This is a genomic window from Undibacterium sp. TC4M20W, assembly GCF_049340245.1.
GTDB lineage: Bacteria > Pseudomonadota > Gammaproteobacteria > Burkholderiales > Burkholderiaceae_D > Undibacterium.
The window spans coordinates 57,672-115,342 of the sequence record NZ_JBMPPI010000017.1 but is presented as its reverse complement, the minus strand read 5'-3'; the positions used below and the strand labels follow the sequence as shown (position 1 = coordinate 115,342).

Genomic DNA, 57,671 nt, shown 5'->3' with positions numbered 1-57,671 from the left:
TCGTGGGCATACAGCTGCTCAGCGATATCTACCGCAGTTGTGCCGACCGCGTACTGAATGGCCCGACCAGTGAAGTATGGATAGCACCATGGGTCACTCACATGCAACATCTGGGCGTGGAATTTATCCAAGGGGTGTCGGTAGAAAATGTACTGTGGGAGGGTGAATCTGTAAGTGCGCTGCAACTCAGTGATGGTACTGAACTGGCAGCCGACCAGTTCATTTTGGCGCTGCCGCTGGAGGCCCTGCAAGCCATCAGCAATGAAGACATGCTGGCGAGAGCACCGAGTCTCGCCAGGCTGGACGAACTCAAGACCGAATGGATGAACGGCATCCTGTTTTATCTGGGCCAGGACATAGAGCTGAATCACGGACACACCATATTTCTGGATGCGCCATGGGCATTGACTTCGCTATGCCAACAACGCTTCTGGCCACGCGGGCTTAAGCAATATGGCGATGGCACAGTGCGCGGCATACTCAGTGTTTGCATCTCTGATTTTGATGCACCTGGTGATTACATACGCAAACCCGCAAAGGATTGCACGCCCGCAGAAATACAGGAAGAAGTCTGGCAACAAATTCTGGCCCACCTTGCACCGGCAGACCGGGCAGAGCTGGAAGCTGCTGGCGTGATCGCCTGCTCGATAGATCCATCATTGCGCTGGACAGAACATGGCATGGAAAACGATGCGCCGCTGTTCGTCAATACAGCCGGTTCATGGGCAGCACGGCCTGAGGTGGATATAGGCATCAGCAACCTGTTTGTCGCTGGCGATTTTGTGCGTACCACCACCGATGTCGCGACCATGGAAAGCGCGAATGAATCTGCGCGCCTTGTCGTCAACCGCATACTTGATCTGACGGGTTCCAGTGCCGCACGCTGCCAGCTATTCCCGCTGGAAGAACCGACGGCGCTGACACCACTGAAGGTCATAGACAAGCTGCGCTTTGAAGCAGGTTTGCCGCACCTGCTGGACCTGGTGCCAGTATTCTCTGGCGAAACCATCGCCTGGCTGGGTGGCATGACCAGCCGTGTTGCCGAATATTCTGTCAAGGCGGGTGATATCGTGCGCCAACTCGGCTGGGACCAGCGCCTGCCTGAATTTGAATCCAGGGCCATGCGCTTTATCAACAATCTTAGCAGGGGCGTGGCACCGGTATCCAAATGGGCAAGCACTACACCTGACTCGAAATCAGGCACAGCAGAAACACTGACTAATACATCCGGCGTCAACAATCTCATCAACGATGTAGTCGGCTCCATCAATGACAAGGCGCTGGCAGACGACCTCGATAAATTACGCGCACGCTTGATCAGCGCACTAGACCAGACCGATAAGCACTTCAGAGAATACGGCGCCAGCCACCAGCGCCATCTTATCGATGGCGTACTGGCAGATTCGCTATTCCAGTCCGGCAAACGCCTGCGCGCAAGCTGCGCCCTGCTGTGCTCCATGCTCATGCGGCGCTTCTTGTCAGAAGAAGCGGTACAGGTCGCCATCATCACAGAATCGATACACGCCGCCACCCTGCTGCACGATGACATCATCGATGAAGCAGACCAACGCCGCGGCCACCCCACTGCATGGAAAAAATATGGCGTCGGTGCCGGTGTGCTGGCTGGCAACCTGCTGGTCTCACGCGCCGTGCGCTCACTGTACCGCATAGGTTATAACGGCCTCGCAGACGACTTGTTTGAAGTCATAGAATCCATGATCGCCGCCGAATCCGACCAGCTATCAGGCCGCCGCAACCTGGAAGCCTGTGAACAAGATTACCTGCGCATCATCGACGGTAAAACCGCCGGCCTGTTCGCCTGGTCCTGCCGCGCCGGTGCCACCGTAGGCGGCTGCAACGCCGCCACAGTCACAGCCACCGCCAATTTCGGCCGCCACATGGGCCTTGCCTTCCAGCTCATCGACGACATCATCGACCTCGCCCCTGACACCAATGACACCGGCAAAACCCGCTACACCGACCTCAGCACCGGCCTGCTGACCTACCCCTTGCTACTGGCACGCCAGCGCGACCCGCAAGGTTTTGATGTGCTGGCAGCGAATGGTTTTGCTGATGCTGCCGAAGTAAGTGCATGGCTGGTCGCCAATGAGGCGCTGGAAGCTACACGAGCTGAGGCAGCAAGACAGATTGCGATGGGGGTAGAGGCTTTGCTGCCCGTAAGGCATTCTGCGGCGAAGGTGACTTTGATTGAGTTGGCGCGGGCTTCGATCAGGCGGTTGAGGTAGCCATCAGCAATCAATAAGTAAATGAGACTTTTTTGAAAAAAATATGAAAGCAAACACTTTGACAAATGCCATAAGAAATACATTGCCATTTTTTTTGCTCGCTTTGCACAAGCTTTGCATCGCCAATGATGTCACGACACTACCTGATAGAATAATTCCTTGTACGCTTGAGGCGTTTCAACGTGGACGATCTGGATTTATAGATATTCCTTTTGAGAGCGGCGTTCCTTTTATTGCAGAGGCCCATCATAGAAATGAAAATTTGGTGGACAACAAGCTGCAGCCAGAACCTGAGTATGTAAGCAAAATTTACCGTGATAGCATGGGGCGGATACGCGAAGAAACACTTGACGCTAACGGTAGTGTAAAGCACGTCAATCTACTTGATCCGATCGCAGGGTCACGTTATTCCCTTGATGGGCTCGGTCAAACTGGATTTATCATGTCTTTAAAAGTCAAGTCTACGGATACAAAAACACCAATCTCAGAAGCAAAATTGCCTCCAGAAGCACAATTTTTGTGCCGCTCACTAGGTACTCGCCAATTCGATGGAATCAGCGCAGATGGCGAATCCGTGCAGCTTACGGTACGGGACCCGGAAAATCATCAGTTAGTGTTTGAATTCGTCACGGAAAGCTGGTATTCACCGGCATTGAAAGTTCAAATATTTGGAAGTATCCGCAATATGAAATCAGGTAATTTTTACAAAAAATTGACGCATATAGAGAGCAAAGAAGCAGCACCCACTTTGTTTCAACCACGAGTTGGGGGAAAAATTTGGGACGCTCCATTTAATAGTAAAAATATAGGCGACTCGCCTGCCTACATTGCCCCATAGCCGCATCGGAAAATTGCTGCCGCATCACTGGATATCAGCCGACTATTCTTTCCATCATGGAAAGCTCAAGTCCAAACCGAACGTCCTGGCAAGAACGAGGGTGAAGAGCCCCAGACCCAGGAGCGATAGCATGAAGATTGCGGCCACCTTGCCGCCCGCACGTAGTACCGTATTCGTCGCCATCTTCTTCCCTTGATCATAATGCCACTTGATGGCGAAGAACATGCCTATGGCGAGTACCAGAAGCTTGAATGTCACCAGGACTATGGGGATCCAATCCATCATTTTGAGTATTTCCAGGTTGTTAATGGCACTAACTATCGTGTGGACAGCACTACCGTAAAACGTCGCTCCAGCAGCTTCGTTTTTTTCAACCATCCCCCTCAAGCATCCAGCATAGTGATTTGCTGAATGCAGATGAGAAATGAGCAGGCGTCCACAACTGTCACGCAACAATGGTGTTGCTGTGCGCCCTGATGCATACTACCTCAAAGCAGTTTCCCTGCATGAGGACAAAATGTCTCAGTTGAAAAACATGCAATATGAAAATTTGCCAATCTGGTTGCCGAGTTTGCATATTGGAGTGGCGCCATCACTGTAGTGGTATATGAATTCCAGAGTGGTGCCAACCAGCACATACAGTTGCATGAGACAGGGTAGATCATGACAGATGATCGCTGGTAAATACCCGAGTTTGCCCAAGGTCTGTGAGCGTCTTACAAATTAGCTGTATATTGGTAAGTCCGGCAAGCATCGCCAGCATATTGCGCTTCAGTTGTAGCCACACCGCCGTGACTGAGCTGCAATTGCTAGGAAATCATTTGGAGTAATTAATGAAGAAGAGAATCATCTGCGCGGTACTGTTTGCATTAAGCCTGAACGCGAATGCTGCCGATACACCGCAAGCCGCTGCCAAGCCGGTTGTGACGATAGCCGCACTGGATGTGCCGCGCTACATGGGTACCTGGTATGAAATAGCAAAGTTTGAAAATCGATTCCAGAAGAAGTGTACGGGCTTCACCTCGGCGACGTATTCTGCATTACCGGACGACAAGGTACAGGTCACCAACCGTTGCCAGGGCAGTGGTGGTGAAGTCATTGAGGCTATAGGCGAGGCCAGGCAGGTGGGCAATTCAAGTTCGCCGAAATTAAAAGTGCGCTTTGCCCCGGCGTTTTTGTCTTTTCTGCCTATGGTGTGGGGCGATTATTGGGTCATAGATCTGGACAAGGATTATCAGTTGGTTGCCGTCAGCGAAGCCAAGCGCGAGTTCTTGTGGATATTGTCCCGCACGAAAAAAGTTGATAAGGAAAAGTACGATGCCCTGGTCGCACGGCTGGTGGCTCAAGGCTTTGATGTAAGCAAGCTCGTGCTCACTAAACAGGAGTAGCAGGCTTGCATCCCAGTTTTTGCGCATGCCGGATAAAATAAACAGGCGTTGATATAATGCCCGCATGACATATAGCATCGTTTGGTTCAAACGCGACCTGCGTTTGCATGATCATCTTGCGCTACATACAGCAACCAGCAAAGGGCCAGTGCTGTGCTTGTACGTGGTCGAGCCGTCCTTGTGGGCGCAGGCTGATGCGGCGAACCAGCATTACCAGTTCTTGCTCGAAAGCCTGCGCGAGCTTTATCTTGTGTTGCGAAAAAGTGGCGGCCAACTGCATATACTGACGGGTGAAGTCACTGAGGTCTTTGCGCACATTTTTGCACACCAGCCATTCTCGGCTATTTATTCACACGAAGAAACGGGTAACAATTTCACCTACCAGCGTGATAAGGCGCTGGCGCGCTGGTGCCGCACGCAACAAGTGGAATGGCATGAGTTTGCCCAGTTTGGTGTGGTGCGTCGCTTGCAGAGCAGGGATGACTGGCAGGCCAGTTGGGATGCACATAATGACTTGCCCTGTGTAGCGCTGCCGCCCTTGAGCACCGCCAGTTTTGCACCAATGACGCCTGCAATTACACTCCCCCGATTGCCGCCTTCAGTACAGGAGTTGCACCTGGACCCTTATGATCCGCCTGAGCGTCAGCGTGGTGGCAGGCAGAATGGCTTGATGATACTGAATAGCTTTTTGCATGAGCGCAGTCATCAATACCGGGGCGGGATTTCATCGCCCTTGTCGGCACCCACAGCTTGTTCGCGTCTGTCGCCGTATCTGGCATTTGGCTGTCTTAGTTTGCGGGAAGTCGTGCACGTCACACGCGACCACATCGCCAGCTTGCCAGCCACGGCTGAGCGTCACAAGAAAGGGCTTGAAGCCTTTATCAGTCGCTTGTACTGGCATTGCCACTTTATTCAAAAACTGGAGAGTGAGCCAGAAATTGAATACCGCAATATGCATCGTGGTTATGACGGGCTGCGTGAGCAGGAATTCAATCAGGCGCATTTTGACGCACTCGTTTCTGCACGCACTGGCTGGCCGCTGGTAGATGCATGTGTGACCATGTTGCGGCAAACTGGCTGGCTCAATTTTAGAATGCGCGCCATGCTGGTTTCTGTCGCAGCCTATCCTTTGTGGCTTGACTGGCGGCCAGTGGGGCACTGGCTTGCGCGTCAGTTTCTGGATTATGAACCAGGCATACACTGGAGCCAGATGCAGATGCAATCAGGCACTACGGGGACGAATGTGCCGCGTATTTATAATCCCATCAAGCAGGCCAGTGACCATGATCCCCATGGCCATTTCGTGCGGCGCTGGCTGCCTGCGATGCGGCGCGTACCTGACACATGGTTATTTGAACCTTGGCGCATGCCACCAGATGTGCAGGCAACTTGTGGTGTCAAAGTGGGTGTCGATATCCCTGAGCCTGTTGTCGATCTGGAACAGGCGACGCGCATTGCCAAGACCCGGCTGTTTGATTTGCGCAAGCAGCCTCACATGCAGGCTCCCAAATTAGCCGTCATAGAAAAACATGGTTCGCGCAAAAAGACTCCCGGCAAGATGCGCCAGCAGACTGCATCCAGCAAACAGCCTGTCAGCGTGCAATTGGAACTGGACTGGTGAGATGAAAAAAAAGGTTAAAGAATAGGGATGGCGATGAGTGATAGTTCATATTTTTTTTCAGAGCAATCTCAAGAAGGCAGCCCTTCCAACACGCAAGGCACTGTGATTTATTGGTTTCGCAATGACCTGCGTTTGGCAGATAACCGTGCTTTGGTTCATGCCTGCCAGCATGTGGAAAGCCTGGTATTTGTCTATTGTCATTCACTCTCCACTTTGCATCCACAGCGCTGGAACTTGCCTCACTCTGGGTTGCATCGCCAGCGCTTTGTGGCATCTGCTTTAGCTGATTTAAGCGATCAGTTAAACGCAATGGGCAGCCAGCTACTGGAGGTTAACATGAGTGCCGTGGAATTTCTGCCGCTGCTCGCAAGTGAACTAGATAGCAAGGTGGTTTACTGTGAAGAGATTGCTGCACCTTATGAGCAAGACGATATCCTGGCATTAGCTGCTGCAGGTTTGACTGTGCATACACACTGGCAATCCACCTTGTATGATCCAGTGCATTTGTCGTTCAAGCCAGATGCGCTGCCTGATGTATTTACGCAGTTTCGTACTCTCATCGAAGGCAGTGACTTGCAGCCGCCTGCGCCGCTGCCAGCACCACAGTACTTGCCAGCTCTGCCAGACAATTTTAGCCAGATTTTAAAGAAGTGGGGGATTGACTCACACGCTGATATTACAATGGCAAAGGCTCAGGAAAGTGCTGGAGCTTCAACATTACAGGCTGATCAGCGCTCATCGTTTCCGTACTTTTTACCTGAATTTTCTGGTGCTTCAACTGCAGCTTGCGCGCATGTAGAAGACTATTTCAAGCGTAAGCTGCCGCACAGCTACAAGCAAACCCGCAATCAGTTGTCTGGGCTGGATTATTCGACAAAATTCTCTCCGTGGCTGGCCTCTGGGGCTATCTCAGCACGCCAGATTTTTAGTGCGCTGAAAAAATTTGAAGCGGAACATGGTGCAAATGAAGGCAGTTACTGGATCTGGTTTGAATTATTGTGGCGTGATTATTTTCGCTTGCTGCATCTGAAATACGGACACCGCTTATATTTTGCCAAGGGCCTGAGCGATTTTCCTGCACCAGTACATGACGCAGAAAAATTCACCAACTGGTGTCTGGCCCGGACAGGCGATCCATTTATTGATGCGGCGATGGCAGAGCTTGCCGCAACAGGCTATTTATCGAACCGCATGCGTCAGGTGGTTGCCAGCTATCTTATTCATGAGCTGGCTTGCGACTGGCGGGCTGGCGCAGCATGGTTTGAAGCACAACTCATTGATTATGACGTGTATAGCAATCAAGGTAACTGGTTGTATATCGCAGGGCGTGGCACAGACCCGCGCAATGGCAGGCGTTTCAATATTCAAAAGCAAGTCCATGACCATGATCCCGATGGATCATATCGACGACTATGGGCTAAACCTGGCAACGCGGCAAACGATTAATCAGGAATTAAAAAAGCAAGAGCCGCATCAGGCGGCGCTTGCTAAGACATCAGGGCCTCGCTCCAGGTTTCGCCCTGGATATCAAGGGCCTACGGCTTTCCAGTTTCCACCTTGTATCGTCAACATCACCCTCGCCTTTTCTTCCAGACCGAAATGGTCATTCGCGGTGTAATGCAAGACACCCTGGGTGATAGGGATATCTATCTCGGATTCCATCGCGTCTTTCAAAGCTGTGCGGAATTCTGGCGTGCCGGGCTTGGCTTTTTTCAGGGCCAGGGGGATGACGCGGTTCAACAGCAGGTAGGCGTCGTAGCCGTGGGCGGCGAACTGGTTTCTGGTGCCTTCGCCGTATTGTTTTTCATATCGGTTGGTGAAGTCTGTAGCCAGTTGTTTTGACGGGTGGTTGTCTGGTAACAGCTCGGGCAGGATGGCCAGGCCTGCGACGACGAAGGCACCTTCTACGTCTTTGCCACCGAGGCGTATGAGGTCACGCGAGGCCGCGCCATGGGTCTGGTAGATTTTGCCTTTGTAGCCGCGTTCTATCAAAGCCTTGTGCGGCATGGCTGCGCCGCTGCCGGATGCGCCTATGAGTATCGCATCTGGCTTGGCGGCCAGTATCTTCAGGGTTTGTGCGGTTACGCTGGTGTCGGTGCGGTTGAAGCGTTCTGTGGCGACCGATTGCAAGCCGTCTTTGGCGGCTGCAGCGGTGATGGCTTTGAACCAGGTTTCACCATAGGCATCAGAATAACCGAGATAGGCATAGGTTTTGACGCCTGTTTTTTTCATGTGGTCGGCCACGGCATGGGCCATGAGTGGAGTCGATTGGGCGACACGGAAAGTCCAGGTGCCTTTGCCAGGTGCGACCTCAACCGGGGAGGTAGAGATTTGCGGTGTCTTGAGTTCGGACGCGACTTCTGCCAGGGCAACGGAGGCGGGTGTGGCGGTGGAGCCGACGATGACATCGACCTTGTCGTCGGTGATGAGCCTGCGGGCGTTCTTGCTGGACTGTGTGGTGTCGGATGCATCGTCGAGGATGATCAGTTTTACTTTTTCACCACCTATGGTTTCTGGCCACAGAGCAATGCCGTTTTTGGTGGGAATGCCCAGGCCAGATGCGGGGCCAGTCAGCGGCAGGCTGACACCTATGGTGATGTCGGCGTGGGCCATGCCTGTGGTGGCAGCTATCAGCATTGCCAATAAGCTGGGTTTGAATTTGATTTGCATTGCGGTCTCCTGAATTATTGTTGGTATTGCAGATGCATGGGGTGGCGTATTGTTGCTTTTCTCTATGAACCTTGTTTGCTGGTTGGGCTAGCAATTTTGTTTTTATTGCGACGCAATATTGTTATGTCGCATAACAGTTATTTAATATAATAATATTTTGGATGGGATGCAAGTGAGGATTTGGATTTTTTGGATTGCGTGTTGATGGCGATGTAGCCGTTCAAACAGGAAACCTTGAATGCGCGCCTCGTGGGTTGGGCCGGGCCTCATTCGCCTCGCAGGTTGGGCTACGGGGTATCAGCCCAACACTGGGCCTTAACAAACACATACATTATTTATGCGCCCAGCTCGTAGGTTGGGCTTCGCTTCACCAGCCCAACACTGTGCTTATAAATCGCATATTCGTTAGTCAAAGGCTAAATGTTGGGCTGATACCCCGTAGCCCAATCTACAAAATGCAGCCTGGCGAGGCCCAGCACACCTGCATAACACTCACTCAGGCTCCACACACAACTTCCCCAGCAAGGCACGCAACTGCTGCCTTTCCTTCGCGTTCAGGTGCTGGCTGACCCTGTCATCGTGTTCTTTCACGGCCTGCTTGTATTTCTCTAATTGCTTCTGGCCTTCTTTGGTCAGGTGCAGGTTATAGGCCCTGCGGTCGCCGGAGTCCTGGCGTTCCAGCAGGCCTGCCTGTTCAAAATTGTCGATGATGGCCACCACGCCTGAGCGGGCGATGCCCATGACTTCTGCGAGGCGGGTTTGTGAGATGCCTGGGTTGTTGCTGACAATCACCAGGGAGGAGAAGCGCTGGGGGGTGACGTCATACGCACCGAGGCTGGCACTGAAGTCTGCATAGATGGAGAGCTGGGCGCGGCGGACGGCGTAGCCAGTCAATTCATCAAGGATGCCATAGTCTATGCCTTCTATACGGGCGTTGAAAGTCGGCGGCTGCGCTTTGCTGGGCTGGCGCTTGGGTGCTGTGGCCCTGGTTTGTACTTTGGAGTTGTCTGTTTTTTGTTTGGGCATGGTCGGGCAATATGAGTGAGCTTGTTCTTTGATTATTGTACATGCTGAACTATTCTAAATTAGCTAATCCTTATTGCCAGAAGCAGACAAATGGAAATTTGCAACAAGACTTGTGTTACCCGGAATAATTGTTATACAGTAGAACAATATAGCCGTATTTAAAAACGCGCAGTATCATCAATTTGCTGGAGGAAGACATGAAAGTGGTAATCGCTGGTGCCGGGATAGGTGGCCTGACTCTTGCCTTGATGTTGCATGAGCGCGGGATAGATGTTGAAGTCTATGAAGCAGTCAATGAGATCAAGCCGCTGGGTGTGGGCATTAATTTGCTGCCACATGCGAGCCAGCAATTGTGCCAGTTGGGGCTGGAAAGCTGCCTGGCTGAGCTGGGTATAGAGACTTCATCATTGTCCTACTTCAATAAATTGGGACAAAAAATCTGGCAGGAGCCACGTGGCCGTGCAGCTGGCTATGACTCACCGCAATACTCTATACACCGTGGTGAATTACAGATGACTTTGCTGCAAAATGCAGTCGAGCGCCTGGGTGCTGGGTGTATCCATCAGGGCCATGCATTCACGTCTTTTGAGCAGGTGGCAGACAAGGTGATTTCTACTTTCACCAGACAGGCGGATAAAGCGGCGGTGACGGTAGAGTCTGATCTGCTGATAGGTGCGGATGGCATACATTCAGCAGTACGGCGCTTTTTGTACCCGCAGGGCGACCAGCCGCGGTTTTCTGGACGCATGTTGTGGCGTGGCGTAACAGAAGCTGCACCTTACATGGATGGACGCAGCATGTTCATGGCAGGGCACCAGGACCAGAAATTTGTTTGCTACCCTATCTCTGAACCATTGCGCAAACAAGGCCGTTCGCTGATTAACTGGATTGCCGAGTTGCGGGTGCCGGGTGGCGAATTGCCTGCCTCGGACTGGAACCGCAAGGTCGATAAAGCCACCTTCAGCAGACCCTTTGATAGCTGGAACTGGGGCTGGATAGATATCCCTGCAGTTATTGAGGCCGCAGAGGTGGTGTATGAATTCCCACTGGTAGATCGTGACCCTTTGCCACGCTGGACTTTTGAGCGTGTGAGTTTGCTGGGTGATGCTGCCCACCCCATGTACCCCATAGGCTCGAACGGCAGTGCGCAGGCAATACTTGATGCGCGGTATTTGAGTGACTGCCTGGCTGATTGCCTGCGTGGTGAAGCAAGTATCTTGTATGCCTTGCGTGAGTATGAAGCTGAACGTTTGCCGCGCACGACAGGCATAGTATTGCGTAACCGCATGAACGGGCCTGAGCAGGTGATGCAGATGGCAGAGGAGCGCGCGCCCCAGGGTTTTGCGGACGTGACTGAAGTGATTGCGCAGTCAGAGCTTGAAGCAATTTCTTTGCGGTATAAACGGCTGGCAGGGTTTGATAAAGATGCCTTGCGTGTAGCAGTGAAGATTGCTTGATGCATTTGAAAAAATAGCAGCTGGATTAGTTTTGCTCCACCCTGCAAGGGGAGGATGTCAGGGTTTCACAAAGCGTGCTTTGCAAAACCCTGCCACCATCCATCCAAAGGATGGCACCGTCGCCACAATTCAAAAAATGGGAGAGTCCAACATTTCGCCTTCGCTTAATCCTTAGTCGGACGATACTGCCCAGCCCAACCTGCAAATGCGCCGACGCTGCGTGTCTGTATCCACAGCTTGCCTTCACCCTTGAAGCGGCAGACGAAGCCTTCGCCAGAGAAGAATAAAGATTTGTAGCCGCCAACTTTGCTGATGCTGTATTCCAGGCCTTCGGTGAAGGCGACGATGTTGCCGGTATCAACGACGTAGCCATCCTTGACATCGATTTCTATGATGGCGCCATAGCTGTTGAGCCACAAATCACCTTCGCCGGAGGCGCGTATCAGGAACAGGCTTTCGCCGGAAAAGAAGCCTTTGGTAAAGCCCTGCCATTTGGTTTCTATGTTGATGCCGGGAGTGCTGGCAACAAAGGCACCGCTTTGCAAATACAGGGTTTCGCCGCGCATGTAGCGGTGGATCAGGTCGCCGGGTGTCGCCGGGGCGATACCGATTTCGCCTGGGCCATTTTCAGCGGTGAATTCATTAAGGAAAAGGTTTTCACCTGACAGCATGCGCGAGATGCCGCCTTTCATCTTGGTTTTCATGACCAGATTGGTGTCCATGGTGGCCATGGCGCTGGCTTCCACTTTCAACATTTGTCCGGGTGGTAACTGGACGGTGACAAAGCCAAAATCAGGACTGCCATCGATCCTGAATTTCAAGCCGGAGAAATCGGTTGCTGCAACTGGCTGCGCCGGAGCCAGCGCTGTAGTGGCAGTGCTGATAGCAGCCTCTTGTCTGACTATCGCTGGAGGTACTGTTTCTACAGCGGCTTGTACCACAACTGCTGGCGCAACTGCAGTTGCGGGTACAGGCGCTGCGGATTCTGCTGCGGATTCTGTTACCACATCAGGCGCAACAACTTCGCTTTTCACCGCAACATCTGCATCACTTTGCAAGCGTACCTTCAAACCATTTTTCTCTATGGTCAGCTTGTATTTTTCAGCAGTCTCGCTATCAAGACCACGCTTGATGACGCGTGGTGCAGTTTCCAGCAATTGCCTGGCTTGTTCTGCCGGGAGCTTGAACAATTTTTCGACTGTAGCGCAAGCCTGTTCAAAACTGATGCCTTCAGCCAGTTCACCGGTGAGGACAATATCTATCATCGTGTTATTCATTTTTTGTCCTTATCCACGGGCTTTGAGTTCAGGGCCTAGCAGGCTGCCAAAGCTGTTTTCATTATGTGACTGGCACCAGACTGTGCCCCGGCCAGAAAATTTACAGACCAGGCCTTCACCACCTAGCATGGATTGCAACCAGCTCTTGCCAGCCTTGGTGATAGAGAATTGCAGGGTTTCGCTAAAGGCGACGATGTGGCCGGTATCAACGATGTAATCGCCATCGACTTCTATGGGGTAAATGGCACCAAATGAAGAGATCACTGCCGTACCTTTGCCCTTGAGCTTGAGCCAGAAAATGCGTTCGCCAGACAAGAGGGATTTAAAGCCTTGCCAGCCCAGATCGACTTCTATGCCTTCATCGCATGCCAGGAAAGAGCCACCCTGCACGATGAGGTTGTCGTTGTTTAATGGCAGTACCAGCATGTCACCGGCGAGATCAGTACCCAGCCAGACTTCGCCTGGCGTATTCTGTGGTTCAAAGTGATTCAGGAATAATGATTCACCGCCGAGCAAACGCTTGGCTGCCTTCAGTAATGAGCCACCCTGTTTTTTATGGGTGGTCGTGGTGATCTGCATATTGCTGCTCATGGCCAGCATAGCACCAGATTCGGCAGTGCAGACTTCACCAGGACGCAGGCTGACTTTGGCAGCGGTATTGCCAGGCTGATTGACTAATTCTACGTGCATGATGCGTCCTTACAATTTTGGATTGAGCCAGCCAGCCAGGCTGGAAATACTGCGCGTCTGTATGATAATCTTGCCTTTACCGCTGACACGCGTGACCAGGCCTTCACCACCAAAGAAGCTGGAAAACAAACCGCCCGCCAGTTGCAGATTCAGGCGCAGCGATGGGTCGTAAGCCACCAGGTGACTGGTATCGACGATGTATTCGCCATTGACTTCTTTTTCCAGCAATGCGCCATAGGCACCAAACCAGACCTTGCCATGACCGCTGACTTTGATGCGGAACAGGCCCTCACGCGCAATCCAGGATGCAAAACCGGCAAAGCCCAGACCTATCTTGACGCTTTCTTCACACGCCAGAAAAGCGCCAGGCTGCATGAAATAAACTTCATCATTGAGTTCCTTGCACAGGATTTCACCAGGCGTAGGCTGCACAATAGTCATGCTGCGTGGTGCCGAGGTCGCATTATGAAAGCGGCTGATGAACAATGATTCACCACCCAGGTATTTGCGCAGCAAACCCTTGATCAGGCCACCATTGAAATGCGCCGTCAGATCAAGGCTGGCATCCATGCTGGACATGGCATCGGGCTCGGTCATGATGCTCTCACCGGGTGCGAGTTCTACCTCGACGTAGGAGAAGGCATGGCCCCCTTTGATATTTGCTTTCACTGATTACTCCTTTTTGTGTTTCAGGATTGTGGTGTTGAGGACTGGCCTGCTGGCTTGTCTTTGGACTCGGTAGTTGCTGGCTTGGCGACAAATTTCTTGACGGCTTCCTGCAAATCCTTGAAGGCAGCCTCCTGATTAATGTATGACCCTTCAGGTTTACCGATGAGTTCACGCAAATGCGCCATGCGTTTTTCGCTGGTGGGGTGAGTGCTCAGCAAACCCATGGCTTGCTTGTAGGCTTCACGCGCCTGCTTGTTGTCGATTTTTTCGAGAGCGGCTTTTTCTTCTGCAATCATGCGCTCGAAAAAAACTGGCAAGCCTGCCGGATTGATGTTGGCACGTTTTAAGAGCAGCACACCTTTTTCATCGGCATCGGTTTCAAAGCGGCGTGAATATTGCTGGCTCAGCAGCATGGGCGCGGCATTGCTAAAGACCGCCAGCAAGCCGCTGACGTCTCCAAACACGGCACTGGCTACCAGGTAAATACCGGCATTGCCTATGATATTTCGTGTGCCATGTCGCTCTTCTACATGGCTGATTTCATGCGCGAGCACACCCAGTAATTCTTCTGCACTGCCTGCCTTCAGGATCAGGCCAGAATGGATGGCGACATAGCCACCAGGCAGCGCATAGGCATTGGTGCTGCTGTCATTGACGATAGAAATAGAGTAGCGATACGGCGAATTTGGCAAGGCTTGCAGCAAGGGTGTGGTGAGCGGCTTCAACACCACATCAGCCTCAGCTTTGGGCATGCGCCGGTTTTTCAGGTCATCCTGGGCAGCCACGCTGGCACCCAGTTTTTCTTCCCATTCGACAGGTACCTGTTTAGCGGCATAGGCGGACATGGTATCCATTTGCCACATCAAGCCTACCGGCACGGCTATCAGCAAGAGGCTGAAGCCTATTAATGCTCCCCAACCATAGGCACGTTTGCGGCCCGCCGCGGCGATCTGGCGCGAGCATTCAGGGTGAGCAAGCAAGACCGGATTTTTCAAGATGCTGAGGTCGCTGGTATACAGCACCAGGTCAGGCTTGTGGGCATGCTTGATGAACACCAGTTTATTGGCTGCACCACCCAGTGTCAGTTCCAGTTGCGCAAAGGGTAAAGTGCCCAGCAAGGACGCCACCTGATAACTGACCCCCAGTTGCGACAGGCTCAGTTCACCAGTATCCCGGCCACCGGGCAGGGATGCGTGAAAAGCGTGGCAAGGGTATTTGCTGGAAGCAAGCTCCATGTTGATCCTGAAGTAATATAAAAAGCTGTCTATAGCTTGCTGAAGAAACAAACAAATTTAGTCAGGGCGTCAGAATTATAAAGCAGCGATCCGTATTTTTTGTTTAAGTTTTTAAACCTGACAAAACATGGTATTGACGCTGCGGGGTGTGGCTGTTAGTGCATCGTAGTGCATCACCGGCAAGTATTATGTTTCCCTGTGCCGATATAATGCAGGTCATTAATCAAAAGGTTCTTGCAATGTCACCAGACTTGAATGATTTACTGGCTTTCGCCCGCGTTGCGCAATGCCGCAGCTTTCGCCAGGCTGCGCAAGAATTGCAACTTACCGCTTCTGCTCTCAGCCATACGTTGACAAAGATGGAAAAGAAGTTGGGCATGCGTCTGTTGCACCGGACTACCCGCAGCGTCAGCCTGACACCGGCGGGCGAGCGCTTGCTGCAAAGCCTGCAACCGGCGCTGCAAGAAATCCAGGGTGCGCTCGAAAGTCTGAATGAACTCAGGGACAAGCCAGTTGGCCGTTTGCGTCTGAATGTACCGCGCCCGGCGGCGCAACTCACCCTTGCTCCTGTCATGGCTGCCTGGCATGCTGCTTACCCTGAAGTTGAACTCGAAGTCGTCAGCAGCGATGCCCTCATCGATATCGTGGAGCAGGGCTTTGATGCCGGCCTGCGTTTTGGTGAAAGCCTGCAGCAGGACATGGTGGCTATCCCGGTGGGGCGCGAAATCCGTTTTGTCGTTTGTGCCTCTCCTGCCTATTTGCAAAAACACGGTGTGCCTGAAACGCCGCATGAGCTGTTGCAGCATCAATGCATACAATTCCGTTTCCCCAGCGGGCAAAGATATCGCTGGGAATTCCAGCGCGGGCAGGAAAAGATGGAAGTTGCCACTACCGGCGCGCTGGTGTTTGATGACTTCTATGTGGCGACGCGGGTCGCCTGCGATGGCGCCGGGATTTGCTATACCTATTGTGGCTATGCCGATGAGCTAGTAAAGCAGGGGAAATTGCAATACGTGCTGGAAGACTGGTGGCCGGCGCCTGAGCGCAGCTATTTATACTACCCCAGCCGCCGCCATCAGTCGGCGGCTTTGCGGGCTTTCATCGATTTTATGAAGTGAGTCGCTAGCGTATTTCGATGTCATTCATTTGGGAATGGTCGTAACTTCCCAGGAAAAACTGCCGACTTTTGATCTAACAGCTTCATACAAGGCACTGACCTGCTTGTCTGCATTGTTGTCCTGAGCGGCGACTTTGTTACTGATTTGTAGTTTCCATTTTTTTGTTGTGGCTTTATCGCTCGATGCAGAGAAGCTATACACCAATTCGTAGCGCAGCCCCAGATCGTCAGCAGCCTTACGAAATGTGTCTATGTCTGCCTGGTCTTTAGTCTCATAAGAGATTTTCAACAGCACATCGACCTTGGGATTTTTCGCGTACAAACGAATAGCGTCAGAGGGCAGGTCAACAGCACTAGCCGTACTGGGGGTGAGGGCCGTGCCTGCAAGACAGATAAAGGCGTATGCAACTACGAAATATTTTTTCATGATGTACTTTTTCCTGAGCCTGGTTTTTCAGTTTTAGTCAGTTTTAGTCAGTTTTAATTTGGATTACACATCAGATAAAGTGGCAAACTGACATCTAATAATATCAAAAATATAATTTAAAAGTAAGTAAAAATTAATAAGATTTTTATTTTTTGTCAAGCATCATTGGCAGGTATTTCCCCTGACTTAGCCACAGGAGAGTAAACTATAGGGATAACCATCTTGTCGCATCCTGCGATACGAGCGAACGAGCGAGCATCGCCATGTCAGAAAACACACCTCCGATTACTTTTGAAGACCTGCAACTGAGTGCGCCTATTCTGCGCGCCTTGCAGGATGTAGGCTATGAAACACCGTCGCCGATACAGGCGGCCACCATCCCGATTTTGCTGTCCAACCGTGATGTACTGGGCCAGGCCCAGACTGGTACAGGCAAAACTGCTGCTTTTGCCCTGCCCATCCTGTCACGCCTGGACGTGCGTCAGACTACGCCACAGGCGCTGGTGCTGGCACCAACGCGTGAACTGGCAATACAGGTGGCAGAAGCCTTCCAGACTTATGCACGCCATATCCCTGGTTTTCATGTCCTGCCTATCTACGGTGGCCAAAGCTATGGCCCGCAACTCTCGGCCCTGCGCCGTGGTGTGCATGTCGTAGTTGGTACTCCTGGCCGCGTGATTGACCATCTGGACAAGGGCACGCTGGATTTATCCGCGCTGAAAACCCTGGTGCTGGATGAAGCTGATGAAATGCTGCGCATGGGCTTTATTGATGATGTAGAACGCATCCTGCAAGAAACACCAGAAGGCCGCCAGACTGCCTTGTTCTCGGCCACCATGCCTTCAGCCATCAAGCGCATAGCCCAGACTTATCTGAACAAACCAGCAGAAGTCACGGTTGCTGCCAAGACCGGCACTGCCGACAATATCCGCCAGCGTTACTGGCTGGTCAGCGGCATGCACAAACTTGATGCCCTGACACGCATACTGGAAGCCGAAACTTTTGACGGCATGATCATTTTCGCCCGTACCAAACTCGGTACAGAAGAACTGGCAGCCAGGCTGGATGCAAGAGGCTTCTCGGTTGCCGCCATCAATGGCGATATCAACCAACAACAGCGTGAACGCACTATCCAGCAACTGAAAGACGGCAAGATAGATATCCTGGTCGCCACGGACGTTGCTGCCCGTGGTCTGGACGTAGAGCGTATCAGCCACGTCATCAACTATGACGTACCTTATGATCCGGAAAGCTACACCCATCGCATAGGCCGTACTGGCCGTGCCGGCCGCAGTGGTGAAGCCATCCTGTTCATCACACCACGTGAAAAGAATTTGTTGAAAGCGATAGAACGGGCAACCCGCCAGCCAGTGTCACCACTGGAATTGCCGACCATACAGACCGTCAACAATGTCCGTATCGCCCGCTTCAAGGACCAGATTTCTGCCACACTGGCACAAGGCGGCCTGGAAGAATTCACGTCCCTGATCGAAGATTTTGAGCGTGAGCAAAATATCCCGGCAGTGGAAATTGCTGCGGCGCTGGCCAAAATGGCGCGTGGCGATGAACCTTTGCTGCTCGATAAAAACCGTAAAGAAACCAAGAACGACGATAGCTGGCGCGATGAACGTCCTGCCCGCGCTGAACGCGGTGACAGAGGCGACCGTAGTGACCGCGATCGTGGTGACAGGGGTGACCGGGGCGATAGATTCGAACGCGCACCGCGTGAAGACCGTGGCGCACGCCGCGAACACAGCCCGCGTACGCCAGAACCAGGCATGCAGACTTTCCGCATCGCGGTCGGTCATGATCATGGCGTCAAGCCAGGCAATATCGTTGGCGCGATTGCCAATGAAGCCAATATAGAATCCAAGTTCATCGGCCGTATCGATATCTATGATGACTACACCATCCTTGATTTGCCAGACAATCTGCCTGGCGACATGATGGAACATCTGAGTTCAGTGCGTGTGGCTGGTCAGGCCCTGCGTATCAGTGCAGAAAAAGGCCAGAGCAGCAGTGCGCCAGCATCCCGCCCGGCACCACGTGCAGCGCGTGAAGAAGCGCCTCGCGAACGTGCTCCACGCACCCCTAGTGTTGCTGAAGCCGCACCTGGCAGCAAGCTGAATCAGGTCGTAGATCGTGCTGCCCGTGCGCCTTTGGATGAAGAGCGCCCGGCCAAACCTAAAAAAGACAAGGCTGACGGCAAAGGCAAGGTCGGCATCCCCATGCTGACTTACCGTATCGAAGTCGGCAAGGCAGATGCAGTAACGCCTAGCAATATCGTTGGTGCGATTGCCAATGAAGCCGGTCTCGAAGCCAAACATATAGGCCGTATCGATATTTTTGACGACTACAGTACGCTGGACCTGCCAGATGGCATGCCCAAGGAATTGCTGAAGCAGTTGAAAGGCGTCTGGGTCGCAGGCAAGCAAATCCAGATCAGCCCGGTTGGTGAAGACCATGTGCGCAAGCCTCTGCCAGCAAGCCAGCCATCACCTTTCGGCCCCAAGAAAGCCGGTGGTGATCGCCGTGTGACAGAAAAAGCCAAGGGTTATGGCGCAGGCAAGCCAGCAGCAGCCAAGCCGCATCGCAAAGGCCCTAAAGCCTGATCGGCCTGACGGCGCCATGATGGTGCCAGTTCATCAAAGCTGAAGTGATAGTTCAAAAACCCCCGCCCTTGCGGGGGTTTTTGTTTGCGCTGACAGTTTTATGTTTGCTCAGGCAGCTGCGCGTTCTGCATCTGGTCTGCGGCGCAACCTGACCTGGGTAATTGCTGGCGGGTTGTAGGCTGCGTGTAAGGGGCCAACATCAGTTCCCGGTGCGACGATCTGGTCTATTTTATCCAGTACTTCATGACTGAGCGCAACACCCGCACCTGCCAGCAGGTCATCCAGTTGTGCCATCGTGCGCGGCCCCAGGTTGGCCGAGGTTACACCGGGGTGGGCAATCGCAAATGCCATCGCCATATGCGTCAGTGATAATCCTGCTTCCTGCGCGACGATGATCAGTTGTTCAACAGCGTCCAGTTTGCCTGCATCCGTCATATAGCCGGGATTGAAACGCACGCGTGCGCTATCGGTTTGCTGGCCCTTGCGATACCGGCCAGTCAGCAAACCCATGGACAAGGGGCTCCATACCATCACGCCCATGCCATACTTTTCGCAGGTCGGCAGCACTTCTCTTTCTATGCTGCGGTTGAGTATGGAATAAGATGGCTGCTCGCAACGGAAGCGTGCCAAGCCACGCTTTTCTGCCACCCATTGCGCTTCCACGATGTCAGAGACCGGGAAGGTGGATGATCCTATGGCCCGTATTTTTCCTGCGCGCATCAGGTCGCTCAGTGCCGACAGGGTTTCTTCTATGTCGGTGTCTGGTGCTGGCCTGTGTATCTGGAACAGGTCTATGTAATCGGTCTGCAGGCGGCGCAGGGAATCCTCCACTGCACGCACCAGCCAGCGTCGTGAATTGCCTTGCTGGTTGGGATCCGTGCCCATAGGCAGATTGGCCTTGGTTGCCAGCACGACATGATCACGGCGGCCCTTGAGCGCCTTGCCAACGATCTCTTCCGACTCTCCATGGCTATAGAAATCTGCCGTGTCGATAAAGTTAATACCAGTGTCGAGCGCCTTGTGGATGATGCGGATCGAGTCTTCATGATCAGTATTGCCGACGGCGCCAAACATCATTGCGCCCAGGCAGTAAGGACTGACCTTGATGCCGGTTTTTCCTAGCGTACGGTATTGCATATGGTTTATTCCTGTAGTTGAAAGAATTAAATGAACCAGTTAAATGAATCAGTTAAATGAGTTCTGATGACCGTCGACGAAATCAGCGTGCTGAGGGGTAAAATAGAACATCGTTCCGGATTAATCGGATCAATGTTCCGTTTTATTATACGGAACGATGTTCCGAATTTCAAGAAAAGAATAAAATTGGAAATAAAAATGGAAGTGAAAAGTGGAAATGAATAAGCTCGCTCCTGGAGCAAGTAATGAAAACGGCTGGAATGAAGAGCAAAAACCCAGGCGCGTGCGTGCAGATGCACAACGCAGTACAGATGCCTTGCTCGAAGCTGCCCTGGAAGTGTTTGCCACTTCCGGTGTAGATGCGCCGGTGCGCGAGATTGCCCAGCGTGCAGGCGTGGGTGTTGGCACCCTGTATCGCCGCTTCCCACAGCGCTCAGACCTGGTTATTGCGGTGTTCCGTCATGAAGTGGATGCCTGTGCCGACGCTGCACCCGTGCTGGCAGCTGAATATGCGCCTGGTGAGGCTGTCGCGCAATGGATGCTGCGCTATGTCGATTTCATCGCCGCCAAGCGCGGGCTGGCAGCGGCGCTGCATTCGGGTAACCCGGCATTCGCCGTTTTGCCTGCCTACTTCCAGCAGCGCCTTGAGCCAGCGCTCAGTAGTTTGCTTGATGCGGCAGCAGCGGCAGGCGATATGCGCGCAGATATAGCGCCTTATGATTTGCTGCGGGCAGTCGCCAATCTATCAACAACGACGCAGGAAGGTGGACCAGAACATGCGCGACGCATGCTGGCTTTGCTGGTTGATGGCTTGCGTTATGGTGCCAGGCCTGCCACTGGTGCGGGCAAAGTGTAGACAATAAAATAAATCATGATATGTATTTTAACTACATTTAAATGTTTGCTCTGGTATCCTGCTTTTGATAGTCATGATATCGTTTTCAAGAAAATTACAGAGAGTAATCATTGATTTTAGAAAAGACTGATTAGGAATTTTCATCTTTATTTTTCTTGATGCGCATTTTTTATTGATGTATCTTAACTACATAAATTAAATAATGAGACGAAATCATGAAGAAACTAGCTGCCCTGGCCCTGCTGGGATTGATATCCCTGCCCGTGCTTGCACAAACCACCAGTACGGTAAGACATCCTGCCTGGAGCAAGAATGCCGCGATTTATGAAGCAAATATCCGCCAGCATTCACCAGAGGGCAGTTTCAAACGTTTTCAGGAATACCTGCCTGAACTGAAAAAGATGGGAGTAGGCATTATCTGGATCATGCCTATCAATCCCATAGGTGAAAAAAACCGCAAGGGCACCCTGGGCAGTTATTACGCCGTGCGTGATTACAAGGGTATCAATCCCGAATTTGGTACACCAGCTGATTTCAAAAATCTTGTCGATGCCGCCCATGCGCAAGGCATGAAGGTCATCATAGACTGGGTCGCCAATCACACTGCCTGGGATCATCCCTGGGTTACCTCTCATCCTGAGTATTATCTGAAAAATGACAAAGGCGAATTCGTCCCGCCTGTGGCTGACTGGCAGGATGTCATCAAGCTTAATTATGCGAACAAGCAATTGCGCGCAGAGATGATAGATGCGTTGAAATTCTGGCTGACTGAATATGGTATTGATGGTTATCGCTGCGATGTTGCCGAGATGGTGCCTACTGATTTCTGGAACGAAGCGCGGGCAGCGTTAGATAAAGTAAAACCAGTCTTCATGCTGGCAGAAGCCGAGGCTACAGACTTGCATGAAAAAGCCTTTGACATGACTTATGCCTGGCAGCTCAAGGATTTGTTTGGCGAGATTGCCAAGGGCAAGAAAAACGCCAATGATCTGGCTGCCTATATGGCCGGGCCGGAAAAGAAATTCCACCCTAATGCCTACCGCATGCTGCATACCTCCAACCATGATCTCAATTCATGGGAAGGTACCGAGTTTGAACGCCTTGGTGATGGCGCAGAAAATTTTCTGGTCTTGTCGAACCTGCTGAAAGGCATGCCCTTATTGTATGCAGGTCAAGAGGCTGGTAATACCAAACGCCTGGAATTTTTTGAGCGTGACCCCATCAAGTGGCAAGACCATCCATACAAGGCAATTTATACCAAGCTATTCCATTTAAAAAAATCCAATCAGGCTTTGTGGAACGGTACCGACGGTGCAGAGCAGGTGCGTATAGCCACATCGAATGATGCATCCATCTATGCGTTTTCACGCAGCAAGGCAGGTAATCAGGTCGTGGGTATTTTTAATCTGAGCGGGCAAGCACAAAGCTTCAGCCTGAACCAGTCAGTTGCGGCTGGACTCAGCAATCTGTTTAGCGGCAAGAAGGAAACGCTTAAATCAGGCCAGAAAATTGAACTCAAGCCTTGGGAATACAAGGTCTTGGTCAAGTAAAAAACATGACAAGCCGCGACACACAATCGCCGCGGCTTGTGCAAGTTTAATAATCCAAATCCACAACGGGCGCAGGCAAAGCATCTGTTGTATCCAGGCCCAGGATATGCGTCAGGGTTTGCGAAACCACATTTATGTCATTATCAAAGCTGCCATGGGCAAGCGGGATCAGGCGCTTGCCGCAATTGACGTGACTAGCATCGATGATGTGCAAATTGCTCCTTTGCTCGGCCGTCAGCCCCTTGCCATCTTCAGCAAAATCACTGGGCAATTTTTTGCCCCAGTAAAATTTATTCCAGCTCTTCAAGGTGGCTAGAGTGGATTCATTCCATTGCCCTTCTGCCAGTTTGTCACCGTTGAAGTAGGCAGCATCGAGGCTGGCAGCCATGCCCAGCAAGGGGGTTTTATGGCGGGTTTCAAAAGCGCGGGCCACGAGGTAGAGCAGGGACTTACGATAAACCAGATAGACATTGTCAGTGCGCTCGCGCCTGTCTGACATCAGATGCAGGTGAAAATTCTCGCGTGCCAGTATGCCGCTTTCCATGGCCGGGCGATAAGTGCTTTCTGCAAATTCCAGGCTACAAGCCGGTGCGTACAGACTGCATGTGCTGACTGCCAGTTTGCGTGCGACCAGCAAGCCCAGTAAATGACCCAGAGCTATGGAACCGGCTGAGTGGCCTATCAGATGGATTTCCAGCTTGCCCTTGCCCAGCTCCCTGCTTAATTGTTTCAGGCGTTCGGCGATTGCCAGCAGGCCGCGTGGTGGATCATCATCTTCTATAGCCAGTGCTGCATTTTGCTTCATCTGCATCCACTGCGATTTGCCACCTATGCTGGCTGCGAGGTTTTCTATCGTGCGGTCCATGACATCAACGGCTGTATTCTTGAGCTGCTCCAGCCAGTCGCTGGAGACTACCGAGCCAGTCAGGTAATCCCGCAATTTATCCTTGAGCACGTCACCCATGGTTTCTGTGAGTCCGGTTTTCCAGGTGATGAAGACAGGGTAAATACCGTTTGCCAGGAAACTGGGTGCCATAGCGGCAATGCGCTTGAGTGACTCAGCTTCACTACTAAGGCCACCATGGGCATACAGGGCAAGTTTCAAGACTTTGTTTTTGCCGTGTTGTTTGAGCCAGGCTTGTGGTGCCTGCACCAGGACTTTTTCTACCGTTGCTGCTGCATCGGCAACTTCGAGCAATCTTTGTATCAGGCCACCATCATTGCCCATGACCACGGTCAGGCTGTAAGCCTGATCCATGCTGAGCACTGCGTGGCCAGGCTTGCCTGCAGGATGAGCACCGTCGGGCAGCAGGGCTGAGCCACTGGCCTTGAAGGCAGCAACAGGCGGGATATTCGCCTGAGGTGCGAGCTGTTTTTCAGCGCGGGTACGGTTCACCGCATCAACATAGCGCACGGGCACGCCCAGGGATACGGTCCAGGCATCTGTACCATTTACCAGCCAGTCGTCGTAGGTGATGATGGCGAAGCCTTGCAGACCCCAGTCTGCGCCCCAGGAATTTTGCACGACAAAACCCTGGTCGGTATAACCGAGCAAGGCAAAGGCATGGCCACCAGCCTTGACCTCGCTAAAATTGACTACGGGCAGTTGCTCCAGCTTGCTGAAGCTGCTTGCTTTTGATGTTGGCACCTCGGCCCAGCCCTGATGCAGTTTGCATGAGACATAGATGGCACCAATCTCCAGGATGGCTGCCTGCATGTCGGTGATCGATGTTTTATCTATGCGGTAATACACGCCAAGCGCACGGCTTAGTGCGTCTTTTTCCCAGCCAGGCTTTGGCGCTTCAAAGGCTGGTACCTGGTCATTTTTATTGACCGTATAGGGCCACAGTGCGCGGCTGCAGACACCGTGCTTGTGCCAGCCCTTGAGTGCACCGCGGCAGCTGGAGCCCAGATAATCCTCACCCGGCCACTCGTCATACAGCTGCGCGAGGTGGTAGATCATGCGCGGGCTGCTCTCCTTGTTGCTGGTGTCGCGCAGCCAGAACAGGTAATTGATGACAGCTGCCAGACCAAAGCCGGTACAGGCACCATCCGAGCCCTGGTTCAAAATCATGCCCGCCTTGATGTAGCTCGCGAGCTGGTTCTTGATGAAGCCGCTGTCCGGGTAGGATACCGGCAGGTTCAGCACGCGGGGCGTGTAGATGCGGTCGCGGATATCAAGGCGGTCAGGGCGCGCATCCAGGGCCAGTTCGCTGCCGTTGAAAGGTATGGTCTGGGCTGGCATGCAGGCCTCCTGGTTCAGTATGAGGAATTTCTATGGAAATATTGCTTGAAATATTGGCAAGAATAGTGTCTCAGGATTTATTTGGCTTGGCAATAGTTCAATGAGTGGGGATATCTGGAAAAACCTGCAGGCAAAGAAAAAGGCCGCCAAGACTAGCTTGACGGCCTTTTTGCCCAAAAATTACTGAGGCTTATTTTTTCGCTGCGTCAGCAGGAGCGGATGCCGCTGCCGATGCTGCCGGTACTACGGTAGGTGTTACTGTCAAAGGAGCGCCTGAGGCAGCAGGTGAAGGTGCTGCAGCGACTTCTTTGATTTCAATCTTGGCTTTGGCTTTCAAATCATCCAGCATTTTTTTCATATTTTTTTGCTGCAATTGCTGGCTCAGACCGGCTTTGATTTCTTCAAAAGGAGGGATTGCCAAAGGACGGCTGTCGTCTTGAATAATGACGTGGTAGCCATGTTCGGATTTCACTGGCTCTTCAGTGAATTTACCTTTTTCCAGTTTGGCAACTGCCGCACCAAATTCTGGCACCATGGAATCTGGGGAGAACCAGCCAAGATCACCGCCACGACTTCCTGAACCTGGATCTTTTGACTTGGACTTGGCCAATGCTTCAAAAGATTTAATATCTTTTTTCAGCTCTACGATAATTTCTTTCGCTTCATCTTCCGTTTTTACCAGAATGTGGCGAGCTTTATACTCCTTGTTACTGATTTTTGCATACTCTGCTTTGAGTTCATCATCAGTGAATTTTGTGTTTTTTATGTAATCTCTTACAAACGCGTTCGCCAGGATGGATTGACGCATCATTTCGATTTGGTTTGCGATTTCTGGCGTTTTATCCAGACCTTTGTTAGTAGCTTCTTTCGCGACCAGGAGTTGCAGAGCCAGATTGTCAATGATTGCCTTTCGTGCTTCTGGTGAATCAGGCATACCCTGAGCAGCTTGTTGCTGCATAAACTGGTCAACCTGTTTTTTGCTGATAGGAGTGCCATCAACAGTGGCAGCAACTTCCCCGCTGGCTGAAGCAGATGCCGAAGCGGATGCCGCTTTGTCTGCATTCTTATCATTACAGGCGCTGAGTACCAACAAGGCAAGAGCGCTACCCAGGACGACACGGGACTTAATTGACATACACATTCCTTCAATATTGAGCTGACTTTGCAGCAGATATCATGCCTGTCGGCATACGACGATTTAAAAAATGACGCTGAATTTTACTCGTGATTTTACCTGCCATGCTAGTTATTCACTTTTACTTACCAAATTTCCATGAAAAACGGCTGTCTCCAGCCTTTGCCAGAGACAGCCGCAGTCTGTATCGGCCATTCTGAAACAGTTTGAAATATCAGAGACTGGCGAGGTAGGCCTGCAATTGATCCAGTAAAGCGCCAAAACCCTGGTCCATGCTGGCAAATGTGTCGTGGAAGACGTTTCTTTCTTCCTCAGTGGCATTATCAAGCAAGGCCCAGCGTATCGTCAGTTGCGTGCCCCCGGCATGCTCATCAAAGCTGATGGTCGATAAAACCTCCAGTGGCCAGGCCGGGCTCATGGGGTGATGTGCCAGGTTGCCAGCCTCATCTGAAAAGCTGTGGTGATACACCAGTTTTTCAGGGCGGATTATTTCCTTGTAAACAAATTTAGCCCACATCATGCTGCCATCGGGGCCACGCATGCCCAAGTGATAGCTGCCGCCGACGCGTAAATCCATGCTGGACTGGACGACTGTAAAGCCTGTCGGCCCCCACCATTTCGCCAGGTGATCACCCTCGCTAAAAGCGGTAAACACCAGTTCGCGTGGTGCTTTCAGGATACGGGTGATCACAAAATCCGGTTTATTTTCATTCATGCTGTTCTCCCTTCGGTGTCGGTGCAGGCGTAGGTGTAGGTGTAGGTGCCGGCTTAGCTGCTGTTTGCAGCTCTTGCAGATAGACTTCCAGCCTGTCCAGGCTTTGCTCCCAGAACTGGCGGTATTGCTCGACCCAGCCGTAAGCTTCTTTGAGCGGCATGGCCTGCAACTGGCATGGCCGCCATTGAGCACTGCGGCTGCGCGTGACCAGGCCTGCACGCTCCAGCACCTTTAAATGCTTGGTGATGGCTGGCAGGCTCATGTCGAAAGGTTCTGCCAGCTCAGTGACTGAGCTTTCCCCTGTGGATAAACGGGCCAGTATGGCGCGGCGGGTAGGGTCGGCCAGCGCTGAAAAGGTCTTGCTGAGGGCATCTTGCTGCATGGTGGTGAATGCCTTATTTAACTATTTGGTAAAATAAGACAAATTTATCACTATGTCAATTTGGATTTGAACAAATTTTCTAGGTATTTCTGTTAAAAATAAGGAATATTTCTTAAAAGCACTGAAGTCATGGAACAAATTCTGACTTACCCACTCCAAGATTGGCAGCTTGCACTGGTGTAAGAATAACAAGCCAGACAGGCAATAAAAACCGATGCACACTAGCTTTGGCCTATCCGGTCAAAGACTCTTACAAGCGTATCCCGACAGGAGACATGAATGCGTATTTTGCAGGTTTTATGTGGCACAGCCCTCATCGCCACCAGCTTTAGCGGCCAGCTTGCGCTTGCCGCCAGCGAAGAAAAAATCGACCTTGACCTGATTACCAAATTGCGTGACGAGGCCATGAACCGCTCCAAGGCGCAAGAGATACTGGGCACGCTCACAGATGAAATCGGCCCGCGCCTGACCGGTTCGCCCGCCCTGCGCAAGGCAGGTGACTGGACCCGCAGCAAATTTGGTGAATGGGGCCTGCAAAATATTCATAGCGAAAGCTTTGCCCCCTTTGGCCGCGGCTGGACGCTGGAAAAAACCACCCTGCGCATGGTCGCGCCTTCGCAAGTCGATCTGTATGCGATCCCCAAGGCATGGACACCAGGCACAAATGGACTGCAGCGTGGCAAGCTGATCATCGCAAAAATGGTAGCAGATGAGGATTTACCAAAATGGAAGGGCAAGTTGGCCGGTGCCATCGTCTTGCTCGATGAACCTTTGCCCATCAAACCGCATGTGAAGGCAGATGCGCACAGGTATACACATGAAGAACTGAGTGAGCTCAGTAAAATCGATTTCGAGCCATCAGCCTCCCGCCGTGGCGATATACAGACTTACCTGAAGCGTTTTGCATTCGCCAAAAAACTGCGTACCTTCCTGGCAGAAGAAAAAGCCCTGGCTGCCCTGAATGTGACCCGTGGCGAAGACGGTACCATCTTTGTACAGGAAGGCGGCTCATACAAAAAAGATGAAGTGACCGGCCCGCCTACCCTGGTCGTTGCCAGCGAAACCTATAACCGTCTGTATCGCCTGGTCGACAAGAAAAAAGACGTGGAACTGGAAATTGATGTCAAAGCCACGTTCAGCGACGAAGACCCGGAAGCTGCCATCAATGTACTGGCAGAAATCCCCGGCACAGATAAAAAAGACGAGATCGTCATGCTCGGTGCCCATCTGGATTCCTGGCATGGTGGTACAGGTGCGACCGACAATGCCGCTGGTGTTGCCATGGCGATGGAAGCCGTGCGCCTGTTGAAGGCGACTGGTTTCAAGCCACGCCGTACCATACGCATCGCCCTGTGGGGCGGTGAAGAACAAGGTTTGCTGGGTTCGCGTGCCTATGTCAATAAATGGATAGCGTCCCGCCCTGAGCCGACTGATCCGAAAGAACTTGAGCTACCGACTTTTGCACGCAAACCCACCGGGCCGCTCAGTATCAAACCCATGCACAGCAAGATTTCTGCCTACTTCAACCTGGATAATGGCGGCGGTAAAATCCGTGGCATCTATGCAGAAAACAATGCGACCTTAAAACCGATATTCGATGCCTGGCTGGCACCATTCAATGATGTCGGTGCCACCACAACTACACTGCGCAATACAGGCAGCACCGACCATGTGAGCTTCGACCGCGTTGGCGTACCCGGTTTCCAGTTTGTCCAGGATGATATGGATTACTTCAGCCGCACTCATCACTCCAGCATGGACGTGTATGACAAGGTACAAAAGAGTGACCTGACCCAGGCTTCGATGATACTGGCGAGTTTTGTTGCCCATGCTGCCAACCGCAATGACATGCTGCCGCGCAAGCCTATGCCAAAAGATCCACCGCCAGACGAGAAGAAAGACGACAAGGCAACGGAAGAAACAGCGGTCAAATAAAAAATACAGATACTTTATTCTTTCAAAAAGGCCATTTGCGCTTAGTCTTCCCGAACAGGAATACAATGCGCCTGTGGCCTTTTTTGATTGAGACAAGAGATGAGTGAAGTTAGCATGACCAGCGTGGAAGATATTCCCGATAACCTGACCGAGATATTGCCAGTTGGCATGATCGCGGGTGGAGGCGTGGCAGCACTGGCCATGGCAGCAGTAGCCAACCGCAAGTTTCTGGCGGCCCAGCCTGCAGAACAGCAAAACAGCGGCTGGCAGGCTTTCCATTATGAGCGCATTTCTGCAAGCGAATTTGAAATCACGGGCGGCATCGCCGATCCAAGTTCAGGCGGTAAAAAATTTCATGGCGCGCATGATACTGTCATCATTACCGAAGCCGACGTTCTGGCTGAAATGCAGTTGATGCTGCCGCCAGCAGCAACGACAGCTTTAGCGAATGCCACTACGGCTCTGGCTCAACCCATCGCCACAATACAAAACACAAATACAGCCAATGTACTCAAGGTGATTTTTACTTTGCCGGATGATGAACCCGGTCGTCAAAGAATCCTGCGTGCATTTCAGCTACAAGCCGATTTCTTTGGCGCAAAAGTGCAGGCTTGCTCATTGCATGATGCCAGCTTGTTGAAGCTGGATTAAGCAAGATTAGCTCAGCTTGAACTGGCTGGGCATGCATAGCCAGTTCATTTGCGATTTTGCTTATTTTGTATTTTCTTTGAGGTCAAACAGAATCACGCCTGTGTCATTGATGCGATTATCCTGTATTACCGGTGGTACAAACTGGCAACTCCCCAGCAATGCCACAATTTCACTATCTGTCGAATAATTTCTGCTGCTGTCTTCGACCTTGATACGGACGGGCTTGCCTTGTGGATTAATGAGAAAACGCAGCCTTACCAGCCAGCGCTTTGCATCCTTGGGAAGAAAAACGTACTTATCAGAACTGCAGCTGCCCGCAATCATTTCTGATGGAGGCAGAACTGGACCATCATCGGTCAATTTCCAACTATATTTACTTCCAAACCAGGCTGGTACTGGTTTGTCGTTCAAGCTCGCTGGTTCAAACCGACAAAGCGACATGGAGTCAGAAACTGCCTGATCCAGTATCTTCCAGCCACTACTCTGCAAAACATATTTGGACATAATCTCGCCACTCTCACTGACCAGAAAGCGTATCTGTGTTGTCCCCTGCAACTCATAACGCAAAGCCTCACGTGGATATTGTGGTGCTGGGCAGGTATCCTTTTTTATTTCTGGATTTTTGAATTTTCCTTCAGGCTTCACATTAGTGGCACTGCTTACATAGGGCTTGATGTTTTTAAGTTTGTCTGCAATTTCTTTCGCCAGCCCCGGTCTATTGGTGGTTTGATAGATTTTTTCCAAACTTCCCAATGCAGACTGGCGCCAATAAATGTTGCTGGCACTATTTTCTTCACCAAGAGTCAAAACGCGCTTTAGTGTGACTTCCGCTTCATCCAGGCGTTCCTGTGTGAGGTAGATTTTGCCCAGGAGGGCAAAGTGATTGACGAGCTCAATATCGTTTTCGCCATATTTTGATTGTATGGTTTCTATTGCTCTTAGCAGTGACTTTTCTGCCTGCTTGGGATTGTCTTGTGCAAGATAGTTAAAAGCCAGCCAGTTAAGTGTAGTTGCCAGGTCCCGGCCGTCCATAGCCGGGCTTTTCTCTTGAATGGAGATGATGCGCAAGAGAATGGCCTCGGCTTGTTTCAACTTGCCTTCATAAAAGCTTGCTTGTTGTTTCAGCACATCCACCAGTATTTCTGGATGAGTATCTTGCTCTTTTTCCGCAAGTTGCATAGCTTGATTGTTCAAAGCTCTGGCCAACCTGTAATTCTCCACTCCTTGAAAAAAATACTCGGGTCGCTGTGATCTTTGATACAGGGATTGGGCTTCATTGCCAAGTTGGCGGACACTTTCTACCGTGCTTGCTTGTGATACGCAAGAAAAAGATGCAGCTAAGAAAAATGGGATAAGGCTTAGTTTTGACATTTGATGAGCAACGAATGATGTTGCACAGCATTATCTGTCACAAACCAGATTTTCTTGTGAATTTCACATGAAGGACATTTAAATAAATTTTGCCAAATGTCACAAAGAAATAATGTTTTATAGGGAAGTGGTATTAGTTGCACTTATCTTTTGCTATTTACCTTGCTTCTGAAATCAATCTTCATGCAAATTGACAATTACCCCATGTCCGCTGTTGTCATAATTTGACTTGGCATAAGAATCGGATTTGTTTCCATCCGCATAATGGAGGATACTTGCACAATATGGTGCACAGACTTGCACTTTTATCTCTCGTTATCTTCCAACAGTAGGAGAACGTATGACCTCTTCCCACTTCGCTGAGCTGATTGCTTATGCGCAAGCGCACACCGGCCCGGCATCTGAACGCCAGGGTTCTTTTATTACCACCTATTTTGAAAACACTGATCCGGATGAGATTATCAGCCGGGGTCCAGCTACCCTGTTTGCCCAGGCCAATGCCCACTGGCGTTTGCTGGATGCTCCCCGGGCTGCGCACACACCCAAGATAAGGGTGTTCAACCCCACCCTGGCAGAAGATGGTTTTGTCAGTGACCATACTGTCGTGCAGATTGTGAATGACAATATGCCTTTCCTGGTGGATTCGGTGACGATGGGGATCAACCGTAGCGGACGTACCGCACACTGGATAGTGCATCCCTTGATGAGCGTGGCCCGTGATGCGAGCGGTAGTGTGACTGCAGTCAGCACCGTGGCAGCGGCAAAGGCTGCCGGCAGCACTGATCCGGTTGAATCCCTGATTCTGGTTGAGTGTGACCGCATCGTCGATCAGGCAGCCCAGCAGGCGCTGGTAGAAGATTTGAAAAGTGTCTTGTCTGATGTACGCGGTGCCGTGGTCGATTGGCAACCCATGCTGGCGCGTGCGCGTGAAGTGCGTGCAGCCTGCGAGAAATCCAGCCAGTCCCCCGAAAAACGTGATGAAGCGATTGCCTTTCTGGCCTGGCTGGAAGACCGCCATTTCACCTTCCTCGGTGTGCGTGACTATGACCTGAAGCGTGAAGGCGACAATGTCAGCCTGGTGGCGATTGCTGATTCTGGTCTGGGTATTTTACGTGGCCCGGTCAAAACCCCGGAAACCCGTTTGCCGCCAGAAGTGGTGGCCTTGATGGATTCGACAGAAATGGTCATGGTCACCAAGGCCATGACGCGCGCCACTGTGCACAGACCAGCCTGGCTGGACTATATCGCCGTCAAGCGTTTTGATGATGCCGGTAATGTGATTGGTGAATCGCGCTTCCTGGGTCTGTACACATCCACGGCTTATTCTGAGCCGGTAGGCAATATCCCGCTGGTACGCCAGCGCGTGGTGAATGTCATGAATACCTCCGGCGTCGTGCCTGAGAGCCATGCCGCCAAGTCGCTGCAAGCCATTCTTGACGATTATCCACGTGATGAACTGTTCCAGATTGATGCTGCAACCCTGGCTGATCATGCGATCGGCATCTTGCGTCTGCAAGAACGCCAGCGCACCCGCCTGTTCCTGCGTCGCGACCCCTTTGGCCGTTTTACTTCGGCCCAGGTGTTTGTGCCACGTGACCGCTATAACACTGAGCTGCGCATCAAGATAGGCAATGAATTGATGATGGCGCTGAATGGCCAGTCGATAGAATTCACGCCCATGCTGACCGACAGCCCATTGGCGCGCATTCATTATCTGGTCAGGGCCAAGGATGTCGCACCACAAAACGTCAACCTGGCGATGCTGGAAGCCCGTATCGCCAAACTTGCACAACGCTGGGAAGATGATTGCACTGCAGAGTTGCTGCGCTCGCATGGTGAAGGCAATGGCCTGAGCCTGGCAAACCGTTTTGCCAATGCCTTCCCTACAGCTTACCGTGAAGATTTCTCTGCCCTGGTGGGTGCAGAAGATGCCGACATGCTAGCCAGCCTGAACGCAGGTGCACCGATGATGGTCAAGCTTTATCGTCCGCTTGATGCAGGGCCGGGCAATCTGCGCTTCAAGATTTATAACACCGCCAAGGTGGCCTTGTCTGATTCCCTGCCTGTGCTGGAACATATGGGTGCCAGGGTACTGGATGAACATCCGTATGCCATCGTCAGCGGTGCCGAGACTTTGTGGATACATGACCTTGGCTTGCAATTGCCTGCCAATACCGATTTGTCATCAGTCAAAGTGCGCTTTGAAAACCTGTTCTCGCAAGCCTGGGGCGGCGAGGTTGAAAGTGATGACCTCAATCGTCTGGTCTTGAATACCACGCTGGATGCACGCTCCATTGCCGTCTTGCGCGCCTGCTCGCGTTATTTCAAGCAACTGGGTTTTGCCTATAGTCAGAACTATATAGAAGCAGCCCTGAACAAAAATGCACCTATCACCCAACTGATTGCCGAACTGTTTGGTGCGCGCTTCAAGCCTGATTATGTTGGTGACCGCGAACAGGCACAAAAGCATATACGTGAACAGCTGGAAGCACAGATGAGCAATGTCGCCAGCCTCGATGAAGACCGCATCTTGCGCCAATTCATCGCGACTATTGTGGCGACCCTGCGGACCAATCTGTGGCAAACCACGGCCACTGGTGCATTCAAGCCATATATGAGCTTCAAGCTCAACCCGCGTGAAGTGCCGGGGGTGCCAGAACCCAAACCCCTGTTTGAAATCTGGGTATATTCACCGCGTGTTGAAGGCGTGCATCTGCGCGGCGGCAAGGTCGCACGTGGCGGCCTGCGCTGGTCTGACAGGCGTGAAGACTTCCGTACTGAAATCCTGGGCCTGGTGAAAGCTCAGCAAGTCAAGAATACCGTCATCGTGCCTGTTGGTTCCAAAGGTGGTTTTGTCCTCAAGAATGCACCGCCAGCGACAGATCGCGAAGCCTATCAGGCCGAAGGCGTGGCTTGCTATAAAATCTTCCTGTCCGGCTTGCTGGATGTGACTGACAATATCGTCAAAGGCGCGGTAGTGCCGCCCAAACTGGTGATACGCCATGATGTCGATGATCCTTATCTGGTGGTGGCGGCTGACAAGGGCACGGCGACCTTCTCTGATATCGCCAATGGCGTCTCGGCTGACTATGGTTTCTGGCTCGGTGATGCATTTGCCTCCGGTGGTTCGGTCGGTTACGACCACAAGAAAATGGGTATCACTGCCCGCGGCGCATGGGAATCAGTCAAGCGTCATTTCCGTTCACAGGGTGTGAATACGCAGGATACGGCTTTCACTGTCGCCGGTATTGGTGACATGTCAGGCGACGTGTTCGGGAATGGTATGTTGCTGTCCGAGCATATCAAACTGGTGGCGGCATTTGACCACCGTCATATTTTCATCGACCCATCACCTGATGTGGCAAGCTCATTTGCCGAACGCCAGCGCCTGTTCAATTTGCCGCGCTCAAGCTGGGATGATTACGACAAGAGCCTGATTTCGGCTGGCGGCGGCGTGTTCCCACGGACCGCGAAATCCATCAGTCTGAGCCCGGAAGCACGTGCTGTGCTGGGCATAGAAACTGCCGAACTGGCGCCGGTAGAATTACTGCGTGCAATCTTGCAGGCCCCTGTTGATTTGCTGTACAACGGCGGCATAGGCACCTATGTCAAAGCCAAGTATGAAACCCATGCCCAAGTCGGTGACAAGGCTGGTGACGCCTTCCGCGTCAATGGCAATGACTTGCGCTGCAAGGTGCTGGCCGAAGGTGGTAATTTGGGTTGCACACAAAATGGCCGTATAGAATTCGCGCAAAAAGGTGGCCGTATTTATACCGATGCGATAGACAATTCTGCCGGTGTTGATTGCTCTGACCATGAAGTCAATATCAAGATTTTGTTGGGCAGCATCGTTGAAGCAGGCGATCTGACACTGAAGCAGCGTAATGACCTGCTGGCGTCGATGACAGATGAAGTCGGCCACCTGGTCCTGACCGATAATTATTATCAAAGCCAGGCACTTGATATTGCCGCGCACCGCCCACTGTATGTACTCGATGGCCAGCAAAGACTGATGCAATCGCTGGAAAAACAGGGCCGCCTGAACCGTGCCATAGAATATCTGCCCAGCGATGATGAAATCTTCCATCGCAAGGCCTTGAAGCAGGGCCTGACTGCACCAGAAGGTGCGGTCGTGCTGGCCTATGCCAAGATGTCAGTGTTTGATGAACTGGTCGCTAGCAATCTGCCGGATGATCCTTTCTTCAGCCGTGCATTAAAAGCTTACTTCCCGCAAGTCCTGTCCGAACGTTTTGCTGAAGCGATTTCCAACCACCCATTGAAGCGCGAAATCATCGCCACCTTCATCACCAATACCGTGGTCAATCGTGCCGGTGCAACCTTCGTCAACTTCATCGCGTCTGAAGCAGGTGCGACCGCGGCTGACGTGATACGCGCCTTCACCCTGGCACGCGAGATATTTGATCTGGAAGCGCTGTGGGATCAGATTGATGCGCTGGATTATAAGGTTGATTCAAAACTGCAACTCGACCTCTTGTCCAAGCTGATCGCGATTGCCCAAAGGGCCTCGCGCTGGATGCTGCGCATACGCTCGCAAAGCACTGACTTGCCTACGCTGATACAACGCTACCAGCCAGCCGCCCGCGAACTGCGCTGGCAACTGGCAGACTGGCTGCCAGCAAATGCCCATGCCAACTGGCAAAAAGAAGCCGAGGCGCTGACGCAAGCCGGGGTAGAAGCCACGCTTGCACAAAACCTGACAGCGCTGGAATACATCTTCCCGGCACTCGACCTGGTTGACCTGGCGCAAAGCACCAGCAGCACGCTGGAACTGGCAGCGCGCGCTTATTTTGGCATTGATGATGAACTGGGCCTGACTGGCTGGCGCAATCAGATCAACCGCCTGCCCACAGACACTTTGTGGCAGACACAGGCACGCGGCAGCGCTAGGGATGACGTATATTCCATCGCCAGCCAGATCACCCGTGGGCTATTGTCACGCCAGGAAGATGTCAGCAACTGGCATGCGCAACATGCACCTGCCATAGACAGGCTGACTGCCTTGTTGACTACCATCAGCGCGCAGGGGCCTGACCTGGCACCGGTGTCAGTAGCCTTGCGCGAGCTGCGTCACCTGGCTTGAAGTATTGACAGATGAAGCCGGCCTGTTTTTTTGACAGGCCGGTTTTTTTATTGCCTTGTTTTGAATAATAACGATATGAAAAAACATCCTCTACATTATTTGCCTGCGGCTTTGCTTGGCTTTGCCCTGACACTTCCTGCCTGTGGTTTTGCCCAGATTTACTCTGCCAAAGTTGATGAGACCGCCTTGCGCGCTCATCTGGCACTCTTGTCTTCTGACCTGTTTGAAGGCCGTGGCACAGGCCAGCGTGGCGGTGACCTGACAGTAGCTTATCTCGAAACCCAGGCTGCTGTAGCTGGTCTGTTGCCCGCCAACGGCAAGAGCTACAGGCAGGCAGTCAGCATAAATGGTATCAAGTCCTTGCCATTGGAAAGCTCTGTCAATATACGTCTTGCCAGGTCGCTTAACCTGACTTTTGGTGAAGACTGGATCTGGAGTGCGGGTGATGCCGTGAGCTCGCACCAGTTTGATCATGAATTGCTGTTCGTCGGTTACGGCATCAACGCGCCAGAAGAGCAATGGGATGATTTCAAGGGTGTCGATTGCAAAGGCAAGATACTGGTCGTCATGGTCAATGATCCGCAGCCTACCGCAGAGCAGCCAGACCGCTTTGGCGGCAAAGCCCTGACTTATTATGGCCGCCGTACTTACAAGACTGAAGAGGCCCTGCGCCGTGGCGCTGCCGGGGTTTTGCTGATACATACCGATGCGTCAGCAAATATAGGCTGGGATGTTTTGAAAAACGGTGGTATGGGTGAGCAATTCCAGCTGGCCAATAAAGATGCCAAAGGTCTGGCGATACAAGGCTGGATTACCGATGGCGCAGCAAATACCCTGTTTGCCGCATCAGGCCTGGATTTGAATGCCTTGCGTCAGGCAGCTGAGCGCAAGGATTTCAAACCCGTCGCCATCAAGGCCAGGCTCAAGGGTGAAGCAAAATCGCACATACGCCAGCTCGAGCAATTCAATATCGCAGGCATCGTACCTGGCACTGATCCACAACTGAAAAATGAACTGGTGATCTACAGCGCACATTGGGATCATCTGGGCAAGCAAGAAGGTGCAGGTGACCAGATTTATAATGGCGCTGTCGATAATGGTTCAGGCACGGCAGCCTTGCTGGCGATGGCAAAAGCAGCCGTTGCACAACCAGCCAAACGCAGCCAGATGTTCCTCTGGGTCGCCGCCGAAGAGCAGGGTCTGCTAGGCAGTGCCTGGTATGCTGCACACCCGCTCTGGGCCTTGAACAAGACAGCGGCAGCACTGAATCTTGATACGCTTAATTTTGTGGGCCGCACCAAAGATATCAGCGCCTTTGGCGCCGACCGCAGTGACCTCATCGTTGCTGCCAACAAAGTCGCGCAAGGCATGAACATGACAGTTGCACCGCCGCGTGTGGATGTCGCTGGTGGTTATTTCCGCAGCGACCATTTCAGCTTTGCCAAGACGGGCGTACCGGCATTTTCCATAGGCAGCGGCCGTGACTACATCAATGACCCGCAAGCCTCGCAGGAAAAGGCGCGTGGCTATGGCAAGCGTTATCATCAGGTCACGGATGAGTATGACCCAAGCTGGGATCTGTCCGGCATGACTGAGCAAGCACAGTTCACCCTGAACCTGGGACGCGAAATTGCTGATGCCGCAAAAATGCCGGCCTGGAAGGAAAATGATGCGTTTGCGAAAGTAAGGAAGTGAAACAATAAAAAGATGCTTGAACTTGTTCTGGAAAATGATTTCCAAGCCTATGCTGTCTATCCTTAGACAAAATCTCTACAAGAATTTATAAGAAAGAAAATAATGAACCAGACAATATTTAAATTAAAGCCCATCGCCAGCGTCTGCCTGCAAGTCATGCTGACCATGCCTTTGTTGCACAGCATGGCGCATGCCGCTGATGCTCCCATTGTAACAGCGGCAAAAAACGTAGCTCCGGCAAAAAAAGAAAGCGGCATGGACACCGCAGTTGCCCCCGGTGACGACTTTAACCGCTATGCCAACGGCGGCTGGGAAAAAACTGCCGTCATCCCTGACGACAAAGTCGCCGTCGGTATTTTTGATGTACTGAAAGAAGAGTCTGATGCCAAGGTCCTGAAAATCATAGAGCAATCGACCAAGGCAGAAGCAGGCAGTGCCGTGCGCAAGATCGGTGATTTCTACACTTCTTACCTCAATACCGATGTCATCAACAAACGTCGCCTGGCACCGCTGCAGGGCGAGATGCAAAGCATAGCCGACCTGAAGGACAAAGCCGCCCTGGCGACTTACCTGGGCAAGCATTTGCGTGCCGACGTTGATCCTATCAACGCCACCAATGTTTTTACTGAAAACCTGTTTGGCCTGTGGGTGTCGCAAGGCTTCCATGACCATACGAAGTACATGCCTTACCTGCTGCAAGGTGGGCTGGGTTTGCCTGACCGTGAATACTATTTGTCACCCAGCCCGAGGATGGCAGAGATTCGGAAAAATTATCTGGCCCACATCGCCGCGACATTCAAGCTGGCAAATGTGCCGGATGCCGAGCAAGCCGCCAAACGTGTCTTTGATCTGGAAATGCTGATCGCCAAAGGCCATGCGAATCGTGAAGACACTTCGGATGTTTTAAAGGCGGACAATACCTGGACCCTGGCCGACTTCAATAAAAAAGCCGCAGGCCTGGATTGGGCAGCCTATTTCAAGGCAGCAGGTCTGGATGGGCAAAGCAAATTCATCATCTGGCATCCCACTGCATTGAAGGCATCGTCGGCACTGGTAGCGAAAACGCCGCTGGCAAGCTGGCAGGACTATTTGCGCTTCCATGCCATCAATACGCGTTCTACGGTATTGCCGCAGGCCTTCTTTGATCAGCGCTTCAAGTTTTACAGCGCACTCAGCGGTGCCAAAGCGCCTCAGCCGCGCTGGAAATATGCAGTGGCAGCGACCAATAATGCGGTCGGTGAAGAAGTCGGTAAATTGTATGTGGCTGAGAATTTCTCACCTGATTCTAAAACCCGCATCAATGGTATGGTCAGCAATATCCTGGCTGCCTTTGGCGAGCGAGTACAGGCGCTGAAATGGATGACGCCAGCCACCAAGCAAGAAGCGCTAGCCAAAATAAAATCGACTTATGTAGGTGTCGGTTATCCGGACAAATGGCGCGATTATTCTGGCCTGGTGGTCGATGCAAATGATGCCTATGGCAACCGCGAACGTTCACAGGAATTTGAATACAGCCGTGCCCTGGCAAAATTTGGCCAGCCTGTGGATGTCACTGAATGGTGCATGAATGCGCAACTGGTGAATGCCGTCAACATGCCGCTGCAAAATGCCATCAATTTCCCGGCGGCGTATTTACAATCACCGAACTTTGACCTGGCCGCCAGCGACGCCACCAATTACGGCGCTCTGGGTGCCACCATAGGCCATGAAATCAGTCACAGCTTTGATAATTCCGGTGCCATGTTTGATGCAAAAGGCGAATTGCGCAACTGGTGGAGCAAGGCTGACCTTGCGCATTTCAAGACGTCTTCCAAAGCCCTGATCGCCCAGTTCAATCAATACAAGGCTTTCCCTGATTTGTCCGTTAATGGTGCCCAGACCCTGGGTGAAAACATTGCTGACTTGGCTGGCCTGATGGCAGCCTATGATGCCTATCGTACCTCGATGAAACAAAAAGGCCAGACCATTACCAAGGAAGATGAACAGGAATTCTTCCTCGCCTATGCCCGCAGCTGGCGCGGCAAGATGCGTGATGAAACCCTGCGCACGGCAATCATTACCAATGAACACGCGCCAGGACAATACCGTGTACTGACCGTGCGTAATCTGGATGCCTGGTATGACGCGTTTGCCGTGCAACCTGGCCAGAAACTTTATCTGGCACCCAAGGACAGGGTCAAGGTTTGGTAAAAAACCTGCTTACGATCTTACTGAGCGAGCGTGATCGGGACTCATGTGCTGCTCAAAATGCTCATGTACTAGAGTACATTCCGCTTTTTGCGCTGCTCTTCACCCCGCTGACGCACGCTCGCTACAGATCGTAAACAGGTTTTAAGAAAAAAAGATGTCAGGCCGTTCGCGAGCCATCATGCATGCACCGTCTGACCTCAGCAACATAGCGCTCGCTGACCGGGACTTTGTCCTGACTGGCGAGCACCAATTGATAAACCCCATCTCCCAATACCTCAAGCTGGCTGAGCTGGTCACAGCGCACAATGGCACTGCGATGCACGCGCATGAACTGCGCCGGGTCCAGATGTTTTTCGAGCTGGCTCAGAGCAACCCTGTGCAATACCTGTCTCTGTGCCAAGTGCAATTGCATGTAATTTCCTGCCGCTTCTATCCATAAGACATCTGCCAGCTGTATGCACTCTATGCGGCCTACCGAGCGCACACTGACTTGTTGCCAGTAAGCCGGCTGCTCTTTTTTTGACTCATCTTCAGCTTTGACATACTGGCTCATGGCTTGCGCATAACTGGCTTGCTGGCGCTGCGTGAGCATGGCCGCAGCACGTTCCAGCGATAGTGCCAGACGCTCATCGTCAAAAGGTTTCAGCAGATAATCGAGTGCGTGCAGGTCAAAGGCTTCTATCGCATGGGCGTTGAAGGCTGTGACAAAAATCACCAGCGGTGGTGTTGCCTGGGTACTCAATTCACGTGCCAGTATCAGGCCGGTTTCGCGGGGCATTTGTATGTCGAGAAAAATGACATCGACCGCATACGCATCCAGTGTTTCGCGCGCCGTAGCCACATTTGCACATTCAGCGACGATGCTCCAGCCGGGATGATCCCGCAAGGCATAACGCAAGTTGGCCCGCCCGGGTTCTTCATCATCGACGATCAGTGTACGAATATTGTTCATGCTGCCTTACTCTCTGTCGCACTCTCCGGCATCTGCAAGGGCATGCGGATTTCTACTTCATAGCGTTGTTGCCCCTCATCTTGTATGCGGCCACTATGCATGCTGGCGCGTCCGGCATACATCAATTCCAGTCTGGCGCGTGTCTGCGGCAAGCCCAGCCCCAGACCAGGGTTGGCGGCGATACCATAGCTGATGGTATTGCTGACTTTGATGCGGAGTTCTTCGCCATCCAGTTTGAATTGCATGCGGATATCGCTGCTGCCTTCGTGGCAATCCAGATCATGGCGCAAGGCGTTTTCCAGCAAGGGTTGCAGCAGCAGCGGCGGACAGTCACCTGCCAGTACATTGGTGGTATCACCGGCGATGCTGATCTGCAGGCGTGCGCCATAGCGCAGTCTTTGCAATTCAAGGTAATCGCGTATGAATGTCATTTCATCTTCCAGGCTTACCCAGTCCTTGCTGCTGGCCGTCAGCGCATAGCGCAATAGATCACTCAAGCGGTTCAGACCAGTCAGGGCGATGCGCTTGTCATCACTCCTGACCAGGGCGCTGATGGCATTGAGGCAATTGAAGATGAAGTGTGGCTCCAATTGCCCGCGCAGGGCATCCAGCCTTTGCTGCTCCAGGTCCAGTTTGAGATGTAAAACATCGTTCATGGATTGCTGCAGGGCGTATTCACGCACACGTGCCTGTCGCCAGGTGCAAATTGCCAGTACGGCAATGAAGGTGCCGGTGGACCAGGCAAATTCGAGGAAAATCGTAAAGTTACGCATATTGAAGGCCGTACTGACGATATCTTGCAAGCCAAAACCGGGTTTGTCCTTGAGCAGATCGAGAATGGCGATATACATCACTTCCAGTGGCAGAAAGCACAGCAGCATGACTGCATAGGCCAGCGCTATGCCTTTCGCCTTGCTGAGAAATCGCTCGTACCGCATGAAAATCAGGTAGAGGCAGGTACTGAACACCATCATCAACAGATGGCTGCTGACCCAGAACCACAGTATCTCGCTAAAGCTGCGCTGGGTAGTTCCGTACTTGATCAGGTCACCATAATTGCCGAGCGCACCAATGGCGCACAGGCTGGTCCATACCAGGATATTGCTCAGCAAGAGCTTGAGCAAGCTGATCGCCGTGACAGGGTGAGCCTGGTTCAGGGCGGGAGTATCTGGGCGGGCATTTTCCATGGCAGCAGTATAACAGTCTGCATGACCATATTTGCTTGCGCAGGGAGGTAGGAGAGACAGGGTTTCGGGGTTTCGTCACAAGCTTTGCCATGACGGTTTATCGCTGCCAGATAATCAATTTCTGCAATTAAATTGCCAAGGCAAAGGGAAGCACATGGATGTGAAACTCAAAGTGAATGGACAGGTACGCACATGCCAGGCAGATGGCGATACTCCCCTGCTCTGGATACTGCGTGAAGACCTGGGCCTGACAGGCACCAAGTTTGGCTGCGGTGCCGGCCTGTGCGGTGCCTGCACCGTACATCTGGATGGTCAGGCGCAACGCAGTTGCCTCGTGCCGGTAGAAGGCCTGAATGGGCGCAACATCACGACGATAGAAGGCCTGTCGCCTGATCGCAGCCATGTCCTGCAACAAGCCTGGATAGAGCATCAGGTGCCGCAATGTGGGTATTGCCAGTCGGGTATGCTGATGGCGGCGGCTGCCTTGCTGAAAACCACACCACATCCCAGCGACAAGCAAATCGATGCTGTCATGACCAATTTGTGCCGTTGCGGTACTTATCCGCGCGTCAGGGCAGCCATACATACTGCTGCTGCGAAGCTCAAGCCATTGGCAGGCAAGAAAGGGGTAAAAGCATGACTACCCTGGTTTCGCCTGCGCGCAGGAATTTTCTTAAGTCTTCCCTGGTGGCCGGTGCATGGATACTGGGCAGCAGCACCATACCCATGCTTGATGGCCTGGCAGCAGATGACGCAAACAAGACAGTCTCACCCGTTAATTCGCCCTTTGATTTCTGGCTCAGCATGGATGGTACAGGTGTGGTGACTGCTTACACCACGGTCACCAATCTGGGGCAAGGCACACATGCGGCGATTGCCCAGATCGTGGCCGAAGAGCTGGAGATGCCCATCGCCAATGTACGCATAGAACATGCACCAGTCGTCAAGCAATTCCACCGGGAATGGCCACCCGGCATTACGACTTTTGCCAGTGCAGGTTTTAATTCTGCACTGGAAACGATAGCACCAGCCTGTGCTGCGGCCAGGCAAATGTTGTTGCAGGCAGCAGCCTTGCAATGGCAGGTCGAGGTGAAAGATTGTACTGCAGGCAATGCGCAAATAAATCATACTGCTACAAGCCGCAGCTTGCCATACACCGCCTTGCTCAAGGCGGTAGCAATACTGGCACCACCAGAAAAACCTGTCATCAAATCTCCCAGGGACTGGAAGGTGCTGGGGCAGTCAACACCACGCCCAGACATCCCGGCGCGGGTAGATGGCAGTGCCGTGTTTGGTATTGATGTGCAAAGACCAGGCATGCTGATGGCAGCCGTCCTACATGCGCCGCGCTTTGGGAGCAGCTTGCAAAGCGTGGATGACAGCCCTGCACTGGCCGTGAAGGGTGTACGCAAGGTAGTACATCTGCCGAACGCTGTGGCGGTAGTGGCAGAGCGTTACTGGATAGCCCGCAAGGCCGTGCAATTGTTGAAGCCGGTATGGCAGGATGGTGCGCATGCCAGCATCAACACCGCAGAGATGCGCATCAGCCTGCTGAGGGCAGTTGCTGCTGGCGATGGCAAGCTCTTCCCTCGTCCCAAAAAACAAAAAGAAGGTGCTGCAGAGACTGCAATGAAAGAGGCAGGCAGCATTATCGACACCAGCTTTGATGTGCCTTTCCTTGCGCATGCAACGATGGAACCCCTGAATGCCACTGTTGAAGTGACTGCTACAGGTGCACAAGTCTGGCTCTCCACCCAAAGCCAGACGGACACACAAAATGGCGTCGCCAAGGCACTGGGTTTTCAGCCTGAGCAAGTGCAGATACATACCCAGCACGTAGGCGGCGGTTTTGGCCGCAGGCTGGAACATGATTTTGCTGTCGAGGCCGCCTTGATCGCCAAAGCTGCCGGTGCCATCGTTAAAACCATCTGGTCGCGTGAGAACGATATGCGGGCTGGTTATTACCGACCCATTACCGCTGCCCGCGTGCAACTGGCACTGGATAAAGATTATCTGCCCATGGTTTTGCGGCTCGATACGGCGGGCCCCTCACTACTCGAATATACGCGGGTCACGAATAGCCCGGCCAGGCATGGTCTTGACTGGACCTTTATCATGGGTTGGTTCGGTAACACTTATAAATTCCCTTTATTCGATACGCGCTGGACACGCGTAGATTTTGGCGTTCCCTGTTCTTACTGGCGTTCAGTAGGCAATTCGCAAAATTGTTTTTTTCTTGAGCATACGCTGGAACAGGCCGCCCGCAAGGCGGGCATGGATAGTCTGGAATACCGTCGTCGTCTGTTGCAGCATAATCCCAAAGCCCTTGCCTTTGTGAATGCGCTGGCAGAACGCGCAGGATGGAGCAAGCCCTTGCCCAAGGACCATTATCGTGGTTTTGCCATGAACGGCAATAGCGCCCTGTTCAGTGCGCATATTGTTGAAATTGCGGTCAGCAAACCCGGGCAATTCCGACTGGTAAAAATTACTGCTGGCATCAACCCGGGAGTTGTCGCCAATCCCAAAGCAGTTGAGGCACAGATGATGGGGGGTACCTTGTTTGGTTTATCTGCTGCCCTGTTTGGCGAAATCAGTTTCAAGGATGGCCAGGTGGAACAGGGCAATTTTGATAGCTATCGCCTGGTCACACTGGCACAGACGCCCGTACTCGACGTCATGGTCATGAGTACCGGTGACAGGCCGGAAGGCGTGGGTGAAGAAGGCCCGCCGTCGATAGGCCCGGCTATTGCCAATGCCTTGCTGGCAGCCAGTGGCAAGCCCGTCACGCGTCTGCCTTTAACGCAGGCCGGATGGTCGCTGGTGGCATAAAAATATTTACTGCAGCTTGTGGTGACTGCTGGTATCGTGCAATTCTCAAATTTGAATTCACACTATTCCAGGAGATAAAAATGACGATAGCAAACTGGTGCGTATTGGCAGCCTGCCTGTTACCGGTAGTATCAGTTGGCCTGGCCAAGGGCGGCTCAGCCAAAGTGCCGCGTGAAGCAGGCAGGTATGACAATGATAATCCCAGGGAGTGGGCCAAAAACCTGAGTGGCTGGCGGCAGCGTGCCAATGCGGCGCAACAAAATGGCTTTGAAGCTCTGCCCTTGTTTATTGCTGCGGTTGTTCTTGCACAGCAAGCCCATGCTGACCAGACACGTATAGATCAACTGGCAGTATTGTTTATTGCCATCCGTATTGTTTACATCATCGTCTATCTGATGAACCAGGGGACTTTGCGTACCCTGGTCTGGGCAGGTGGCGTGGCAACCAGCATCGCCATCTTGCTGATGGCTTAGGCTTAGGCCTGGGTTTTGATCATGACCATGACAAGGGCAGGTACATCTTCGCCCTTGTCCTGACGTGCAATTTCCTGGCTGGATTCAACGATCTTGAAGCCATGCAATTGCGCCAGCTTTTGCAGGTAGCTATAGCGATGGGCATAGCGCTGGGATGGACGCAAAATGTAATCTGTGCTTTCATTCTTTGTGTCATCTGTGGTTTCCACTGCAGCTTCCACTGAAAACCCCAGCACTGCACCAGCCCGCATGACACGGCTGGCCGCAGCAAATACGGTATCGAGTGCACCGATATAGACAAACACATCGGCAGCCATGATGAGGTCAAAATCCTGGTCTTGTACTTGCAGCCAGTCGCTGATTTCTGCACAGTGCAGTTCATCGTACAAGCCTGTCTTTCTGGCCTGGGCCAGCATTTTTTCTGACAAGTCTATGCCTGTCAGTTTGCTGGCTGTTGGCCGCAGATAAGTGCCACACAAGCCTGTGCCACAACCCAGGTCCAGATAATTACCAGTCCCGGCTTTGACATGTTTGCTGACTGCCTTACCGAGCAAAGCGGGGATTTGATAATGCAAGACTTCCAGCAAATGTTCATCAAAATGCGTAGCGTACTGATCAAACAAATCTGCAATGTAGGCGGGTGGTGACATTGCGGGTGCATCCATCACGCCCAATGCTGCCAGCGCATAATTGATGTGTGCCAGCTCTGTCTCGTCTTTGCAGTGTTTTGCTGCTGTCTGACAGGCCGCGACAGCAGCAGCCTCTTGTCCCATCTGGCGTAAAGTATTGCCGTATTGCAGATGCGCCTTGATGTAGTCTGGCTTGATTTTTATTGCCTGTTCAAAGCTACCCACAGCAGCGGGGAATTGCTGTATTTTTTGCAGGCAGATACCCCGGTTGTACAAAGCTTGTATATGCCCAGGCTGCAAATGCAGGACATCTTCATACCCGGCGATGGCATCTTCTTCCAGCCGTAAACATTGCAGGCTGAAGGCGCGGGCAAAATGGATGGCGGCATCTTGCGGTTTTAATGTCAGCGCTTCATCAAAGTCCTGCAAGGCTTGCTGGTGCTCTTCCATTTCCTGCAGGGCGATACCGCGGTTTAATAAAGCTTCTGTATAGCGGGGATTCAGGCGCAGAGCCTTGTCATAATTATGCAGGGCCGCTACCAGTTTGCCCATGCTGCGTAGCGTATTGCCGCGGTTATTCCAGGCCATGGCATAGTCTGGCTTCAATTGCAGCGCCCGGTCATAACTGAGCAAAGCTTCTTCTGGTAGCCCCAGGTCTTGCAAGGCAGCACCCAGGTTGCCATGCGCAATCGCCTGCTGTGCATCGATAGCAATCGCCTCGCGCAGGCGTGTCACTGCCAGCCCGGCATCGCCACGTTGTTTTGCTATGACGCCGAGCAGTTGCAAGGCATCAAAATGCTCAGGCTGGTTTTGTAAAACCTGCAGGTAGAGTGCTTCTGCTGCATCCAGCTTGCCTTGCTGGTGCAGTGCAACTGCCTGTTGCAATATTGCGCTGATCTGTTTGCTCATTCTACTGTTCAATTTCCTGTACTATCTGGACTATCTTATCAAGGATTAATGCTATGGATGAACAGGAATTGTTGGCGCTTTTATGGAGCCTGTTACCTTCCCGCGCCTACCTGATTGCCGCCTTTGTTTTTGGCTTGCTCGGTATGGCTGCGTTTTACTATGGCAGGAAAAAAACCAACAAGCGTGTCACATGGCTGTCTGTAGGCCTGATGTTTTATCCCTACGTCATCGGCAGCGACATACGCCTGCTATACGGCGTAGGCATTGCTTTTTGCATTGCCATCGCCGTCAGTATTTATTATCCCCAGGAGCCTAAAACTTAGTCCAGGATTTTTTCCATCTCTTCAAACTGCAGGTTTTCTACCAGCATCTGTTCCTTGCCATTATCGGATGGGAAGGGCTTGAAGCGACCTGTGCGTACATAGCCACGGCGCTCGTAGTAAGCAATCAGTTCTTTCCTGACGCTGATGACGGTCATCCATATCTTGTTGATGCCCCATAATTTCTGCGCATGTTTTTCAGCAGTCTGCATGAAATGCTTGCCTAAGCCATTACCCTGTAGCACAGGGCGCACCACAAACATGCCCAGGTAGGCGGCACCTTCAGTTCTTTCCAGATTCACGCAACCGATGATGTCTTCACCTTGTAAACACAGCAGGATCACGGAATCGGGATTGGCAATCAGTCCGCGCACTTCAGGTGGGAATATGCGTGAGCCTTGTAACAAATCAGCTTCTGTAGTCCATCCCGCACGGCTGCTGTCGCCACGGTAGGCACTGTTCACCAGTGCCGCGATAGTGTCCGCGTCGGCATCAACGGCGGGGCGGAAATGGATGTCTGCGGTGTTTTCTGTCATGGCTGTCTAGGTAAGATGAATTCTGGCTGGCGATGGGCTGAAATAATAACATGTGTTTCTTGCCCCAGAATCTGGCTTTGCGTGCGCCAGGCAGCGTGTTAACATGTCAATAGCAATAGAAAATTTTATCTTCTTATTAAATCCCTATATTAAATCCCTGAGCTGGCAATGAAAACTTCTGCAACCAAGGCTGTCCTGTTTGTCTGCATGGGCAATATTTGCCGCTCACCCAGTGCCGAGGGCGTATTCCGTGCCCACGCCGGGGCAGCAGGGCTGGATTTGCATATCGATTCTGCCGGTACCCATGCCTATCACATAGGCGAGGCACCTGATCCGCGCTCGCAACAATTTTCAGCGCGCCGTGGCATAGACTTGTCGCAGCAAAGGGCGCGCAAACTCATTGCAGATGATTTTGAAAGTTTCGACCTGTTGCTGGCCATGGATAAGGATAACCTGGCACGCATGAAAGCTGCCTGCCCACCGCAACATCAGCACAAGCTCAAACTCATGATGGATTATGCGAACCACAGTGACAGCGACATCGTGCCCGACCCCTATTATGGCGGGACGGATGGTTTTGACCTGGTGCTGGATTATATCGAGGATGCTAGCGCTGGCCTGGTGCGCGCTGTCCAGCAAGAGACGTCTGTCAAAAAAGGAGAAGCCTGATGCAGGCACAAGATCTCGAATTCATCATGAAATCCATACGCCAGTATTTGCAAATGCGCCCTGATAGTGCTGATACTGTCGAGGGTATTGCCAGATTCTGGATAGACTGGCAAGGTGAACCCTTACAAATATCCATGGTATCGCAAGCACTTGAAAACATGCGCAATGCTGGTGAACTGGAGAGTCGTAATGTGGGCGGGCGCACGATCTGGCATGCCAGGCGTTGAAACCCGCTGTAACTTTATTCATGCAATCAAATAGAATCTTTCTTAACAGTATGCTCAGCCTGGGGATTTTCCTCGGCTTTGCCTTGCCAGCACATGCCCGCAATGAGTTGGTAAAAATCGAAACCGTCAGAGGTGCATATTCCAATGCTTTGCTGGCGACCAATAACAGCCGCATGCCAGTCACGGTTACCTTGCAACTCAGCAGTTTCAGTAATCTGACCTCGAGTAAAAGATGGCCCATACAGGCGCAACTGACGGGTGGCCAGAGTATGGAGTTAGTACAGATATCTGCCGCCAATGGGCAATTTGGCTATACCATCGATTACAGTAGCCAGTTCGTGCAGGGTGACCCCAATGCTCGGCATGATGTGAATGCCAGCTATCAAATTCCCTTCGTCGCTGGCCAGGGGTTCCAGATAGTGCAGGCCGCCGATGGCCCGCAGTTTACCCATCAGAGTGTTGCCACCCGTTATGCCGTCGATATCGATATGCCCGTAGGTACGCCAGTGGTGGCGGCGCGTGCCGGTTACGTGGTGGAAGTGATCAGCCAGTTTGCCGACAATGGGAGGATTGAGGCCGAATTTTTTGACAAGGCCAATTATGTTCGCATCCTGCATGATGACGGCACCTGGGCTGACTATTTTCATCTCATGCAAAACTCCAGCCAGGTGCAGCCGGGCATGCGTGTAGACGCGGGCCATGTGTTGGCGCTTTCCGGCAATAGTGGTTACTCTGCCACGCCGCATCTGCATTTCCATGTACAGGTGAATCAGAACGGCACCATCATTTCCCTGCCGTTCCGTTTTCATAATTCTCACGATGGTGTATTCACACCTCGCTACCAAAGCTGGCTGATACCTGATACGCCAACCGTCAACGCCAGTAAAGCCAAAGCCAGAAAGTCCCTGCGCGAATGCCTGCCTGGTGGCAAAGCAGTAGACGACGCGGTCATACGTTGCCTGTCAGCTTCTTGAATTCTCGCTTCGTCACGTGCTGGCGCACATCCCGCTGACATTGGCCCATTATTAAATAATTGTTTAAAAAGCATAAAAATATTTTCACTTTTCTCCCTTGACATTTTATGTCGTACGCTTAAAATACGACATAATATGTCTTGTATTCTTTTTTGTAACTGCTTAAAGAACTGAGGGAGTTGTATGGAAGAGCTGATGAAGCGCTTGGCAGGCATAGAAAATATACTGTCCAGGCGCATGGGTCTGGCGGATGTCAGTGCCAGCTTACTGCCTGTGACGGAGCCAGAAGGTGTGCCAGTCATGCGCATCAGCATAGAGAGCCAGGCCGAGTTGCCCGTCTTTGTCACCGTATCCCCCAGCCAGGTACTCTGCATTTGTTATCTGTGGACAGAAGAAGAAATCAAGCCAGAACGTCGTGCAGAGATGCTGGAAGCCATGATGGATTTGAATATCTCTATTCCGCTTTCCAATTTTGGCCGCATAGGACAGCACTATGTCATTTATGGATCGCTGGCACATGATGCATCAGTGGAAGACATCGCCATCGATGTCGCCATGGTGGCTGATAACGCGATTGAAGCTTTAGATGTATTCACTGAATATCTGAAATAAGGGGACTACCATGGCTGTCTTTTCTAAAATTTTGACTATGCTCAGAGGCAATTTGCGTGAAATCGGGCAAAGCGTGGTTGACCAGAATGCCAGTAGCATTTATGAGCAAGAGATTGTTGAAGCAAAAGCACATGTCGCCAGGGCCAAGCAAAACCTGACTGCCGTGATGGCAAAAGAAATGCAGGCTGCGCGGGAAATTGAAAGCCTGCAAGCAGAGCTCGCACGCTATGAAGAACTGGCTTTGCAGGCCATGCAAAAAAATGAGCTGGTGCTGGCTGAAGAAGTCGCAGGCAAACTTGCCCATCTGGAAATTGCGATTACTGAACAAAACGCCTCACGCAATGAATTCGCAGAAAACATCAATAAGCTCAAGGACATGATACGCAATGCCGAAACCAGCTTGCGTGAACATGAACGCCAGCTCGCCATGGCGAAAACCACGGAGAGCGTATATCAGGCGACTGCCACTATCTCCCAGACCATGGGTGCCAGTGGTTCAAAACTCATGAGCGCGAAAGAATCGCTGGAACGTATCAAGCAGCGCCACCAGGACATGGCAGACCAGATGCATGCAGCAGATGTATTGGAAAATGAACTGGGCGGTAAAGCACTTGACCAGAAACTGGCAGCTGCGGGCATAGGACAGGTGCCAGACCAGAAAGCTTTAGTTCTGGCCAGGTTGCAGGCAAAATTCAGTGCGCGGCAAGTGGCAATGATGAAGCCAGCGACCAGTGATGGCCAATGATGGCGCCAATTAAATAAGACAGATGCCTGAGAATCACATGGTCAAAACATCGTCAAGCTGGACTAGTTCTGACGCTGCACTGCGTGCCGTGCAGGTGGCGTTTGATGTTGAAAAACAGGTGATAGAAGCCGTGCGTCGTGCAGCCTTCGACAACCAGTTATCACCCTCTGACCAGATACGCCTGATACTGGGTTTGCCCTATAACAGCAAGCCTGTCAGGCCGCGCCTGACGGTCACTTTGAGTGATGCCGATTACGTCATGCTGGCGGAGCGCTTTGGCATAGATCTGGAAGACAAGCGTGCGATCAAAGAGCGCTTGAATCAGGAGTTGATCAATTTTACAAAAAAATAATCCTGACATGATGGGGCCTGTTACGATCACCACGGTGTTTGCTTAAGAGCTGACCGATGCGGCTTATATCAACAAAAATAACAGACAGGGAAAATTCATGAATATCTGGCAGTTGCTGAGCAGCTTTCCAACCTCAATACCCAGCGTACTGATGGGTGTACTTCTGGTGTACTGGCTGCTCTCCATCTTTGGCCTGGTTGACTTTGGTCATCATCTTGATGCTGGTGGTGGGCATGATCTGCACCTTGGTCACCATGATCTTGGCCATCATGATGTTCATGCAGACGGTGACAGTGCCGACCTGCATACCGTGGCGGGATATCTGGTGGCAATGGGGCTGGGTGGCGTACCTTTTTCCATCGTCGCCACCCTCATCATTTTTTTTACCTGGCTATTCACGGCATTGGTACATCAATATTTGCTGGCCCTGGTGCCAACGGCAACGCTGCAATTAGTAGCGGGTAGTGGCACGCTGCTGGCCGCCATGGCCTTGTCCATTCCTATTTCTGCCAGGCTCATCAAACCCATGCGCAGTTTGTTCGTGCGCCACTATGCCAGGGATAACCATAGCCTGATTGGACATAGCTGCCGCATCGTGACGGAAAGCGTCGACGAGAAATTTGGCCGCGCAGAAATCGAAGATCATGGTGTCGCCATCAATATCCGGGTATGGGCAGCCAGCCCCAATAGCTTGAAAAAGAATTCAATAGCAGTCGTGCTTGCCTATAACGACGGCAATCAGCAGTACGAAGTAAGTGCTCTTACAGAGCAGATTTAATTTTAAATTTACCAAAAGACAAACAAGGAATTTCATGGACATCATGCTGCTCGCAATTGGCTTCGGCGTTATTGTGTTACTCGGTGCACTGGCAATGTTCGCCAAGTTCTACCACAAGGTAGAACAGGGTCACGCAATGATTATCAATACTCTCAGGGCAGAGCCCGATGTTACCTTCACAGGTGGCATTGTTTATCCCATCATCCATAAAAAAGAACTTATGGAGATTTCTTTGAAGACCATAGAAATCGCCAGGATGGGTAAAGATGGCCTGATCTGCATGGATAATATCCGTGCCGACATCAAGGTCACTTTTTTTATCCGCGTCAACAAGACAGCGCAGGACGTGTTGAAGGTTGCGCAAGCGGTAGGTTGCGCGCGTGCCTCGCACCAGGACACGCTGGAAAGCCTGTTCGCCGCCAAGTTTGCCGAAGCACTCAAGACTGTTGGCAAGTCCATGGACTTTGTCGATCTGTATCAGGCGCGCAACCGCTTTCGTGATGAAATCATTCGCCAGATCGGTGATGATCTGTCTGGTTATGTACTCGAAGATGCGGCGATTGATTACATCGAGCAAACATCGCTGGATAAAATGGATGCCCACAATATTCTGGATGCCCAGGGTATCAAGAAAATCACTGAACTGACTGCGATAGAAAGCATACGCACCAATGAATTGAAGCGCGATGAAGAAATGCGCATCAAGAAAAAGAACGTGGAAACCCGCGAAGCCATACTCGAACTTGAACGCCAGCAATGTGATGCTGAATCACGTCAGGGGCGTGAAATAGGATCGGTACGTGCACGTGAGCAGGCCGAGACCCAGAAAGTCCAGGCTGAAGAACATGCCAAGTCAGAAATGGCGCGCCTGCAGTCGGAACAGATCGTGCTGGTACAGCAAGAAAATACCATGCGTGAAAAAGAAGTGGCAGAAAACAATCGCAAGCGTGCTGTCGCGATTGAAGAAGAGCGTGTGACAAGAGCCCGTCAGCTGGAAATCGTCGACAGGGAAAGAGAAGTCGCGCTGCAATCCATAGAAAAAGAAAAAGCCATAGAAATCCAGAAAAAAGCGATCGCCGATGTTATCCGCGAACGCATCGTGGTGGAACGCACGGTTGCAGAACAGGAAGAAGCCATCAAGGAAGTACGTGTGGTGGCTGAAGCTGACCGTCAGAGAAAGAGCGTGGTGATCACCGCAGAAGCCAGTGCCGAAGAAAAAATGGTATTGACAGTCAAAGCAGCCGAAGCAGAAGAACGCTCTGCCAAACACAGGGCAGCACAAGATTTGACATTGGCCGATGCCGCATTGAAAGTCGCTGAAAAAGGAGCTGAATCCAAGAAGCGCGAAGCCGAAGGCCGTGAAGCAGAACTGGCAGCACCTGGTCTGGCCGACGCTAAAGTCAGGATCGCCGCATCTGAAGCTATCCTGAAGCAGGGTGCAGCACAGGCAGAATCAACCCGTATGCAAATGGAAGCAGAAGCCAAGGGTAAAGAGCAACTGGGCCGCGCAGAAGCCAATGTCCGCATTGCCGGTGCCGAAGCAACGGCCAAGCAGGGTGCAGCAGATGCTGAATCCTTGCGCTTGCATATGCAGGCTGAGGCACAGGGTCATGAGCAAATGGGCCTGGCTGCGGCAAATGTCAAAACGGCAGATGCCAGCGCAACGGTCACCCATGGTGATGCTGAAGCCCACGTCATACAAACCCGTTTTGAAGCAGAATCCAAAGGCTTGCGTCAAAAATTTGAAGCCATGGCTGCCATGAGTGATGAAACCCGTGCCCATGAAGAATTCCGTATGCAACTGGAAATCTCCAATCAGCAAATCATGAAAGGTCTGGACGCGCAGACACATATTGCCAAAGATCAGGCTGAGGTACTCGGCAAGGCCCTGCAAAATGCCAATATCGATATCGTCGGTGGTGAGGGCGACTACTTTGACCGCTTCGTCAATGCCCTGGCGATAGGCAAGGGTATAGACGGCACGATACAGAAGAGTAAAACCTTGCAGGTTGGCTTGAAAAATCACCTGAGTGGCGAACGCGACATGGTGCATGACTTGCGTGACCTGGTAGGTGCACTGGGTGGTTCATCTGCTGAATTGCAAAACCTGTCCTTGTCTGCCTTCCTGTCCAGAGTGAATACACAGGGTACGGCACAACAGAAAAGTGCTCTGCATACACTGATCAACAGTCTGGGCAAAGGCGCTGAGGGCGCAGAGAAAGTTTTGCCATAAGACAGATTTGCATGACTTTACTTCCGAAGAGAAGTGCAGGTTTGCACTTCTCTTCGCGTCAATGCAGTTGTTGATGACTGCCTGATATGCAAACGAAAAAACAAACGGAAAACCCAGCAATGAATGCAATGCCTGAGCAAGCCGCGTCCAGCGATACTGACAACACACAAAACACAGGTTCGCCGGATAAGTCAAATCCACAAGCCGCAGGTGTTGAGCATTCCGGCAGTTTTGATTTGCTGCGTCAGCGACTCAATAATCAAGGCAAGCTGATATCCGACAAAGCGGCGCTGCTCAATAGTGCCAGGCTGGAAGAGTTTGGCCGCGATGAGATGAATCTGCTGGCACGCACCCGTGCGCGTACAGAAAACAATTGTGTATCGCGTGACCTGGTCCTGGTCGGCGACATACTGGTGCTGGGTTACAACGTCTTCATCGGGCTGCGGCAAGAGACGCGGGTTGCCGATGTGTTTGCCCTGTATCGCCTGGATAATAGCAGCGGGCAACATGAGCTGGAACCGGTGAAGCTGGAAGATACCTTCCTCAGCGATACGCGCTTCCTCAATGAGTTCAGGGAACTTTATAGTTATTATAAAAATGCCCAACTGGTGCAACTGCGTGTGCACCAGGGCAAATTGCTGGCCGCCTTTAAAATAGGCGAACGCATGTCGGATATCCGCGTGTTTCGCTGGCAGATAAAAGATGATGGCACTGTTAGCTATATTGATAACCGGGGTGAAAGAGATGTCGCCCTGCCACCAGCCCATGATTTTGAATGGTTGTTGGCTACCCGTGAACAGCATGTCATCGGCAAGCATTCCCATGTCAATATCCTTGATACCCTGTTTGTTGAATCCATAGGTGGTGACCTCACCGTCAAGATAGAAAATAATACGGACACAGGCCTGGGTATTTACGCCGAACCGGTGGAAGATGCCAACCAGTCTCTGAACGATGCAGAAATCGCCTACGCAGCAGTAGGTGAGCTGATATTGTTGCGGGTAAAGCCTTACCGCGAAACCCAGAGTCGCTATCTGGTGTATGTACGCCGTACCCAGCAAGTGCTTAGGGTAGATGCCATAGGCAGGTCTTGCGTGCAATTGCCAGAAGATCACGGTATCGTTTTTCCTGGTGGTTACATACTGCAAAGCGGTGAGCATCGCCTGTTCAGTGATTTGCCGACAGACCTGCAATTCAAGCGCCGCATCCTGTCACCCAATGGTGAAGATGTCTTGTACGTGTTTTATGGCGTAGAGCCTGGCATTTATGTCTTGCTGACCTATAACCTCATCAACAAGTCACTGGAACAGCCATTGCTCGCCCAGGGTTATGCCCGCTATGGCGACGGGCGCATGATGTTGTTTACAGCGGAGAGCGAAGAGCCTACCCGCAACCATGCGATGCAATTGTGGCAGACGCCTTTTCTTAGCGATGATCATGCCGCCCGGCAGGCCCCGCGTCAAAGTTTTTTTGGCAAGATAGGTAACCGCGAACTGGTGCGTGGTTTGTCTGAGCTGTATTCACTGGCAAAGTCAGTGCGCGAACAGGATGAAATCAGCAGTACCCGCCTGCCCAGTCGTTTTGTGTATGAAGCGATTGCCAAACAAGCACGGCATCTGATCGATGCCCATTACTGGCTGAGCGCAGAGCAGGCCAGGGAAATCGGCAAGGATGTACAGAGCCTTATAGAAGTGGCGCGCGCCACCCTGGATGAGTTTGACAAGGTCGCAGCCATACAAAGTCAGGCCAGAAAGACCTTGCAGCAAATAGAGTTTACACAAAAGCAGTTGCTGACAGAAACCGCCAGCCGCTTGTGGCATGCACCCGGTGATTTCATAGCTGCGCTGGAACAGATACGTCTGCTGCGCGGGCAATTGACCGGACTTAAAGAGCAGCGCTATATGGACGTAGCGCGTCTGGATGATCTCGACGATGAACTGGCAACAGAAGAAAGACGAGTAGCAGAGCGCACTGTGCAGTTTTTGTCACGCGACGATGCCTTTGTAAAAATCCATGAAGAGGTCGCCAAATTCAGCAGCCAGTTGGGCGCTCTGCAAACCACGGCAGAATTGACACCTGTCTACGAAGCCTTGGACAAGCATGCACACAATCTCGATGGCTTGACAGAATTACTGGGGACATTGGCGGTAGGGGACGCCAGCTTGCGCACCAGGATACTTGATACGATATCCAGTATTTATGCTGAATTGAATAAACTGCGGGCAGAGGCACGTTTGCGCCGTAAACAGTTGTCGCAAGGTGAATCAGCTGCCGAGTTTGCAGCACAATTAAAACTGTTTGCTCAATCGGTAGATAGCGCGCTGGAACAGGCCGCTACGCCTGAACGTTGTGATGAATTGCTGACCCGTTTGCTGGCGCAACTGGAAGAACTGGAAGGTCGCTTTGCCGAGCAGGATGAATACCTGACCGAAATCGCTCACAAGCGCGAATCGGTATACGAAACTTTTGAAGGCAAGAAACAAATCCTGAACGATGCCCGTTCACGCCGCGCCCAGGCCATCATGGAAGCAGCGCGCCGCATCCTGACCGGCATCCCCAAGCGCCTGACACAGTTCCAGGAACAGGCACAAATGGAGGCTTATTTTGCCTCTGATTCCCTGCTCAATAAACTCAGGGCCAGCATAGAAGAATTACGCAAGCTGGGTAATCAGGTTGCGGCTGATGACCTGGCTGGTCAGCTTAAAAATATTCGTGAGCAAGCACAGCGTTCCCTGCGTGACCGCAGCGAACTGGTAACCGGCAATACCATACGCCTGGGTCGTCATGCATTTACCGTCAACCGGCAATTGCTGGACCTGACCATTATCGCCAGACAGGACAAGCTGTCTTACCACATCAGCGGCACAGATTATTTCTGTACGGTTGAAGATACCCGCCTTGAAGCATTGCGGCCCTATTGGGGGCTGGAGATATTGTCAGAATCTCCGCAGGTTTATCGCGCCGAATACCTGGCCTATCAAATCATGGAGAGTTCCCGTGGAGAGGCAGG

At 52.0% G+C, this 57,671-nt stretch carries 46 protein-coding genes (2 of these 46 cut by a window edge); 28 read left to right on the top strand and 18 right to left on the bottom strand.

The features are described from left to right. A protein-coding gene (locus ACO0LL_RS19560) for an FAD-dependent oxidoreductase (protein ID WP_422952489.1) crosses the window boundary here: on the top strand, positions 1-2,246 show its 3' portion. The gene continues 643 nt to the left of window position 1, outside the view; the window shows 2,246 of its 2,889 coding nt (coding positions 644-2,889); the start codon falls outside the window, past its left edge; its stop codon occupies positions 2,244-2,246. Positions 2,247-2,289: 43 nt separating this feature from the next. Continuing rightward, positions 2,290-3,084 (top strand): hypothetical protein, encoded by a 795-nt coding sequence (locus ACO0LL_RS19555; protein WP_422952488.1) that lies wholly within the window; start codon positions 2,290-2,292, stop codon positions 3,082-3,084. A gap of 54 nt (positions 3,085-3,138) precedes the next feature. On the opposite strand, the gene ACO0LL_RS19550 is transcribed toward ACO0LL_RS19555, so the two are convergent. Then, on the bottom strand, positions 3,139-3,369 hold the full coding sequence (locus ACO0LL_RS19550) for a hypothetical protein (RefSeq protein ID WP_422952504.1): 231 nt from the start codon (positions 3,367-3,369) through the stop codon (positions 3,139-3,141). 548 nt (positions 3,370-3,917) lie between these two features. On the opposite strand from ACO0LL_RS19550, the gene ACO0LL_RS19545 reads away from it, so the two are divergent. The 3 genes from ACO0LL_RS19545 (at position 3,918) to ACO0LL_RS19535 (ending at position 7,539) form a co-directional block, all read left to right on the top strand. Next, positions 3,918-4,472: a lipocalin family protein gene (locus ACO0LL_RS19545; protein WP_422952487.1), complete on the top strand. Its 555-nt coding sequence runs from the start codon at positions 3,918-3,920 to the stop codon at positions 4,470-4,472. Positions 4,473-4,536: 64 nt separating this feature from the next. Next, complete coding sequence (locus ACO0LL_RS19540; RefSeq protein WP_422952486.1) at positions 4,537-6,093, top strand: deoxyribodipyrimidine photo-lyase/cryptochrome family protein; 1,557 nt, start codon at positions 4,537-4,539, stop codon at positions 6,091-6,093. 33 nt (positions 6,094-6,126) lie between these two features. After that, positions 6,127-7,539: a DASH family cryptochrome gene (locus tag ACO0LL_RS19535; protein WP_422952485.1), complete on the top strand. Its 1,413-nt coding sequence runs from the start codon at positions 6,127-6,129 to the stop codon at positions 7,537-7,539. An 81-nt stretch (positions 7,540-7,620) separates the two neighbouring features. Here the strand turns inward: ACO0LL_RS19535 and ACO0LL_RS19530 are convergent, their stop codons facing one another. Further along, positions 7,621-8,763: an ABC transporter substrate-binding protein gene (locus ACO0LL_RS19530; RefSeq protein WP_422952484.1), complete on the bottom strand. Its 1,143-nt coding sequence runs from the start codon at positions 8,761-8,763 to the stop codon at positions 7,621-7,623. A gap of 492 nt (positions 8,764-9,255) precedes the next feature. Next, the gene (locus ACO0LL_RS19525; RefSeq protein WP_422952483.1) at positions 9,256-9,789 is read right to left on the bottom strand and encodes a MarR family winged helix-turn-helix transcriptional regulator; all 534 of its coding nucleotides are present in this window, start codon (positions 9,787-9,789) and stop codon (positions 9,256-9,258) included. 197 nt (positions 9,790-9,986) lie between these two features. Between ACO0LL_RS19525 and ACO0LL_RS19520 the strand changes: the two genes are divergently transcribed. Continuing rightward, on the top strand, positions 9,987-11,246 hold the full coding sequence (locus ACO0LL_RS19520; RefSeq protein WP_422952482.1) for a flavin-dependent oxidoreductase: 1,260 nt from the start codon (positions 9,987-9,989) through the stop codon (positions 11,244-11,246). Between the two features lie 164 nt (positions 11,247-11,410). Here ACO0LL_RS19520 and ACO0LL_RS19515 read toward each other — a convergent pair whose 3' ends face one another. The 4 genes from ACO0LL_RS19515 to ACO0LL_RS19500 are packed head-to-tail and all read right to left on the bottom strand — an operon-like array spanning position 11,411 to position 15,117. Then, entirely contained in the window at positions 11,411-12,523 is a 1,113-nt protein-coding gene (locus ACO0LL_RS19515; RefSeq protein WP_422952481.1) for a TIGR00266 family protein, read from the bottom strand. Between the two features lie 9 nt (positions 12,524-12,532). Continuing rightward, a complete protein-coding gene (locus ACO0LL_RS19510) occupies positions 12,533-13,213 on the bottom strand; it encodes a TIGR00266 family protein (protein WP_422952480.1) in 681 nt (226 codons plus the stop codon). A 9-nt stretch (positions 13,214-13,222) separates the two neighbouring features. Continuing rightward, complete coding sequence (locus tag ACO0LL_RS19505; RefSeq protein ID WP_422952479.1) at positions 13,223-13,882, bottom strand: TIGR00266 family protein; 660 nt, start codon at positions 13,880-13,882, stop codon at positions 13,223-13,225. Between the two features lie 20 nt (positions 13,883-13,902). Next, complete coding sequence (locus tag ACO0LL_RS19500; protein WP_422952478.1) at positions 13,903-15,117, bottom strand: M48 family metallopeptidase; 1,215 nt, start codon at positions 15,115-15,117, stop codon at positions 13,903-13,905. 239 nt (positions 15,118-15,356) lie between these two features. Here ACO0LL_RS19500 and ACO0LL_RS19495 point away from each other — a divergent pair, with 239 nt between their 5' ends. After that, positions 15,357-16,235, top strand: a complete 879-nt coding sequence (locus ACO0LL_RS19495) for a LysR family transcriptional regulator (RefSeq protein WP_422952477.1) — start codon at positions 15,357-15,359, stop codon at positions 16,233-16,235. Between the two features lie 24 nt (positions 16,236-16,259). Here the strand turns inward: ACO0LL_RS19495 and ACO0LL_RS19490 are convergent, their stop codons facing one another. Beyond that, on the bottom strand, positions 16,260-16,661 hold the full coding sequence (locus tag ACO0LL_RS19490; RefSeq protein WP_422952476.1) for a hypothetical protein: 402 nt from the start codon (positions 16,659-16,661) through the stop codon (positions 16,260-16,262). Positions 16,662-16,924: 263 nt separating this feature from the next. Between ACO0LL_RS19490 and ACO0LL_RS19485 the strand changes: the two genes are divergently transcribed. Then, positions 16,925-19,273 carry a DEAD/DEAH box helicase gene (locus ACO0LL_RS19485; protein ID WP_422952475.1) on the top strand — a complete coding sequence of 783 codons (2,349 nt, stop codon included), beginning with the start codon at positions 16,925-16,927 and terminating at the stop codon, positions 19,271-19,273. Positions 19,274-19,381: 108 nt separating this feature from the next. Here the strand turns inward: ACO0LL_RS19485 and ACO0LL_RS19480 are convergent, their stop codons facing one another. Next, the gene (locus ACO0LL_RS19480) at positions 19,382-20,410 is read right to left on the bottom strand and encodes an aldo/keto reductase (protein ID WP_422952474.1); all 1,029 of its coding nucleotides are present in this window, start codon (positions 20,408-20,410) and stop codon (positions 19,382-19,384) included. A 217-nt stretch (positions 20,411-20,627) separates the two neighbouring features. Between ACO0LL_RS19480 and ACO0LL_RS19475 the strand changes: the two genes are divergently transcribed. Then, positions 20,628-21,266: a TetR/AcrR family transcriptional regulator gene (locus ACO0LL_RS19475; protein ID WP_422952473.1), complete on the top strand. Its 639-nt coding sequence runs from the start codon at positions 20,628-20,630 to the stop codon at positions 21,264-21,266. Between the two features lie 215 nt (positions 21,267-21,481). Then, positions 21,482-22,816 (top strand): alpha-amylase family glycosyl hydrolase, encoded by a 1,335-nt coding sequence (locus ACO0LL_RS19470; protein ID WP_422952472.1) that lies wholly within the window; start codon positions 21,482-21,484, stop codon positions 22,814-22,816. Between the two features lie 46 nt (positions 22,817-22,862). Here ACO0LL_RS19470 and ACO0LL_RS19465 read toward each other — a convergent pair whose 3' ends face one another. The 4 genes from ACO0LL_RS19465 to ACO0LL_RS19450 all read right to left on the bottom strand — a co-directional run bounded on the left by ACO0LL_RS19465 (position 22,863) and on the right by ACO0LL_RS19450 (position 27,293). Further along, positions 22,863-25,061, bottom strand: a complete 2,199-nt coding sequence (locus ACO0LL_RS19465; RefSeq protein ID WP_422952471.1) for a C1 family peptidase — start codon at positions 25,059-25,061, stop codon at positions 22,863-22,865. A gap of 190 nt (positions 25,062-25,251) precedes the next feature. After that, positions 25,252-26,019 (bottom strand): peptidylprolyl isomerase, encoded by a 768-nt coding sequence (locus ACO0LL_RS19460; RefSeq protein ID WP_422952470.1) that lies wholly within the window; start codon positions 26,017-26,019, stop codon positions 25,252-25,254. 391 nt (positions 26,020-26,410) lie between these two features. Next, entirely contained in the window at positions 26,411-26,911 is a 501-nt protein-coding gene (locus tag ACO0LL_RS19455) for an SRPBCC family protein (RefSeq protein WP_422952469.1), read from the bottom strand. Beyond that, positions 26,904-27,293: an ArsR/SmtB family transcription factor gene (locus ACO0LL_RS19450; protein ID WP_422952468.1), complete on the bottom strand. Its 390-nt coding sequence runs from the start codon at positions 27,291-27,293 to the stop codon at positions 26,904-26,906. The genes ACO0LL_RS19455 and ACO0LL_RS19450 overlap by 8 nt, the downstream gene beginning before the upstream one ends. A gap of 279 nt (positions 27,294-27,572) precedes the next feature. On the opposite strand from ACO0LL_RS19450, the gene ACO0LL_RS19445 reads away from it, so the two are divergent. Together ACO0LL_RS19445 and ACO0LL_RS19440 are read left to right on the top strand one after the other, a co-directional pair. Next, on the top strand, positions 27,573-29,228 hold the full coding sequence (locus ACO0LL_RS19445) for a M20/M25/M40 family metallo-hydrolase (RefSeq protein WP_422952467.1): 1,656 nt from the start codon (positions 27,573-27,575) through the stop codon (positions 29,226-29,228). A gap of 99 nt (positions 29,229-29,327) precedes the next feature. After that, the gene (locus tag ACO0LL_RS19440; protein WP_422952466.1) at positions 29,328-29,879 is read left to right on the top strand and encodes a hypothetical protein; all 552 of its coding nucleotides are present in this window, start codon (positions 29,328-29,330) and stop codon (positions 29,877-29,879) included. A 60-nt stretch (positions 29,880-29,939) separates the two neighbouring features. On the opposite strand, the gene ACO0LL_RS19435 is transcribed toward ACO0LL_RS19440, so the two are convergent. Further along, a complete protein-coding gene (locus tag ACO0LL_RS19435) occupies positions 29,940-31,250 on the bottom strand; it encodes a TonB family protein (protein ID WP_422952465.1) in 1,311 nt (436 codons plus the stop codon). Between the two features lie 340 nt (positions 31,251-31,590). Here ACO0LL_RS19435 and ACO0LL_RS19430 point away from each other — a divergent pair, with 340 nt between their 5' ends. The 3 genes from ACO0LL_RS19430 to ACO0LL_RS19420 all read left to right on the top strand — a co-directional run bounded on the left by ACO0LL_RS19430 (position 31,591) and on the right by ACO0LL_RS19420 (position 40,236). Then, positions 31,591-36,351, top strand: coding sequence for an NAD-glutamate dehydrogenase (locus ACO0LL_RS19430; protein ID WP_422952464.1), 4,761 nt, complete (start codon positions 31,591-31,593; stop codon positions 36,349-36,351). 75 nt (positions 36,352-36,426) lie between these two features. Further along, on the top strand, positions 36,427-38,046 hold the full coding sequence (locus ACO0LL_RS19425) for a M28 family peptidase (protein ID WP_422952463.1): 1,620 nt from the start codon (positions 36,427-36,429) through the stop codon (positions 38,044-38,046). Between the two features lie 102 nt (positions 38,047-38,148). Beyond that, entirely contained in the window at positions 38,149-40,236 is a 2,088-nt protein-coding gene (locus ACO0LL_RS19420) for a M13 family metallopeptidase (protein WP_422952462.1), read from the top strand. A 157-nt stretch (positions 40,237-40,393) separates the two neighbouring features. Here the strand turns inward: ACO0LL_RS19420 and ACO0LL_RS19415 are convergent, their stop codons facing one another. Next, on the bottom strand, positions 40,394-41,188 hold the full coding sequence (locus tag ACO0LL_RS19415) for a LytR/AlgR family response regulator transcription factor (protein ID WP_422952460.1): 795 nt from the start codon (positions 41,186-41,188) through the stop codon (positions 40,394-40,396). Next, positions 41,185-42,375, bottom strand: coding sequence for a sensor histidine kinase (locus ACO0LL_RS19410; protein ID WP_422952459.1), 1,191 nt, complete (start codon positions 42,373-42,375; stop codon positions 41,185-41,187). The genes ACO0LL_RS19415 and ACO0LL_RS19410 overlap by 4 nt, the downstream gene beginning before the upstream one ends. A 160-nt stretch (positions 42,376-42,535) precedes the next feature. On the opposite strand from ACO0LL_RS19410, the gene ACO0LL_RS19405 reads away from it, so the two are divergent. The 3 genes from ACO0LL_RS19405 (at position 42,536) to ACO0LL_RS19395 (ending at position 45,677) form a co-directional block, all read left to right on the top strand. Continuing rightward, entirely contained in the window at positions 42,536-43,015 is a 480-nt protein-coding gene (locus tag ACO0LL_RS19405; RefSeq protein WP_422952503.1) for a (2Fe-2S)-binding protein, read from the top strand. Next, entirely contained in the window at positions 43,012-45,204 is a 2,193-nt protein-coding gene (locus tag ACO0LL_RS19400) for a molybdopterin cofactor-binding domain-containing protein (RefSeq protein WP_422952458.1), read from the top strand. Before ACO0LL_RS19405 ends, ACO0LL_RS19400 begins: the two co-directional genes overlap by 4 nt. Before the next feature lie 80 nt (positions 45,205-45,284). Further along, positions 45,285-45,677: an MAPEG family protein gene (locus tag ACO0LL_RS19395; protein ID WP_422952457.1), complete on the top strand. Its 393-nt coding sequence runs from the start codon at positions 45,285-45,287 to the stop codon at positions 45,675-45,677. Between the two features lie 2 nt (positions 45,678-45,679). On the opposite strand, the gene ACO0LL_RS19390 is transcribed toward ACO0LL_RS19395, so the two are convergent. After that, entirely contained in the window at positions 45,680-47,215 is a 1,536-nt protein-coding gene (locus tag ACO0LL_RS19390; RefSeq protein WP_422952456.1) for a tetratricopeptide repeat protein, read from the bottom strand. Between the two features lie 53 nt (positions 47,216-47,268). Here ACO0LL_RS19390 and ACO0LL_RS19385 point away from each other — a divergent pair, with 53 nt between their 5' ends. Beyond that, entirely contained in the window at positions 47,269-47,538 is a 270-nt protein-coding gene (locus ACO0LL_RS19385) for a hypothetical protein (RefSeq protein ID WP_162044311.1), read from the top strand. Here the strand turns inward: ACO0LL_RS19385 and ACO0LL_RS19380 are convergent. After that, complete coding sequence (locus ACO0LL_RS19380; RefSeq protein ID WP_422952455.1) at positions 47,535-48,071, bottom strand: GNAT family N-acetyltransferase; 537 nt, start codon at positions 48,069-48,071, stop codon at positions 47,535-47,537. The genes ACO0LL_RS19385 and ACO0LL_RS19380 overlap by 4 nt on opposite strands. 168 nt (positions 48,072-48,239) lie before the next feature. Between ACO0LL_RS19380 and ACO0LL_RS19375 the strand changes: the two genes are divergently transcribed. The 9 genes from ACO0LL_RS19375 to ACO0LL_RS19335 all read left to right on the top strand — a co-directional run. Next, the gene (locus ACO0LL_RS19375; RefSeq protein ID WP_422952454.1) at positions 48,240-48,740 is read left to right on the top strand and encodes a low molecular weight protein-tyrosine-phosphatase; all 501 of its coding nucleotides are present in this window, start codon (positions 48,240-48,242) and stop codon (positions 48,738-48,740) included. Next, on the top strand, positions 48,740-48,967 hold the full coding sequence (locus tag ACO0LL_RS19370; protein ID WP_422952453.1) for a hypothetical protein: 228 nt from the start codon (positions 48,740-48,742) through the stop codon (positions 48,965-48,967). Before ACO0LL_RS19375 ends, ACO0LL_RS19370 begins: the two co-directional genes overlap by 1 nt. Before the next feature lie 50 nt (positions 48,968-49,017). After that, on the top strand, positions 49,018-49,941 hold the full coding sequence (locus ACO0LL_RS19365; RefSeq protein WP_422952451.1) for a M23 family metallopeptidase: 924 nt from the start codon (positions 49,018-49,020) through the stop codon (positions 49,939-49,941). Between the two features lie 183 nt (positions 49,942-50,124). Next, positions 50,125-50,553 (top strand): DUF2170 family protein, encoded by a 429-nt coding sequence (locus ACO0LL_RS19360; protein WP_422952450.1) that lies wholly within the window; start codon positions 50,125-50,127, stop codon positions 50,551-50,553. Between the two features lie 10 nt (positions 50,554-50,563). Continuing rightward, positions 50,564-51,298 (top strand): PspA/IM30 family protein, encoded by a 735-nt coding sequence (locus tag ACO0LL_RS19355; protein WP_422952449.1) that lies wholly within the window; start codon positions 50,564-50,566, stop codon positions 51,296-51,298. Positions 51,299-51,335: 37 nt separating this feature from the next. Then, a complete protein-coding gene (locus ACO0LL_RS19350; RefSeq protein ID WP_162044841.1) occupies positions 51,336-51,650 on the top strand; it encodes a hypothetical protein in 315 nt (104 codons plus the stop codon). A gap of 97 nt (positions 51,651-51,747) precedes the next feature. Next, on the top strand, positions 51,748-52,428 hold the full coding sequence (locus tag ACO0LL_RS19345) for a ubiquinone biosynthesis protein (protein ID WP_422952448.1): 681 nt from the start codon (positions 51,748-51,750) through the stop codon (positions 52,426-52,428). A gap of 34 nt (positions 52,429-52,462) precedes the next feature. Continuing rightward, on the top strand, positions 52,463-54,661 hold the full coding sequence (locus ACO0LL_RS19340; protein ID WP_422952447.1) for a hypothetical protein: 2,199 nt from the start codon (positions 52,463-52,465) through the stop codon (positions 54,659-54,661). 119 nt (positions 54,662-54,780) lie between these two features. After that, a protein-coding gene (locus ACO0LL_RS19335) for a DNA repair ATPase (RefSeq protein WP_422952446.1) crosses the window boundary here: on the top strand, positions 54,781-57,671 show its 5' portion. Its footprint extends 2,434 nt past the window's final position; only the first 2,891 of its 5,325 coding nucleotides appear in the window; the start codon lies at positions 54,781-54,783; its stop codon lies beyond the right edge, outside the window.

Coding starts and splice junctions, on each gene's coding strand:
- ACO0LL_RS19555 (WP_422952488.1), top strand. CDS start 2,290: ATGAAAGCAAACACTTTGACAAATGCCATAAGAAATACATTGCCATTT.
- ACO0LL_RS19550 (WP_422952504.1), bottom strand. CDS start 3,369: ATGATGGATTGGATCCCCATAGTCCTGGTGACATTCAAGCTTCTGGTA.
- ACO0LL_RS19545 (WP_422952487.1), top strand. CDS start 3,918: ATGAAGAAGAGAATCATCTGCGCGGTACTGTTTGCATTAAGCCTGAAC.
- ACO0LL_RS19540 (WP_422952486.1), top strand. CDS start 4,537: ATGACATATAGCATCGTTTGGTTCAAACGCGACCTGCGTTTGCATGAT.
- ACO0LL_RS19535 (WP_422952485.1), top strand. CDS start 6,127: ATGAGTGATAGTTCATATTTTTTTTCAGAGCAATCTCAAGAAGGCAGC.
- ACO0LL_RS19530 (WP_422952484.1), bottom strand. CDS start 8,763: ATGCAAATCAAATTCAAACCCAGCTTATTGGCAATGCTGATAGCTGCC.
- ACO0LL_RS19525 (WP_422952483.1), bottom strand. CDS start 9,789: ATGCCCAAACAAAAAACAGACAACTCCAAAGTACAAACCAGGGCCACA.
- ACO0LL_RS19520 (WP_422952482.1), top strand. CDS start 9,987: ATGAAAGTGGTAATCGCTGGTGCCGGGATAGGTGGCCTGACTCTTGCC.
- ACO0LL_RS19515 (WP_422952481.1), bottom strand. CDS start 12,523: ATGAATAACACGATGATAGATATTGTCCTCACCGGTGAACTGGCTGAA.
- ACO0LL_RS19510 (WP_422952480.1), bottom strand. CDS start 13,213: ATGCACGTAGAATTAGTCAATCAGCCTGGCAATACCGCTGCCAAAGTC.
- ACO0LL_RS19500 (WP_422952478.1), bottom strand. CDS start 15,117: ATGGAGCTTGCTTCCAGCAAATACCCTTGCCACGCTTTTCACGCATCC.
- ACO0LL_RS19495 (WP_422952477.1), top strand. CDS start 15,357: ATGTCACCAGACTTGAATGATTTACTGGCTTTCGCCCGCGTTGCGCAA.
- ACO0LL_RS19490 (WP_422952476.1), bottom strand. CDS start 16,661: ATGAAAAAATATTTCGTAGTTGCATACGCCTTTATCTGTCTTGCAGGC.
- ACO0LL_RS19485 (WP_422952475.1), top strand. CDS start 16,925: ATGTCAGAAAACACACCTCCGATTACTTTTGAAGACCTGCAACTGAGT.
- ACO0LL_RS19480 (WP_422952474.1), bottom strand. CDS start 20,410: ATGCAATACCGTACGCTAGGAAAAACCGGCATCAAGGTCAGTCCTTAC.
- ACO0LL_RS19475 (WP_422952473.1), top strand. CDS start 20,628: ATGAATAAGCTCGCTCCTGGAGCAAGTAATGAAAACGGCTGGAATGAA.
- ACO0LL_RS19470 (WP_422952472.1), top strand. CDS start 21,482: ATGAAGAAACTAGCTGCCCTGGCCCTGCTGGGATTGATATCCCTGCCC.
- ACO0LL_RS19465 (WP_422952471.1), bottom strand. CDS start 25,061: ATGCCAGCCCAGACCATACCTTTCAACGGCAGCGAACTGGCCCTGGAT.
- ACO0LL_RS19460 (WP_422952470.1), bottom strand. CDS start 26,019: ATGCAGCAACAAGCTGCTCAGGGTATGCCTGATTCACCAGAAGCACGA.
- ACO0LL_RS19455 (WP_422952469.1), bottom strand. CDS start 26,911: ATGAATGAAAATAAACCGGATTTTGTGATCACCCGTATCCTGAAAGCA.
- ACO0LL_RS19450 (WP_422952468.1), bottom strand. CDS start 27,293: ATGCAGCAAGATGCCCTCAGCAAGACCTTTTCAGCGCTGGCCGACCCT.
- ACO0LL_RS19445 (WP_422952467.1), top strand. CDS start 27,573: ATGCGTATTTTGCAGGTTTTATGTGGCACAGCCCTCATCGCCACCAGC.
- ACO0LL_RS19440 (WP_422952466.1), top strand. CDS start 29,328: ATGAGTGAAGTTAGCATGACCAGCGTGGAAGATATTCCCGATAACCTG.
- ACO0LL_RS19435 (WP_422952465.1), bottom strand. CDS start 31,250: ATGTCAAAACTAAGCCTTATCCCATTTTTCTTAGCTGCATCTTTTTCT.
- ACO0LL_RS19430 (WP_422952464.1), top strand. CDS start 31,591: ATGACCTCTTCCCACTTCGCTGAGCTGATTGCTTATGCGCAAGCGCAC.
- ACO0LL_RS19425 (WP_422952463.1), top strand. CDS start 36,427: ATGAAAAAACATCCTCTACATTATTTGCCTGCGGCTTTGCTTGGCTTT.
- ACO0LL_RS19420 (WP_422952462.1), top strand. CDS start 38,149: ATGAACCAGACAATATTTAAATTAAAGCCCATCGCCAGCGTCTGCCTG.
- ACO0LL_RS19415 (WP_422952460.1), bottom strand. CDS start 41,188: ATGAACAATATTCGTACACTGATCGTCGATGATGAAGAACCCGGGCGG.
- ACO0LL_RS19410 (WP_422952459.1), bottom strand. CDS start 42,375: ATGGAAAATGCCCGCCCAGATACTCCCGCCCTGAACCAGGCTCACCCT.
- ACO0LL_RS19400 (WP_422952458.1), top strand. CDS start 43,012: ATGACTACCCTGGTTTCGCCTGCGCGCAGGAATTTTCTTAAGTCTTCC.
- ACO0LL_RS19395 (WP_422952457.1), top strand. CDS start 45,285: ATGACGATAGCAAACTGGTGCGTATTGGCAGCCTGCCTGTTACCGGTA.
- ACO0LL_RS19390 (WP_422952456.1), bottom strand. CDS start 47,215: ATGAGCAAACAGATCAGCGCAATATTGCAACAGGCAGTTGCACTGCAC.
- ACO0LL_RS19385 (WP_162044311.1), top strand. CDS start 47,269: ATGGATGAACAGGAATTGTTGGCGCTTTTATGGAGCCTGTTACCTTCC.
- ACO0LL_RS19380 (WP_422952455.1), bottom strand. CDS start 48,071: ATGACAGAAAACACCGCAGACATCCATTTCCGCCCCGCCGTTGATGCC.
- ACO0LL_RS19375 (WP_422952454.1), top strand. CDS start 48,240: ATGAAAACTTCTGCAACCAAGGCTGTCCTGTTTGTCTGCATGGGCAAT.
- ACO0LL_RS19370 (WP_422952453.1), top strand. CDS start 48,740: ATGCAGGCACAAGATCTCGAATTCATCATGAAATCCATACGCCAGTAT.
- ACO0LL_RS19365 (WP_422952451.1), top strand. CDS start 49,018: ATGCTCAGCCTGGGGATTTTCCTCGGCTTTGCCTTGCCAGCACATGCC.
- ACO0LL_RS19360 (WP_422952450.1), top strand. CDS start 50,125: ATGGAAGAGCTGATGAAGCGCTTGGCAGGCATAGAAAATATACTGTCC.
- ACO0LL_RS19355 (WP_422952449.1), top strand. CDS start 50,564: ATGGCTGTCTTTTCTAAAATTTTGACTATGCTCAGAGGCAATTTGCGT.
- ACO0LL_RS19350 (WP_162044841.1), top strand. CDS start 51,336: ATGGTCAAAACATCGTCAAGCTGGACTAGTTCTGACGCTGCACTGCGT.
- ACO0LL_RS19345 (WP_422952448.1), top strand. CDS start 51,748: ATGAATATCTGGCAGTTGCTGAGCAGCTTTCCAACCTCAATACCCAGC.
- ACO0LL_RS19340 (WP_422952447.1), top strand. CDS start 52,463: ATGGACATCATGCTGCTCGCAATTGGCTTCGGCGTTATTGTGTTACTC.